The 56,387-nt window shown below is 67.9% G+C and carries 51 protein-coding genes, 2 tRNA genes and 2 pseudogenes (1 of these 55 cut by a window edge); 34 read left to right on the top strand and 21 right to left on the bottom strand.

Annotation, left to right across the window (positions count from 1 at the left end):
- Positions 1-293: 293 nt before the first annotated feature.
- From ASG73_RS18440 to ASG73_RS15125, 8 genes are all read left to right on the top strand, one after another.
- Entirely contained in the window at positions 294-1,949 is a 1,656-nt protein-coding gene (locus tag ASG73_RS18440) for an ATP-binding protein (protein WP_235499477.1), read from the top strand.
- Positions 1,949-4,021: a hypothetical protein gene (locus tag ASG73_RS15160; RefSeq protein WP_156466320.1), complete on the top strand. Its 2,073-nt coding sequence runs from the start codon at positions 1,949-1,951 to the stop codon at positions 4,019-4,021. Before ASG73_RS18440 ends, ASG73_RS15160 begins: the two co-directional genes overlap by 1 nt.
- Entirely contained in the window at positions 4,018-4,539 is a 522-nt protein-coding gene (locus ASG73_RS15155) for a hypothetical protein (protein ID WP_055997062.1), read from the top strand. The genes ASG73_RS15160 and ASG73_RS15155 overlap by 4 nt, the downstream gene beginning before the upstream one ends.
- The gene (locus tag ASG73_RS15150) at positions 4,539-5,603 is read left to right on the top strand and encodes a M23 family metallopeptidase (protein WP_055997059.1); all 1,065 of its coding nucleotides are present in this window, start codon (positions 4,539-4,541) and stop codon (positions 5,601-5,603) included. The genes ASG73_RS15155 and ASG73_RS15150 overlap by 1 nt, the downstream gene beginning before the upstream one ends.
- 438 nt (positions 5,604-6,041) lie before the next feature.
- Complete coding sequence (locus ASG73_RS15140; protein ID WP_156466319.1) at positions 6,042-6,206, top strand: hypothetical protein; 165 nt, start codon at positions 6,042-6,044, stop codon at positions 6,204-6,206.
- A 143-nt stretch (positions 6,207-6,349) separates the two neighbouring features.
- Positions 6,350-6,991 carry a hypothetical protein gene (locus tag ASG73_RS15135; RefSeq protein WP_055997051.1) on the top strand — a complete coding sequence of 214 codons (642 nt, stop codon included), beginning with the start codon at positions 6,350-6,352 and terminating at the stop codon, positions 6,989-6,991.
- Positions 6,991-10,281 carry a DEAD/DEAH box helicase family protein gene (locus ASG73_RS15130; protein WP_055997048.1) on the top strand — a complete coding sequence of 1,097 codons (3,291 nt, stop codon included), beginning with the start codon at positions 6,991-6,993 and terminating at the stop codon, positions 10,279-10,281. Before ASG73_RS15135 ends, ASG73_RS15130 begins: the two co-directional genes overlap by 1 nt.
- A gap of 1 nt (position 10,282) precedes the next feature.
- A complete protein-coding gene (locus tag ASG73_RS15125) occupies positions 10,283-11,317 on the top strand; it encodes an Eco57I restriction-modification methylase domain-containing protein (RefSeq protein WP_055997043.1) in 1,035 nt (344 codons plus the stop codon).
- A 10-nt stretch (positions 11,318-11,327) separates the two neighbouring features.
- On the opposite strand, the gene ASG73_RS15120 is transcribed toward ASG73_RS15125, so the two are convergent.
- Positions 11,328-12,152, bottom strand: coding sequence for a protein phosphatase 2C domain-containing protein (locus ASG73_RS15120; RefSeq protein ID WP_055997040.1), 825 nt, complete (start codon positions 12,150-12,152; stop codon positions 11,328-11,330).
- Positions 12,128-12,952 (bottom strand): hypothetical protein, encoded by an 825-nt coding sequence (locus ASG73_RS15115; RefSeq protein WP_055997037.1) that lies wholly within the window; start codon positions 12,950-12,952, stop codon positions 12,128-12,130. Before ASG73_RS15115 ends, ASG73_RS15120 begins: the two co-directional genes overlap by 25 nt.
- A gap of 117 nt (positions 12,953-13,069) precedes the next feature.
- Here ASG73_RS15115 and ASG73_RS17970 point away from each other — a divergent pair, with 117 nt between their 5' ends.
- From ASG73_RS17970 to ASG73_RS17640, 9 genes and pseudogenes are all read left to right on the top strand, one after another.
- Positions 13,070-13,231, top strand: a complete 162-nt coding sequence (locus tag ASG73_RS17970; RefSeq protein WP_156466318.1) for a hypothetical protein — start codon at positions 13,070-13,072, stop codon at positions 13,229-13,231.
- 82 nt (positions 13,232-13,313) lie between these two features.
- On the top strand, positions 13,314-13,670 hold the full coding sequence (locus ASG73_RS15110; RefSeq protein ID WP_156466317.1) for a plasmid replication, integration and excision activator: 357 nt from the start codon (positions 13,314-13,316) through the stop codon (positions 13,668-13,670).
- Positions 13,670-15,256, top strand: a complete 1,587-nt coding sequence (locus tag ASG73_RS18575) for an FtsK/SpoIIIE domain-containing protein (RefSeq protein WP_156466316.1) — start codon at positions 13,670-13,672, stop codon at positions 15,254-15,256. The genes ASG73_RS15110 and ASG73_RS18575 overlap by 1 nt, the downstream gene beginning before the upstream one ends.
- Positions 15,246-15,560 (top strand): WhiB family transcriptional regulator, encoded by a 315-nt coding sequence (locus ASG73_RS18650; RefSeq protein ID WP_082567296.1) that lies wholly within the window; start codon positions 15,246-15,248, stop codon positions 15,558-15,560. The genes ASG73_RS18575 and ASG73_RS18650 overlap by 11 nt, the downstream gene beginning before the upstream one ends.
- Positions 15,557-15,820: a hypothetical protein gene (locus tag ASG73_RS17645; RefSeq protein WP_082567295.1), complete on the top strand. Its 264-nt coding sequence runs from the start codon at positions 15,557-15,559 to the stop codon at positions 15,818-15,820. The genes ASG73_RS18650 and ASG73_RS17645 overlap by 4 nt, the downstream gene beginning before the upstream one ends.
- Before the next feature lie 28 nt (positions 15,821-15,848).
- Positions 15,849-16,265 (top strand): annotated as a pseudogene (locus ASG73_RS18645) (replication initiator); the annotation flags it as partial.
- Positions 16,266-16,326: 61 nt separating this feature from the next.
- The gene (locus ASG73_RS15095) at positions 16,327-17,583 is read left to right on the top strand and encodes a replication initiator (RefSeq protein WP_442905393.1); all 1,257 of its coding nucleotides are present in this window, start codon (positions 16,327-16,329) and stop codon (positions 17,581-17,583) included.
- A gap of 40 nt (positions 17,584-17,623) precedes the next feature.
- Positions 17,624-17,830, top strand: coding sequence for a helix-turn-helix domain-containing protein (locus ASG73_RS15090; protein WP_055997024.1), 207 nt, complete (start codon positions 17,624-17,626; stop codon positions 17,828-17,830).
- A complete protein-coding gene (locus ASG73_RS17640; protein WP_156466315.1) occupies positions 17,827-18,909 on the top strand; it encodes a tyrosine-type recombinase/integrase in 1,083 nt (360 codons plus the stop codon). Before ASG73_RS15090 ends, ASG73_RS17640 begins: the two co-directional genes overlap by 4 nt.
- Before the next feature lie 72 nt (positions 18,910-18,981).
- On the opposite strand, the gene ASG73_RS15080 is transcribed toward ASG73_RS17640, so the two are convergent.
- Positions 18,982-19,053 (bottom strand) — tRNA-Arg (locus ASG73_RS15080).
- A 73-nt stretch (positions 19,054-19,126) separates the two neighbouring features.
- Between ASG73_RS15080 and ASG73_RS15075 the strand changes: the two genes are divergently transcribed.
- Genes ASG73_RS15075 through ASG73_RS15065 form a run of 3 tightly spaced genes read left to right on the top strand, consistent with a single transcriptional unit; the run spans position 19,127 to position 24,219 of the window.
- Positions 19,127-20,356 carry an MFS transporter gene (locus tag ASG73_RS15075; protein WP_235499476.1) on the top strand — a complete coding sequence of 410 codons (1,230 nt, stop codon included), beginning with the start codon at positions 19,127-19,129 and terminating at the stop codon, positions 20,354-20,356.
- Positions 20,357-20,365: 9 nt separating this feature from the next.
- Complete coding sequence (locus ASG73_RS15070) at positions 20,366-24,001, top strand: DUF4011 domain-containing protein (protein WP_156466314.1); 3,636 nt, start codon at positions 20,366-20,368, stop codon at positions 23,999-24,001.
- Positions 23,998-24,219, top strand: coding sequence for a hypothetical protein (locus ASG73_RS15065; RefSeq protein ID WP_055997016.1), 222 nt, complete (start codon positions 23,998-24,000; stop codon positions 24,217-24,219). Before ASG73_RS15070 ends, ASG73_RS15065 begins: the two co-directional genes overlap by 4 nt.
- A gap of 3 nt (positions 24,220-24,222) precedes the next feature.
- Here ASG73_RS15065 and ctlX read toward each other — a convergent pair whose 3' ends face one another.
- The gene (gene ctlX, locus ASG73_RS15060) at positions 24,223-25,200 is read right to left on the bottom strand and encodes a citrulline utilization hydrolase CtlX (protein ID WP_055997013.1); all 978 of its coding nucleotides are present in this window, start codon (positions 25,198-25,200) and stop codon (positions 24,223-24,225) included.
- Positions 25,197-26,219, bottom strand: coding sequence for an ornithine cyclodeaminase (locus tag ASG73_RS15055; protein ID WP_156466344.1), 1,023 nt, complete (start codon positions 26,217-26,219; stop codon positions 25,197-25,199). Before ASG73_RS15055 ends, ctlX begins: the two co-directional genes overlap by 4 nt.
- 144 nt (positions 26,220-26,363) lie before the next feature.
- Here ASG73_RS15055 and ASG73_RS15050 point away from each other — a divergent pair, with 144 nt between their 5' ends.
- Positions 26,364-26,795 carry an Lrp/AsnC family transcriptional regulator gene (locus ASG73_RS15050; RefSeq protein ID WP_055997645.1) on the top strand — a complete coding sequence of 144 codons (432 nt, stop codon included), beginning with the start codon at positions 26,364-26,366 and terminating at the stop codon, positions 26,793-26,795.
- An 83-nt stretch (positions 26,796-26,878) separates the two neighbouring features.
- Here ASG73_RS15050 and mscL read toward each other — a convergent pair whose 3' ends face one another.
- Both mscL and ASG73_RS15040 read right to left on the bottom strand, forming a co-directional pair.
- Positions 26,879-27,241, bottom strand: a complete 363-nt coding sequence (gene mscL, locus ASG73_RS15045) for a large conductance mechanosensitive channel protein MscL (protein ID WP_055997008.1) — start codon at positions 27,239-27,241, stop codon at positions 26,879-26,881.
- Between the two features lie 115 nt (positions 27,242-27,356).
- Complete coding sequence (locus ASG73_RS15040) at positions 27,357-27,791, bottom strand: hypothetical protein (RefSeq protein WP_055997005.1); 435 nt, start codon at positions 27,789-27,791, stop codon at positions 27,357-27,359.
- Between ASG73_RS15040 and ASG73_RS18570 the strand changes: the two genes are divergently transcribed.
- Positions 27,790-28,023, top strand: coding sequence for a hypothetical protein (locus ASG73_RS18570; protein ID WP_055997002.1), 234 nt, complete (start codon positions 27,790-27,792; stop codon positions 28,021-28,023). The genes ASG73_RS15040 and ASG73_RS18570 overlap by 2 nt on opposite strands.
- 14 nt (positions 28,024-28,037) lie before the next feature.
- Here ASG73_RS18570 and ASG73_RS18565 read toward each other — a convergent pair.
- Together ASG73_RS18565 and ASG73_RS15030 are read right to left on the bottom strand one after the other, a co-directional pair.
- A pseudogene (locus ASG73_RS18565) lies at positions 28,038-28,178 on the bottom strand (FmdB family zinc ribbon protein); the annotation flags it as partial.
- Positions 28,179-28,186: 8 nt separating this feature from the next.
- Positions 28,187-29,707 carry a potassium/proton antiporter gene (locus ASG73_RS15030; RefSeq protein WP_055997642.1) on the bottom strand — a complete coding sequence of 507 codons (1,521 nt, stop codon included), beginning with the start codon at positions 29,705-29,707 and terminating at the stop codon, positions 28,187-28,189.
- Positions 29,708-29,754: 47 nt separating this feature from the next.
- On the opposite strand from ASG73_RS15030, the gene ASG73_RS15025 reads away from it, so the two are divergent.
- Entirely contained in the window at positions 29,755-32,334 is a 2,580-nt protein-coding gene (locus ASG73_RS15025; protein ID WP_055996997.1) for a penicillin acylase family protein, read from the top strand.
- Here the strand turns inward: ASG73_RS15025 and ASG73_RS15020 are convergent.
- Positions 32,315-32,905, bottom strand: coding sequence for a 5-formyltetrahydrofolate cyclo-ligase (locus tag ASG73_RS15020; RefSeq protein WP_055996994.1), 591 nt, complete (start codon positions 32,903-32,905; stop codon positions 32,315-32,317). The two genes, ASG73_RS15025 and ASG73_RS15020, sit on opposite strands and share 20 nt — an antisense overlap.
- 23 nt (positions 32,906-32,928) lie before the next feature.
- Here ASG73_RS15020 and ASG73_RS15015 point away from each other — a divergent pair, with 23 nt between their 5' ends.
- Genes ASG73_RS15015 through ASG73_RS15005 form a run of 3 tightly spaced genes read left to right on the top strand, consistent with a single transcriptional unit; the run spans position 32,929 to position 35,845 of the window.
- On the top strand, positions 32,929-34,326 hold the full coding sequence (locus ASG73_RS15015; RefSeq protein WP_055996991.1) for a UTP--glucose-1-phosphate uridylyltransferase: 1,398 nt from the start codon (positions 32,929-32,931) through the stop codon (positions 34,324-34,326).
- Positions 34,323-34,991 carry a GNAT family N-acetyltransferase gene (locus ASG73_RS15010; protein ID WP_235499475.1) on the top strand — a complete coding sequence of 223 codons (669 nt, stop codon included), beginning with the start codon at positions 34,323-34,325 and terminating at the stop codon, positions 34,989-34,991. Before ASG73_RS15015 ends, ASG73_RS15010 begins: the two co-directional genes overlap by 4 nt.
- A 26-nt stretch (positions 34,992-35,017) precedes the next feature.
- Entirely contained in the window at positions 35,018-35,845 is an 828-nt protein-coding gene (locus ASG73_RS15005; RefSeq protein ID WP_055996988.1) for a hypothetical protein, read from the top strand.
- 16 nt (positions 35,846-35,861) lie between these two features.
- Here the strand turns inward: ASG73_RS15005 and ASG73_RS15000 are convergent, their stop codons facing one another.
- The gene (locus tag ASG73_RS15000; protein ID WP_055996985.1) at positions 35,862-37,151 is read right to left on the bottom strand and encodes an AI-2E family transporter; all 1,290 of its coding nucleotides are present in this window, start codon (positions 37,149-37,151) and stop codon (positions 35,862-35,864) included.
- An 87-nt stretch (positions 37,152-37,238) separates the two neighbouring features.
- On the opposite strand from ASG73_RS15000, the gene ASG73_RS14995 reads away from it, so the two are divergent.
- Positions 37,239-37,314 (top strand) — tRNA-Ala (locus tag ASG73_RS14995).
- Between the two features lie 156 nt (positions 37,315-37,470).
- Positions 37,471-38,391, top strand: coding sequence for a homocysteine S-methyltransferase family protein (locus ASG73_RS14990; RefSeq protein WP_055996981.1), 921 nt, complete (start codon positions 37,471-37,473; stop codon positions 38,389-38,391).
- 49 nt (positions 38,392-38,440) lie between these two features.
- Here the strand turns inward: ASG73_RS14990 and ASG73_RS14985 are convergent, their stop codons facing one another.
- Positions 38,441-39,007, bottom strand: a complete 567-nt coding sequence (locus ASG73_RS14985) for a DUF2231 domain-containing protein (protein WP_055996978.1) — start codon at positions 39,005-39,007, stop codon at positions 38,441-38,443.
- A 107-nt stretch (positions 39,008-39,114) separates the two neighbouring features.
- Between ASG73_RS14985 and ASG73_RS14980 the strand changes: the two genes are divergently transcribed.
- A complete protein-coding gene (locus ASG73_RS14980; protein ID WP_235499474.1) occupies positions 39,115-39,645 on the top strand; it encodes a DUF1990 family protein in 531 nt (176 codons plus the stop codon).
- Between the two features lie 71 nt (positions 39,646-39,716).
- Complete coding sequence (locus ASG73_RS14975; RefSeq protein ID WP_055996974.1) at positions 39,717-40,277, top strand: dihydrofolate reductase family protein; 561 nt, start codon at positions 39,717-39,719, stop codon at positions 40,275-40,277.
- 19 nt (positions 40,278-40,296) lie between these two features.
- Here ASG73_RS14975 and ASG73_RS14970 read toward each other — a convergent pair whose 3' ends face one another.
- Positions 40,297-41,241: a LysR family transcriptional regulator gene (locus tag ASG73_RS14970; protein WP_055996971.1), complete on the bottom strand. Its 945-nt coding sequence runs from the start codon at positions 41,239-41,241 to the stop codon at positions 40,297-40,299.
- Between the two features lie 147 nt (positions 41,242-41,388).
- Here ASG73_RS14970 and ASG73_RS14965 point away from each other — a divergent pair, with 147 nt between their 5' ends.
- Genes ASG73_RS14965 through ASG73_RS14955 form a run of 3 tightly spaced genes read left to right on the top strand, consistent with a single transcriptional unit; the run spans position 41,389 to position 45,440 of the window.
- Positions 41,389-42,711: an MFS transporter gene (locus ASG73_RS14965; protein ID WP_200946866.1), complete on the top strand. Its 1,323-nt coding sequence runs from the start codon at positions 41,389-41,391 to the stop codon at positions 42,709-42,711.
- Positions 42,712-42,714: 3 nt separating this feature from the next.
- Positions 42,715-44,082, top strand: a complete 1,368-nt coding sequence (locus ASG73_RS14960; RefSeq protein WP_055996968.1) for an FAD-binding oxidoreductase — start codon at positions 42,715-42,717, stop codon at positions 44,080-44,082.
- Positions 44,082-45,440 (top strand): amidase family protein, encoded by a 1,359-nt coding sequence (locus tag ASG73_RS14955; RefSeq protein ID WP_327077498.1) that lies wholly within the window; start codon positions 44,082-44,084, stop codon positions 45,438-45,440. The genes ASG73_RS14960 and ASG73_RS14955 overlap by 1 nt, the downstream gene beginning before the upstream one ends.
- A gap of 1 nt (position 45,441) precedes the next feature.
- Here ASG73_RS14955 and ASG73_RS14950 read toward each other — a convergent pair whose 3' ends face one another.
- The 3 genes from ASG73_RS14950 to ASG73_RS14940 form a co-directional block, all read right to left on the bottom strand.
- Entirely contained in the window at positions 45,442-46,110 is a 669-nt protein-coding gene (locus tag ASG73_RS14950; protein WP_162253992.1) for a GntR family transcriptional regulator, read from the bottom strand.
- Between the two features lie 127 nt (positions 46,111-46,237).
- On the bottom strand, positions 46,238-47,752 hold the full coding sequence (locus ASG73_RS14945) for a sodium:solute symporter family protein (protein WP_055996962.1): 1,515 nt from the start codon (positions 47,750-47,752) through the stop codon (positions 46,238-46,240).
- A 262-nt stretch (positions 47,753-48,014) separates the two neighbouring features.
- Positions 48,015-51,587, bottom strand: a complete 3,573-nt coding sequence (locus tag ASG73_RS14940; protein WP_268766365.1) for an indolepyruvate ferredoxin oxidoreductase family protein — start codon at positions 51,585-51,587, stop codon at positions 48,015-48,017.
- Positions 51,588-51,665: 78 nt separating this feature from the next.
- Between ASG73_RS14940 and ASG73_RS14935 the strand changes: the two genes are divergently transcribed.
- Positions 51,666-52,877 carry an alpha-hydroxy acid oxidase gene (locus ASG73_RS14935; RefSeq protein ID WP_055996957.1) on the top strand — a complete coding sequence of 404 codons (1,212 nt, stop codon included), beginning with the start codon at positions 51,666-51,668 and terminating at the stop codon, positions 52,875-52,877.
- 92 nt (positions 52,878-52,969) lie between these two features.
- Here ASG73_RS14935 and ASG73_RS14930 read toward each other — a convergent pair whose 3' ends face one another.
- The 5 genes from ASG73_RS14930 to ASG73_RS14910 form a co-directional block, all read right to left on the bottom strand.
- Positions 52,970-53,683: a YcnI family copper-binding membrane protein gene (locus ASG73_RS14930; RefSeq protein ID WP_055996955.1), complete on the bottom strand. Its 714-nt coding sequence runs from the start codon at positions 53,681-53,683 to the stop codon at positions 52,970-52,972.
- A gap of 67 nt (positions 53,684-53,750) precedes the next feature.
- On the bottom strand, positions 53,751-54,344 hold the full coding sequence (locus tag ASG73_RS14925; protein ID WP_055996952.1) for a hypothetical protein: 594 nt from the start codon (positions 54,342-54,344) through the stop codon (positions 53,751-53,753).
- Positions 54,345-54,354: 10 nt separating this feature from the next.
- Complete coding sequence (locus ASG73_RS14920; RefSeq protein ID WP_055996949.1) at positions 54,355-55,569, bottom strand: MFS transporter; 1,215 nt, start codon at positions 55,567-55,569, stop codon at positions 54,355-54,357.
- 60 nt (positions 55,570-55,629) lie between these two features.
- Entirely contained in the window at positions 55,630-56,004 is a 375-nt protein-coding gene (locus ASG73_RS14915; RefSeq protein ID WP_055996946.1) for a hypothetical protein, read from the bottom strand.
- A 38-nt stretch (positions 56,005-56,042) separates the two neighbouring features.
- Positions 56,043-56,387: the 3' end of a DUF3152 domain-containing protein gene (locus ASG73_RS14910; RefSeq protein ID WP_055996944.1), read on the bottom strand. The gene runs 510 nt beyond the window's last position; 345 of the gene's 855 nt are visible here — the last part of the coding sequence; its start codon lies beyond the right edge, outside the window; the stop codon is at positions 56,043-56,045.

Genomic DNA, 56,387 nt, shown 5'->3' with positions numbered 1-56,387 from the left:
CCATCGGATCACGCACCGTGCGCCTGGTCGGCTCCCCGGATCGCTCGAGGACGGTCGACCCCGTGGAGACGCACGTGGCCGTGCTGTCGATGGCTCGCATGGAGGATCGGTCCATCCCGGAGACCTCCCCGCCGTGGGCGGCCTATGCACGCCGCTACGGAGGCTTCGAGATGTCCGCACACTTCCTCGTGCGGGACGGGAGAGGAGCTGCCAAGGACGTCGAGAAGCGGCTGCAGCTGATCCACGACCAGAAGGACCAGTTCCAGCGCGTGGACTCGCGGATGGAGCCACCGATGCTCGGGCAGGCGCACCGGGCCGCGCGGTCGATGAAGCACGAGATGGAAGAGGGCTACGGCACCGAGTCCACCCGCGTCTACGCCTACGTGCGATTTGCTGTGGCCGCCCCGACGAGCAAGGCGGCCCTGGAGCGGGCTCATGGCTTGATCAAGCACTACGAGGCCGAGCGGATCGACCTGAAGTTCATGCGCAACGTCGAGGGCGCCTACCGGGAGTTCGTGCCCGGGGAGGGCATCTCGACGACTGCTCACCTTCGGCACATGCCGGTGGTGACATATGCAGCCGGGCTGCCGAACGTGTCCAGCCGTCTGGGCGATCGCGAAGGCCACCTGATCGGCTCGACGGTCGGTGCCGGCGGCCACCCCTTCATCTGGGACATGCACCAGGGCATGGAGCAATTCTCGCGTTCCGGCCTCACACCGTTGGTCTCTGGTCTGGGCGGCGGGAAATCCACGCTGATGGGCCTATTCGCTGCGTTGGAAACGCTTTCGAACGTCACCACGACAGTCTTCGACCCGTCAGGTCCGCTGGCGAGGATCACGAAGTGGGCGCCCATCGCTCACGTGTCGAGTGCGTTGAACCTGCTCGATGCAGCAGAGGGGACGTTGTCCCCCTTCGGCGTGGTCGTGGATCCGACGTCGGAGTCGGTCGAGGCAGATGACGCGGTGCAGGAGAAGCTTCGGACGCTGGCCACGAAGAGGGAGCGGACCGACTACCTCGGACAGAAGTGGCAGGACGCGCGGCAGGTGGCTCGGATGGAGCGAACGGCGCTGGCCCTGGACGCGATGCGCAGCATCCTTCCCGAGGGGGTCATGTCCGGGTCGATGACCGAGGTTCTTCTGTCGCGAGCCCTATCGCAGCAAGACAGGAGCCAGTACGGCTCTCTGGCGGACGTCGTCGAGCTGCTCGCGAACCGGTCGCTCTTTCCTGAGGACATGGCCCGGACTCTGTACGAGAGCCTGCACCAGATGATGGATCACCCGCGTACGCGGCTGTTCTTCAACACGGGCTCGCCGGCGCAGTCCTCCGCACGCCTTCTGGTCATCACTCTTCCGGGCATGAGCCTGCCGAAGCAGGAGGCTGAGCGTTCGTCGTGGTCTGTCGATGAGCGGCTGTCGGTGGCGGTGCTCAACCTCGCCGCGCAGTTTGCGTCGTCACGGATCTACTCGGGTGGGATGAACGAGCGGAAGTTCGTCGGCCTCGACGAGGCACACCGTCTCTCGGAGTGGGCCTCTGGCCGAAACCTCTTCGCGCGTCTCGAGCGAGATAGTCGGAAGTGGAACGCACGCATCGTGACCAGCTCGCAGGACCGACACACGGCCCTGTCCGCGCAGTCGGCCTCGAAGGCGCTCATCAGTGACGCCTTCATCGGCGCCCTGGACGACCCGGACCAGCAGGAGGACGCCCTTCGTCTCATCGGAGTGAAGACCGGCGTGGGCTATGAACGCACTCTGGGCAACCTCCGGTCTCGCGAGGGGACTCCCGAGAGCGCGGAGTACCGCGACTTCGTCGCACGGATCAACGGCAAGGTCGGCCGATTCCGAGTGAACCGCGATCTCCTCCCAGGGCTTTGGGAGCTGCTGGACACACGCCCCAAGGGCCTAGACCGCCGCAACGTCGGTGGCGTCGCCAGCGAACTGGAGTGGGTCTGATGCGGACCGTCTATCGAGTCGTTCTGTCACTGCTCGCGGCCAGTCTTGGGACGCTCGCCCTCGGGGTGGCCCCGGCTGCTGCCGCTCCCGACCCCTTCGGCTGCGAAACCGCACCCGTGGCCGAGTCTCCGGCTGATGGTCTGGGAGGGTGGCTTCTTCCCGCTCCCAAGACTGCGCCACAGCAGGTCGACCCGACTTCCGGTGCGAGTTTGCTGCAGAACCACGGCGTTGCGGGGCTGTCGTGGTTTTCCTTCGACGACGACTGCGACTTCGGCACTGGCGATGTGACGGACAAGCCGGCCGAGGTCACGGACGGCATCGCGTCGACCGTCTTCCTCCCCGCCGTGCTCTCGGCCGGTGCGACGGTGTCGGCGGGAAACGCGTTTGGCAACCCCGACTGGCTGGACTTCCTCGACCCCGTCCTACAACACACATCGACCGCTATGGCGAAGTCCTTCACGGAACCCCTGATGCCGATGTTCATCCTCGTCGCGGCGCTGTCGGCTCTGGTCTTCGCTGCCCGGCGACAGGTCAGCCAGACCCTGCGGGTACTGGCATTCGTCCTGATCGGTCTGTGTGTCGTCGGACTAACCGTTGGTTGGCCAATCAAGGCATCGAAGGCAGCAGACGACACGGTGTCGGCGGTCGTGCTGACCGGCCAGAAGAACATCATCAGCGGTAAGGATGAGCCGCCGACCCAGGCAGACCGGGAACAGCCAGGCGCCGTGTTCGTCGGGCCCCTGTACAAGGCCTTGGTCTGGGACGTCTGGCTGCGCGGCCAACTCGGCTCGGACGACTCAGCAGTGGCACAGAAGTACGGATACGAGCTCTACGCCTCCAGGACTCTGACCTACGCGGAGAAGGACCAGGTCAACCGTGATCCGAGCGGGGCCGGGAAGAAGATCTACGAACAAAAGAAGAAGGATTTCAAGAAGGTCGCGTCGAAGATCAAGGACGAGGACCCGAGCGCCTACAACACGTTGACCAACTCCAACTTCGGTCAGCGAATGGGCCTGGCTATCGGCGGTTCGCTGGTCGCCCCCACGGCGTTCTCCCTTCCCTTCCTGGCCTTCGTGCTCCTGCTCCTGTGCTTCCTCTATTGGCGCTTCACCGTGATCCTGGGACCAATGCTGGGCGCCGTCATGGCGATGATGCCGTCCGTCGCTCGCTCAGTCGCCCGCAAGTTGGCCGCAGTGGCTCTCAACACCGTCATCTTTGGCCTGGGTGCTGCCGTGTACATCGCCCTCGCCCGCTTTATCACCGAAGCCAACGACATCCCCTTCGGCTGGCAATGCCTCGCCGTGGGGGTATTGACCCTCGTCGGATGGATCGTCCTGCACCCGGTCAGAGCTCTGACTCGGTTCACGTCGTTGAACATGCCCGGCGCGGACGCCTCAGCTGCGCATGGGGTGGTCACGGTGGCCAAGACAGTCCTGACGATCGCAGCCGGCACGGCGCTTGGTGGTGCGGGTGACGACGAGGACGAGGAGGGGAAGGAAGGAGAGAACGAAGGTAAGGACAAGGAACGGTCCAAGGACGGTGATGGCAAGCCCACGCATCAGTGGAAGGAAGGTGACTCTGCTGAGACCGAGCGAGACGACGAAGAGGAGTCCTCCGAGAAGGATTCGGCGGACGAGCCCGGCGTCGCTGTGCAGCCTGCCGACTCGCCGACGTCGGCACCGATCACCCAGGACGTCCCCACCCAACTCGAGGTGGAGGAGGACGCCAGGGCTGAGCGCCCCCCTTCGCCCGTTGTCGTGACGGTCGATGACGTGCAGGTCGACGTGCCGAAGGGAGAGGACCCCAGCCCAATCGTGGAGGAGGGCCCCAACCGCGTGCCCGCGGCACCCGTGGTCGTCATCGAGGACTCGTCGTCTGACCCGATCGAGCAGGTGGTGTCCGCACAGGCAGCGCCATCCGATCCAATCCCGGCACGTTACGACGACGGCGCTGTGACTGAGGGCGGCCACGCCAACCCGGAAGAGGCCGGATGGGTCTTCTACGACGCCTCCACGAAGACGTTCGTATCCAGCAATGGCCTCGAAGAGGTAGATCGGGGCGGAGCGTCGTGAAGCGCAAGGGACAGATCGTGCGAGGCGCGCTCGTGGTGCTCGCTCTCGTAGCTGCGGTGATCGTCACGAGGGTGACGCCTCACGAGGAACAAGGGCTGGCGACGCCGCCGTCGCAGTCAGGCGGGCAGTCCAGCTCGTCCAGTCCGGTCGTGGCCTCGTCGAGGTCGTCGCATGGCGCAGCGAAGGGGGCCTCCACCGCTCGGTGGGAGAAGACAGCGCAGTCGTTCATCATTCGCTACGACAACACCAAGGGTGGCCGACGCGCGTGGTTGAAGCGGCTTCGTCCTGTGGTGAGCGATGACGTGTACGAGGGTCTGAAGAGCATCCAGCTGGAAAATCTGCCGACAGGATCCTTCGGCGCGGGTGAAGTCGTTTCCCGTGCTGAGGTCGGGGGCAAGATGCGGTTTCCCTTGCGCGGCGGGTCGATCGGCGGAGTGGAAGTCACGGTGTCGGTCGCGGATGAAGGAACCTTGCGCGTCACCGCCTTTGTCCCGGTCTCAGGACAAGAGGTGTCCTGATGGACCCGTGGGTTGCTGGCGCTCAGTTGGCCTGGCGGTATCGACGGATCATCGTGGCGCTCCTGGCCGCCTTCGTCGTCGCCATGTGGCTGTTTCTGCTCGTGGTGGTCGCTGCCTCCACTGGGGGGTTCTCGGCGAACGAGGATGCATCCGCGGGAGGCTCGTCGATCACCTGCGTCGGCGCCTCACCCACTGGCGTGGGCCTGTCCCAAGAGCAGGCAGACAACGCAGCGAAGATCATCGCGGTGGCCAAGAAGTTGAAGGTCTCGACGCGAGGACAGGTTGTGGCGATCGCAACGGCCCTGCAAGAGAGCTCTCTCAACAACCTCGACCACGGCGACAGAGACTCGCTCGGGCTGTTTCAACAGCGGCCCAGCCAGGGGTGGGGATCGATGTCTGAGGTCCGCGACGTCGTCAAGTCCACTGAGGCCTTCTTCGGCCGGGCCAAGCACACGAACAACCCAGGCCTCCTCGATGTGAAGGGCTGGCAGCAGATGCCGATCACGGTCGCAGCGCAAACGGTCCAAGGCTCCGGGTTTCCCGAGGCCTACGCGCAACACGAAGCCCGCTCGGTGGCCATCGTCGAGGCGGCCAGTGGTGAGACCGGGCTCTGTGAGCAGATTTCGGTGGGTTCATCGGAAAAGTGGAAAGCGCCCCTTCCGGCGAAGGGGTTGGTTCGCAGCTCTGCCTTCGGCATGCGAGTCCACCCGATCACCGGCGCCTCGCGGATGCACGAAGGGGCCGATTTCGCTGCGCCGGAGGGGATGCTGATCTCTTCCATGAGCAGCGGCAGGGTCGTCCACGCGGGCGTGATGAGCGGGTACGGCAACCTCGTCATCGTCGATCACGGCGGAGGCATCACAACTCGGTACGCACACATGAGCCGTATCGATGTGAAGGCAGGCCAGAGGGTGAAGTCGGGCCAACGGATTGGCGCGGTTGGAAGCACGGGCCAGTCGTCGGGGGCGCACTTGCATCTCGAGGTGAGGGTTCGCGAGGAGGCGGTGGACCCATTGCCGTGGCTGAAGGACAAAGGGCTCGATTTGAGCGGAAAGGGAACGTGATGTGGGAGAAAATGCGGCGATACGCTGGGGCCATGACGAGCGAAGTGACTGATCTTCTGAGGCGCGCACGGGCAGCCTCGTCAGAGGTTGAGTCGTTGGAAGCGTCCCTAGCGGATGCCCTGGCTAAGCGGAACGCCCTGTTTCTCGAGGTCGCGGCCACCGGGATGTCAGCTAGCCAGATCAGTGAACAGGTGGGTGGCCGGCTCGGCACGAGCGGAGTCCGGTACGGCATCCTGAAGGCTCGGGAAACGCGCTGAGGAGGCGGTCACCGTGCGGAGCGTGGCGAGGTATCCGGAGGTCCGAGAAGACGGATCAATGTGGGTTCCGCTCGCACCTCCGCCCACTCCGACGTACCGGCACATCCTGCCTGGGGAGCGCGGCGTGTGGGGGATGCCGGCGGTGTTGTCTTACTCCACCGAGTGGCTTATGGACCTCCGTGTGCTTACCGAACCGTATGAAGAGCATGCCGATCGGAAGCGCTGGGTCGTGGAGCTCTGCGACGAGGGCGCTTGGCACGCGATGCAGCGGCTTGGCACCACGCCGCTCGGCCGCGAGCGTGTCGTTGCCTCGGTCAGCCTCGTATTCATCTTGGAATCCACCTGAACGGATCCGAGGGCATGTCGGTCCCTGCGGCTACTGTCTGCAGGTGAAGCGACTGTGCGAATCGGCTGACCTTAGCCAACTCGTCGAGTGAGGACTCCGACTCCGGGGTCCGCGTGGGGTCGCTCAAGGTAATGGAGACACGGATGACGCTCGTAGTTGTCGAGGAGCAGGTTGTGAAGTCGCGTGATCGGGTCAAGGCCTACGGCGAGGTCTTCACGCCGCGCTACATGGTCGACCAGATGCTCGATCTGGTGAGTGAGGACCTGGAGACTGCACCCGACTTCGTCGACAAGACCTTCCTCGAGCCATCGGCCGGGGACGGCAATTTCCTCGTGGCAATTCTACGTCGCAAGCTGCAGGCGATCGAGAAGCACTACCCGGTCAAGGATTGGCCGCAGCAGTCGCTATTCGCGCTGGCGTCGATCTATGGCATCGAGCTACTGGAGGACAACCACCAGGAGGCACAGGCGATCATGCTCGCCGAGTTCCTGGGCTTCTACCGGGACCACGGCATTCACGCCGGCACGGAGACGGACCTGCAGAAGGCCGCGGCCTTCCTCATCGACACCAACATCGTGCGGGGCAACACGCTGACGGCTCAGACGGTTGAGGGTGATGACATCCAGTTCTCGTGGTGGCACCGGATCGAGGGTCAGCCCAGGATGGTGCAGCGCGAACCTTTCACGCTGGCCTCGCTGCGCGATAACGCTGGCTTCGACTTCACCGTCTACGCCACATACCGGCCGTGCCGGATCGAGTTTGTCCACCATGAGGAGAAAGCTTGATGGCCAGCCCGAATATCAGCACCTATCGGGAGATCGTCCCGGTCATCTACTCGTGGTCGACGCCGGACATGCCCAAGTACGACGGATGGGAGAAGATCGGATACACCGAGCAGGAGAGCGCAGATGTGCGTATCAAACAGCAGGCGTCGCAGCTGTCTCTGACGCAGGAGAAGCGTTGGTCGCGACGGGCGCTGTTCACGACCGAGGCTGGCGGGTGGTTCAGCGACCACCATTTCCATGCCTACCTCAAGCAGCGGGGCATCGCGCGAGAGACATCGCCCAAGCGCACGGAGTGGCACGACTTCAACGGTGCGCCGAAGAATTCGTTGGCCTACTTCAACGACTTCGCCGGTCAGGACTACTCGGATTTTCAGACCGATGGCACTGACGACTACGTCCTGCGGGCCGAGCAGCAGGCAGCCGTCACCATGGCCCTGGAAATCTTCGCAGCGGGCAAGGACGAGGTGCTGTGGAACGCCAAGCCGCGGTTCGGCAAGACGCTGTCGACGTACGACCTGATGCGCACCCTTGACGTCAAGCGCGTCCTGGTCGTTACCAACCGGCCGGCGATCGCCAACTCGTGGTACGACGACTTCACGCGCTTCATTGGTCACCAGACGACGTTCAAGTTCGTTTCCGAGTCGGCCTCGCTGGCCGACCGCTCGCCGATGTCGCGTGAGCAGTGGCGTGCGTACTCCAACGAGCATCAGGACCAGGATCCGCGCATTGTGGAGTTCCTCTCGCTGCAGGACCTCAAGGGTTCGCAGTACTTCGGCGGTCAGTTCAACAAGCTCAAGCACATCGCCGACTTCGACTGGGACCTGCTGGTCATCGACGAAGCTCACGAGGGCATCGACACGACCAAGACCGACGTGGCCTTCGACCACATCAAGCGCCAGTGGACCTTGCACCTGTCGGGCACGCCATTCAAGGCGCTGGCCGCAGGCAAGTTCAGCCAGGACCAGATCTTCAACTGGACCTACGAGGACGAGCAGAAGGCCCGCACCCAGTGGCCGCAGGAGCAGGGGGAGGAGAACCCGTACGCGGCGCTGCCGACGCTGAACCTGTTGACGTACCAGATCTCACGGATGATCACCGATCGTCTGGCCGAGGGCGTGGCTATCGACGAGGACTCTGCCAACATCGATTTCGCGTTCGACCTCAACGAGTTCTTCTCGACCAAGGACAACGGCTTCTTCGTGCATGAGGCTGACGTTTCGCGGTTCCTTGACGCCATGACCACGCACGAGAAGTACCCGTTCTCCACACCTGAATTGCGCGATGAGATCAGGCACTCGTTCTGGCTACTCAACCGCGTCGCCTCTGCCAAGGCCCTGGAGCGGATGCTCAAGAAGCACGACGTCTTCAAGGACTACACGGTCGTCTTGGCCGCTGGTGACGGTAAGACCGAGAACGACAGCGACGACGTCGCCATGGGCAAGTCCTTCGACAAGGTCCGCAAGGTCATCGCACAGGCCGAAGCCACCGGAGGCAAGACCATCACCTTGTCGGTAGGGCAGTTGACCACGGGCGTGACGGTGCCGGAGTGGACGGCGGTCATCATGCTGTCCGACCTCGCGTCACCTTCGCTGTACATGCAGGCTGCTTTCCGGGCGCAGAACCCGTGCACCTTCGAGCGGGGTGGGCAGGTGTTCCAGAAGCAGAACGCGTACATCTTCGACTTCGCCCCCGAGCGTACGTTGACGATCTTCGACGCCTTCGCGAACAACCTGCACCCCAACCCGTCTGGTGATCCGGTGGCGCGGCAGGAGAACATCCGCACGCTGCTCAACTTCTTCCCCGTGTTGGGTGAGGATTCCGAAGGAAGGATGATCGAGCTCGATGCGGCTCAGGTCCTCACCTTTCCGCAGGTGTTCAAGGCCCGAGAGGTCGTGCGGCGCGGGTTCTTGTCGAACCTGCTGTTCGCCAACGTCGCCGGGATCTTCCGCTACTCCGAGCACATCAAGCAGATCCTCGACAAGCTGCCGGTGGCCAAGCAGGGCAAGGTCAAGAACGGAGAGCCGGTCGACATCCCGCAGCCGCCACCCGTGACTGACTCCGAGGGCAACGTGAAAGTGGACGCGGAGACGGTTATCAACCCGAAGATCGCGCAGCTCGGCAAGCCGGTCTACCGGGTCGAGGACATCCCGGACATCCAGCCGGACACCAAGCCGGAAGTGGCTGCGAAGCAGATTGCGCAGCTCGTGACCGAGAAGGCGAAGGACGCGCGCAGGGAGCTGCAGGAGGCCTACGGCCTGACCGAGAGCCAGGTCAAGCGTGATGAGAAGCGCACCGAACAGGCCATCAAGAACCACGTCGAGCGCGCCTACGTGGACCACGGCATCGCCACCAAGCACCTTGATGAGGAGCTGAAGAACGCAGCCACCGAGGCCGAAGCGCAGGTCGTGGAGGCCAAGAAGGCTGAACAGACTAAGGCACTTCAGGCGAGCGTCGCGGCCATCGTCGAGGAGTCGATGGTGGAGATCGTGCCCGAGGTGGTCACCCGCGAGGAGACCAAGAGCGCGCAGAATGAGGCCGATAAGACGATGGACGATGCCCGCTCACATCTGCGTGGGTTCGCGCGGACCATCCCGATGTTCCTGATGGCCTACGGCGACCGCGACCTGCGCCTGTCGAACTTCGACGACTACACGCCCGACGACGTATTCGAGGAGATCACCGGCATCACCGAGGCCGAGTTCAGGCTCTTGCGTGACGGGCAGGAGGTGACCGAGCAGGACGGCACAGTCACGAAGATCCCCGGCATGTTCGATGAGGCGGTGTTCGACCGGTCCGTGCAGGAGTTCCTCGACAAGAAGGAGGCCCTGGCCGATTACTTCGACGACGCCCAGACCGAGAACATCTTCGCTTACATCCCGCAGCAGAAGACCTCGCTGGTCTTTACCCCTGCGCCGGTGGTGAAGATGATGGTCGACACTGTTGAGGCAGAGAACCCGGGCGTGTTCAGCGACAAGACCAAAACCTTCGCCGATCTGTTCTCCACTGCGGGCTTGTTCCTGATGGAGCTGGTGCGACGGCTCGATACGGGTCTTACTAAAGCGATTCCAAACCAGGATGAGCGGCTGAAACACATTCTGGCGTCACAGATCTTCGAGATGAGCCACAACCAGATCCTGCATCACATCACCATCGAGGCCGTCTCCGGCGGTGTGCCCGAGCGCAAGGCGTGGATCAAGGACTCTGGTCACTTCAGGGTTGGCAACCTGGCCGAGATGACTCCGGCAGAGCGGCAAAAGGTAGTCAACGAGATGCTGACGGAAGGCGAGTGACATGAGCAAGAAGTTTGATGTCGTCATCGGTAACCCGCCCTACCAGGAGGAGGCCCAGGGTGGCGGCACCCGCGACACTCCCGTCTACCACCTCTTCATGGACGCGGCCTACGAGGTTGGAAGAAAGGTTGTTCTTATCACGCCGGCGCGCTTCTTGTTTAATGCTGGATTCACACCGAAGGCGTGGAACGAGAAGATGCTTGCGGATCCTCATCTCAGTGTTCCTCACTATGTGGTAAAGAGTAGTGAGGTGTTTCCCGGGACCGACATTAAGGCTGGTGTTGCCGTCACCTACCGAGACGTGTTGGTTGCAGGTGAGCCGATCGGGACCTATTCGGAACACCCTGAACTTAACGCAATTCTTCAGAAGATTCGGGAAAGGCGCGAGCCGTCGATTTCGGGCACTGTCACTAGTGGTCGAGCATACGCGTACACGCAAGCGATGCACGACGAGCACCCAGAAGCCTCCGGCAAAATGTCGCGAGATGCTCAGTTTCGGATCAGTACGAATGCCTTCGATCAACTCCCCTTTCTTTTCCATGAAAGGGAGCCTGAGGGGCGGGGCACCTACGTGCAGGTGCTGGGCCTTGCCGGTCGTGGGCGGGTGCTGCGTTGGATCAAGCGGAATTATCTGACTGGCCCTTCCAGCTTTGAAAAGTTCAAGGTGGTGATCGCTAAGGCCAACGGCTCGGGTGCTCTCGGAGAAGTTCTGTCAACGCCGCTGGTGATGGGCCCCGGAGTGGCCGTGACGATGTCTTTCCTGACGGTCGGTGGTTTCGACGAAGAAGCCGAGGCGGCTGCGTGCCTCTCGTACCTGAAGACCAAATTCGCGAGAGCTCTGCTGGGAATCCTCAAGAAGACTCAGGATAATCCGTCGAGGGTTTGGAGGCACGTTCCACTTCAGAAGTTTCATTCCGACTCGGATATCGACTGGTCTAAGCCCATCGCCGAGATCGACCAGCAACTATATGCGAAGTACGGTCTGTCTGGTGACGAGATCGCCTTCATCGAGGAGAAGGTCGTTCCGATGGCTTGATGCTTTGGCCTCAAGTTGGACGAGTGACCTCGATGACGACCACTGTCTTGTCGTCGCTGGGCTTACTCCGTGGCCAAGAGCTGCCGCGCGTGTCGCGTGCCTCCACTTGCTGAACTAATCGGAGCCACCGATCGAGGCCCATGGAGGTGAGAGCGCCCCATGAAGGGGCCACGTTGTAGCGGAGCCCTTGCGCAGCGCCGTCCGTGGCCAGGACGATTGACGCGATCTCCTGTGTCCTTCGGGTGTGGGCCACGCGATGCCGGGCAGCGTTGGGGTCCGCGCCAGCGATCCAGTAGCCACCGTCGCGGTTTCGAAGGGTCGCTTGTTGCGCTTGAAGCCGCTGCAGAAGCTCTAAGTGGCGTGCGTCAAAGCCGTGGCCACGGGCCAGCCGAGATCGGTACTCCGTCCTGAGCGCTGGGGCGATGTCGGCGAGTCGGGAGTCGGTCACTTCTATTTCGTCGTTCTCGGTGATGAGCGCGGCGGTGCTGTCGCCCAGTACGTAGACCTCGACCACCTCGAATGACCAACGCGCCATGGCAATGGTGCTCGTGGGACATGTCGCGGGGTCGTCGTGGGTGGCTGCGGCTTCTGCGATCGCCCTCGCCACGATGTCGATGGTGGTGTCGTCGGGGCGTGAGGTCAGCTCGTGAACTAGGGCGTCCTTGAGGCGGTCGGCGTACCAACCGCCATCGTGCTCGGGCTGGACGGTTGCGAAGGATGAGGCTCCGTCCAGCACGAAGGCCCACCCATCGCCGTACGCGTATCGGTCTTGGTTCTTGTTGCCTCCTGCGAGCGTGGCTGCTTGGACGGTTACCGGTGGGCCACCGGTCCCCATGCGGCCTCCTTGGTCGTCGGGGTCAGGCCATCGAACTGCGAACGGATAACCATGGAGAAGTCATTGCCTCCCACTGCATCGTGCAGCGCCTCGAGGTTCTCTGCAAGGTATGTCGCCGCGCCGACCGAGCCCAAGGCGTGCACGCCGGCGATGACGAGGACGGTCTTGCCCTCGCGCGTCACGCGTCCGACATATGCGACGTCCTCCCCCTTTTTGCCGTCGTCGAGGGGCGACTCGAAGCGCTGTCCGGTCTTCCGGTCCTCGATGACCCACTGGTCCCTTTCGACCTCGTGGAAGGCCAAAACAGGATCATGGCTGAGGATCTCGGCCGAGACCTGGGAAGACTTCGGCCCGCAGATCACCACTGCCTCGTGGGCCGGTGACCACGCCCCGTCGATCGGGATCGCCACCGGTCGGACCTCGAAGGCCAGATCCCTCAGGACGTCCGAAATGATCCGAGCAGACTCTGCGTCCTCCAGGGCGACAACACCTTCTGGCCGATCGCTGCTGTGCCGCGTCGGTGTGGCGACCTCGATCGGGCCCACTCCGAAGAAGGCTCGCTCCGTGGCCGGCGCGTCCTTACGAATCTGCGAGATGCGCCCCCGCGTCAGGCCGAGCTCCGCGCCCACAGCACTGAACGTCCCCCCGCGCTGCTCGACCACGCGGTTGATGGCGTCGCGCCGGATACGGGCAAGTTCGTACCCACGCTGGCGGTACAGCGACATGAGGTCGCCGGCCAGGCGTGCTTGCTGGAGGGGGTCAGACTCGCGCCGGACCACCTCGAAGGGGTCGTTGTCCACAGAGTCAGTTTAGAAGGTCTTGACGAGATCCCAAACAGGCCCTAGTTTGAGAACTGGCCCTACGTATAGGGCCTCTAAACACACGTAGTGTTTAGGCCTACTAGACAGGAGAAGGTCATGGCTGTTAGCCGTCGCATGGAGGTTGTGTTCGGATCGGTCTTCCCGAACGGTGCATACCTGGTCGGAGACGTCGAGCCCGTGCAGGACTACAACGCGGACCAGCGCCCCGACGGAACTCGTCCTCAGCAGGTGGACCCGGACACGGGAGAGCTGATCTGACGACGTCGAGGAGGCCCGCGCGGATGAGGGTGGCCCGCTCCCCGATCCGCGACACGAGTGCCCCAGCGGAGACGTCGAGCCCGTGCAGGACTACAACGCGGACCAGCGCCCCGACGGAACTCGTCCTCAGCAGGTGGACCCGGACACGGGAGAGCTGATCTGGACGGTCCCGGTCCTCGACGCGGACCCCGAGGCCCGCAAGAACGAGAAGACGATCAACGTCAAGATCATGGCTCGCCAGCAGCCGGTGCCGCCGGCCAACCCCGGCGACCTTCCCTTCGTGCCGGTGGAGTTCGAGGGGTTGACTCTCACGCCGTGGATCGACGACAACGGGGTGCGACCCAAGCTCGCGTGGTCCGTCCGGGCCAAGGCCATGACGGCGCCGGGCAAGTCGTCCAAGAGCTCGGTTGCGGGTCGCTCGGAGTCGGCGGCTGCGTGATGACTGCTCTGGGTGCGTGGGGTGGCCGTCTGGCTCGTGGGCTGGTGCTTGCGGGTCGGGCGGCTGCCCCCGCGGTTTGGCGCCTTGCCGTCGCTTGGGTCGCGCTGGTGGTCCTGGCTGAGCTGGTGGCTGCCGTGCCCGGACGGGTCGATCAGTTCGAGATCCTCCCGGTGGGGCCGTGGGACACGTCGTGGGTCGCACCCTGGGCAGGGCTGCTGCAATCGATAGCAACTCCTGTCGCGTGGCTCCTCGTCGCGCTCGTGGTCATGGCCTTGGTGCTATCTCTCGGACTGCCGGACTCCGTTGCGGCATGGATCGGTCGCCGGGACGTCCGTCGTTCCTTCATCGAGGTCGCTCGCTCGGCCCGCCTGTCGGAGCGAGTGGACGATGGCACTGAGTCGCGGTGGATCGATCCCAGGCTGCTCCGGGTGACCTCCCAGGGCGGAGTCGTGACGGCTCGCGTTCGCGCTCGTCGTGGGCAGACGTCCACCGACCTCGTGGCGGGGGCCGAGAAGCTTGCTGCGGGTGTCGATGCCGCAGCCTTCCGCGCCTCCTCGGTCTCGCCGTCGGTGGCTGATGTGCGGCTGACGATGATGGATGCGTTGGCCGACTCGACGGCCGCCTCCTTGCCCACGGACCGTCCTCTGGGAACAGCGCTGGAGCCGGTCGAGGTGGGTCGCGATGAGTCCGGGATGCCGTGGCGGCTCTCGCTGGTCGGGAAGCACACACTCGTGGCGGGTCGCTCGGGATCGGGCAAGGGGTCGGTCCTTTGGGGTGCTGTCGCGTCGCTCGCCCCGTGGATTGCCCAGGACACGGTGCGAGTGCACGGCGTGGACCTCAAGCGCGGCGTCGAGATCGCCATGGGCGACGGGCTGATGTACCGCACCGCCTACCGGCCTGAGCAAGCACTGGTGGTCTTGCGTGACCTCCTGACGATCATCGACGAGCGAGCCTCGCGGATGGTGGGCCAGTCCCGTCTGCACGAGCCAACGCCGGGCGACCCCCTGCACCTCCTCGTCATCGACGAGCTCGCCGCTCTGACTGCCTATGCAGACGTTGAGGTGAAGAAGGAGGGAAACCGCCTCCTCGCCGAGATCCTGACCCAAGGGCGGGCCATGGGCGTTGTCGTGGTCGCGTTCGTGCAGGACCCGAAAAAGGAGACCGTCCCGGCGCGTGGCCTCTTCACCCAGACCATCGCCCTTCGTCTGGCATCGGCCGACGAGGTCCGGATGGTGCTCGGTCAAGGCATGAGCGACGAAGCGCCGGCTCACCGCATCCCCGCAGACATGCCGGGCGCCGGCTACCTCGTCACAGAAGAGGGCTCGGTCGCTCGGGTGCGCGCGCACTACTGGTCGGACGCTCTGATCAAAGCAACGGCCGCGCATTTCCCAACCGCCGAAAGGTGGATACCGCCGCTGGATCAGATCGCAGCCGCGGGACCCGTCCACCACGTGCAGACCACCCAGACCGAAGGGGGCGAGCCCTCAGGACCTCGTGAACGCCGCCCTCGCTCGCCCCGCTCCAAGACAGCAGACAGCGAGACGACGAACGTCGTTGCACTGAAAGGAGTTCGTGATGGTGCCTAATGAAAGGTCCGGCGCAGCGAATCGCACGCTGGCAACTCTGAACACCCGAGGGGCATGTGTGGGTCACCCGCACCCTGACTGGTGGTTCCCCGAGCGAGACGAAGACGTGACGCACAGGGCTCTGCAGGTGTGCGCCTCGTGCCCGGTCCGCACGTTGTGCAGGGACTACGCCCAGGAGTGGGACGAGGAAGGGGTGTGGGGTGGCGTCATCGTCCATGCAAGCGATGGGCAGCCCTTGGCCAAGCTTCCCAAGGAGTGGGCCGGCCTGACGCTGCCAGGTCTCGAACTGGGTGAGACGGCATGAGTTGGATGCTGGCTGTTGCCCCCTCGCAGGTGCTTCCCCTTCGCTCGACGCTCGGTCGTGGTGCTGCGGTCGCCTGTGACGAATGCGGAACTGTCTTCGTCCGTCGCGCAGATGCACGGGTGTTGTTCCGCAGCGCTTCGGACGCCATCGCGGCAGCCACGACCTTCTGCGAGGGATGGTCATACGTCATCGGCAACGGACGGGACCACCTCGTCTGTATCGACTGCGTGACGTCCCGTGACGCGGTGGGCGATATCTGATGCAGCACCCGGTCCGGAGTCGCCTCTCATGGTTCGCCATTGCCTTCCTGATCGTGGCCGTGGCACGGCTGATCCTGCACGTGGCCGGGTGGTTGTCGTGACCTCGACGGCGCAGCTGCAGCAAGGTCTGGACGGGCTCACCGATCGGGCGGCCTCGGCCGTGCACGACCTCACGACTCGCGGGGCTCTGGGCAAGTTCACTGAGGCGGCGAGTCGGGTTGGCTTCTGCCAGAGGCCGATTCGCTTGGCAGGGCGCGCGATGATCGTCGACACCCGTACCGGAGAAGCGACCTCGCACTACTCCTCGGCAGACGCCCCTCTGGGAGTTCTCCTGACCCGCTGCGGCAACCGTCGCGAGTCGGTGTGCACCTCGTGCTCACGGGTCTACGCCAGGGACACCTTCGAGATGATCCGCTGTGGCCTGGAAGGGGGGAAGGGAGTTCCTNAACCGTCGCGAGTCGGTGTGCACCTCGTGCTCACGGGTCTACGCCAGGGACACCTTCGAGATGATCCGCTGTGGCCTGGAAGGGGGGAAGGGAGTTCCTCAGCGCGTTGCGGAGAACCCACTCGCCTTCGTCACGGTGACCGCACCATCCTTCGGCCCGGTGCACTCGACGCGTGGCGGCCGCACCTGTCACCCGCGCGGCAACACGACGTGCCCTCACGGACGGTCCCTGTCGTGCACGAAGACGCACCTGAAGGATGACCCCGCGGTGGGCTCACCCATCTGCCCAGACTGCTACGACTACCTCGGGCACGTCGTCTGGCAGTACCACGCTCCTGAGCTGTGGCGGCGAGCCATCCAGGACGTCAGCCGTCAACTCGCCGCTCGGCTTGGCGTGCCGGTATCGAAGGTCTCGAAGGTGGTCTCTCGGCAGTACGGGCGCACCGCGGAGATGCAGGCCCGTGGTGCCGTGCACTTCCACGCGCTCTTTCGTCTGGACGGGCCGCTGGACGAAGGGATCGGTGCGGCGTGTGGCGTGGGTGTGGACGTGATGGTGGAAGCCATCGAGGCGGCCTTCTCGAGAGCCCAGGTGCAGGCACCGCCCACGTTCGAGTGCGACCAGTCACGTGTCCTGCGGTGGGGCGAGCAGATCGACATCCGCATCGTGCGAGAAGGGTCCCGAACGGACGACCCTGATGCGCCGATCACGGGCGAGCAGGTTGCGGCCTACCTGGCGAAGTACTCCACCAAGGACACCTCCTTGGCGGTGCCTGACGGTGCGCACGTTCACCGGATCAAGCAGACCTGCGCAGAGGTTCATGAAGCGGCCATCCTTCGCGCCGAGAGTCGTCGAGCCGGTGAGGAGGTGCCAGTGCCGGTCGATTCCGAGGGCCGCGATCACTACGTGCTGATCGGCAAGTGGGCGAAGGAGCTCGGCTATCGGGGCCACTACTCGTCAAAGTCGCGGTGCTACAGCGTCACCTATCGGACATTGCGCCGGCGTCGGGCTCGGTTCCAGCAAGTCACAAAGTCGCGGTGCTACAGCGTCACCTATCGGACATTGCGCCGGCGTCGGGCTCGGTTCCAGCAAGTCATGCAGGAAGAGACTGAGAGGGCCCAGCGCGCGGGGAAGCCCGTCGATCTCGCGGCCGTGGAAGAAGCCCTACTGAGCCAAGAGGATGAGTCTGAAACCTCGGTGGTGATCGGTGTCTGGGAGTTCGTGGGCGTGGGCTGGACCAACCAAGGAGAGGTGGAGATCGCGACAGCAGCAGCGGCCAGGGCACGCGAGTACGCCCAACTTCGGGCTGGCAAGCAGTGACCACGCAGGAGCAACGACAACGCAGGGATGAGTGAGGAACATGGATGACCAGTCCACCGTGACGTTTCCGCAGTTCATGACGGTGCAGGAGGTGGCGAAGCTGCTGCAGGTGCCCGTGTCGACGGTCTATCACTGGGCCGCATACGGCGAGGGGCCTCCGTCATTCAAGGTGGGCAAGCATCGCCGCTTCAAGGCCGCTGCTGTCGCCGCGTGGCTGGAGGCGGCCGAGGCTCGAGGTGTGGCGTGATTGAGCGTCGGGAGCGAAAGGACGGCGCGATCACCTATCGCGTGCGATATCGCACCCCAGATGGTGGCTTCCGTTCCCGCTCCTTTCGGCGAAGGGGAGACGCCGTTGTCTACGAGCGTGAGATGGAGGCGCACAAGCGGCGCGGGGACTGGGTCGACCCTCAACGTGGCCGGGTCACTCTGGCGATGGTGTGGGAGGAGTACGAAAGCTCGGGCATGACTCATCTGCGTGTCACGACACAGAACGGCTACCGCTACGCCTGGAAGCACATCGAGCCGACCCTCGGTCGTTGGCCCGTGGCCAAGATCGAACACGCTGACGTAGCGGAGTGGGTGACGAACCTGTCCAAGACAGCAGGAACTGACACGGTTCGGCGGGCTCATGGGGTGTTGTGCAGGCTGCTGGACCATGCCTGCCGGACTCGACGCGTGCCAGTCAACGTCGCTAGGGGAGTGCGCCTTCCAAAGCGCGCACCAGCTCGCGAGCGGATCCTCACGATGGCGCAGGTCCACGCACTGGCGGACGGTATGTCATCCGAGGGTGATGTCGTGCTGGCCCTGGCGTACTTGGGCCTTCGGTGGTCGGAGTTGGCTGCCCTTCGATGCGAAGACGTCAACCTTGACCGGCGGCGGGTCCACGTCGTGCAACGGGCCACCGAAGTCGAGGGACGGATCGATGTCGACCAGCCGAAGAGTCGCGCTGGGCATCGGTATGTGCCGATCCCCGGACGCATCGCGACCCTGCTGGAGTCGAGGATGGCAGGCAAGCCGGCTGACGCTCTTGTCTTCGCCTCACCTCAGGGTGACTTTCTCCGGTCACGGAACTGGCGGCGGCGCTCCGGTTTCGACTCGACCGCAGAAGCCCTGGGCATCGTTGTGACCCCGCACGACCTGCGGCGCACCTTCGGAAGTCTCGCGCGGATGGCGGGGGCTGACCTGCGCTTCATTCAGAAGGCGATGGGTCATGAGTCGATCACCACGACGGCGCGGATCTACGCCCACCTCTACGACGACGAGCTCGACACCATCGCGGCCGCCCTCGACGGACTGCACCCGCCGGCCACACCTCGGGAGCAGTGACATGTGCCCATTTGGTGCCCATTTGCTGTTCGCCGCGGTCGTGCTGGTCACAAGAACCTTGATTTTTCGGTGTGCCCCCGGCTGGATTCGAACCAGCGACACCTTCTTTAGGAGAGAAGTGCTCTTCCCCTGAGCTACGAGGGCCTGGCGCGGGCACCCTGGCTCTCACCAGAGGCGCGATGCGCCGAAGCACAGGGTACGCGTCATACTCCCTTCGGTGAGCACCCACGCCCTGCAGCGGCGCACCATCGCGACCCTCGCCGGGTCACAGGTCCTCGGGGGTGTCGGAGTCAGCGCGGGGGCGGCCGTGGGTGCGCTGCTCGCGGCGGACATCTCGGGCAGCGAAAAATGGGCGGGGCTGGGAGGCACGGCCCAGACGCTCGGCGGTGCCCTGGCGGCCATCGTCCTCGCGCGGATCATGGCGGCGAAGGGCAGGCGCCCTGGGCTCGTCGCCGGGTACGCCATGGCCATCGCCGGTGGCCTGCTCATCGTGGGGGCATCGGTGGTCGGGTCCTTCGCCCTGCTGCTCCTGGGATTCCTCCTCTTCGGAGGTGCGACCGCGGCCAACTCGCAGGCGCGTTTCGCGGCGACAGACCTCGCGGACGACGTGCACAAGGGTCGTCACCTGTCGATCGTCGTCTGGGCCACCACCATCGGCGCCGTCGCCGGGCCCAACCTCACCGGGCCCGGCCGCTGGGTGGCCCAGCAGCTGCACCTACCGGTCCTCGTCGGCCCGTATGTCCTCTCGCTCGTGGGGGTCCTCCTGGCCGGCCTCGTCCTGACGCTCGCCCTGCGCCCCGACCCGCTCCTCACCGCCCGGGCCCTGCACGTCGACCACGTCGAGCCAGGGGAGGACCACGGTCCAGCGGCCACCGGGTGGGCCGTCATCCACAGCCGGCCCGACGCGCTCACCGGCGTGCTGGCCTTGGCTCTCGGCCACACCGTCATGGTCTCCGTGATGATCATGACCCCCATCCACATGCGGCACGGGGACGCGACCCTCGAGGTCATCGGGCTGGTCATCTCCCTCCACATCGTGGGGATGTACGCCTTCTCACCCGTCACCGGATGGGCTGTCGACCGGTGGGGCGCCCGGTCCGTCATCGGGGCCGGCTCGCTCCTCCTGCTCACCGCGAGCCTCCTGGCGGCATCCACCCGAGAGGGCCAGTCGCTCGCCCTCACCACCGCCCTGATCCTGCTCGGCCTCGGCTGGTCCTGCACCCTCATCGCCGGGTCGACCCTCCTGTCGGCGGCGATCCCCCTTCGCCAACGTCCGGCAGCCCAGGGCCTCGCCGACGTGGCGATGGGGCTGGCCGGAGGCGGGGGTGGAGCCCTCGCTGGACTCGTCGTCGGGTGGTGGGGATACCAGGCTCTGGGGCTGCTCGCAGGCGGCGCGGCGCTGCTCGTCGGGCTGTTGGTGCCGCTCGGGAGGCGTCGCGGTTGTTAGCGTTGCCCGGTGAGCACTCCGTCGACGACCCCTGCCCCGGTGTCGGCTGACGTCTCCCGGCTGCGCCGCGAGCTCATGGAGCTCGGGGGCCCCAACACCCTGCTGTGGCCGGCCCGCGACCCGCACGTCGTCGATCTCTCGACGGCGCACCCCGGTGGCGTGGCCATGCTCTTGTCCGGCAGGGACGCTCGCCTCTCCGACCTCGTGCGGGAGCCCGGCGCCCTGCTGCGCGCCCAGCGCCGAGCGGCCGAGCTGACCGAGCACGTCGAGCGGATCGCCGAGGAGCACGGCGTCCACACCGGGTTCCTCGCCATGGGGTCCGCCTCGTGGGCGGTACCCGGCGAGGACGAGCGGCCGTTGGCACCGGTCGTGCTGCGCCGGGCGACGCTGCGTCGACTGCGGCCGGGGCCCGACTTCGCGCTCGACCTGGCCCACCGCGTCGAGATCAACCCGGCACTCCTCACCTATCTGCGTCGGGCCCTGCGCCGCGACATCGATGGGGAAGCCCTTGCGGACCTCGGCCGCGGAGACGGGCGTGGCTTCAACCCCACACCGATCCTCGACGAGCTGCGGCGCCTGTGTGCGGACCTGCCCGAGCTCAACATCACCTCCCGGATCGTGCTGGCAGCCTTCCCCTACGGCAAGGCAGAGGCGCTCGCTGACCTCGCCGGCCTGGGTGACCGGACCGCGCACGGCCCTGCGGCTGCCCTGCTCAGGGGCGAGCCGGTGGTGCCCACGCAGACCGAGCCGGACAGCGTCGCCGACGCCGCCGTCCTCGACATCACCGCAGATCAGCAGGACGTCCTCGACCGGGTCGCGGCGGGTGAGGACCTGTACGTCGACGCCCCGCCCGGCACCGGCATCGCCCGCCTCGTCGCCTCCGTCATCGCCCAGGCCGCAGGTGAGCGCCGCAGCGTGCTCCTGCTCACCGAGAAGGCAGCGGCCATCGAGGCCGTCGTCGACGACCTGAAGGAGGCCGGTCTCGAGGACCTGCTCACCCACGTCGTCGACCCCGCCGCCGAGATCGACCCGGCCGTCGTCGTCGACCGCTGGCCCCGTCGCCTGCCCGAGTCCGAACGCTCCTTCGACAACCCCGGGCGGCGCGCGACGTCTGCCGCGCACCTGCTCGACGGCCACACACACGCCATGCACGAGCCTCGCGAGCCCTGGGGTGTCTCGATCGCTCAGGCCCACGACGCGATCGTCGGTCTGAGCACCCGCCGCCCGGCGCCGCGCTCACGGGTCCGGCTGAGCGGGCAGGTCCTCGCCCGCCTCGATGGCGAAGGGAGGGACGCTCTCGTCGAGCAGATGGTCGGTCTGGCCACACGCAAGGCGTGGCATCCCGGCCGCAGCGACCAGCCGTGGGCCGGTGCCCGGCTGCATGGGGACGCAGACGTCGACGAGGTGCTGGCCGCAGTCGATCGCCTGCGCGGCAAGGACGGCACCCTCGCGCAGCTGCGAGCGACGGTGCGCGAGGTCTTTGCCGACATCGCCGAGCCGCGCGCTGCGACGCCCGCCGATCACGGTCGCTTCCTCGCCGGCATCGAGGAGATCCGCGACACTGTCGACGTCTTCCGGCCCGAGGTCTTCGACACTCCCCTCGACCACCTCCTCGCCGCCACCGCACCCAAGGGGGCCGCGGTCGACGGCGAGTCCCTCGGCGTGGTGGAGAAGCGCCGGCTGCGAGCCCAGGCCCGCCGTCTGCTGCGACCCGGCCGCCCCCCCGAGGACCTGCACGCCGCACTCCAGCTCGCCTCCCAGCAGCGCCGCACCTGGTCCCGGCTCACCGGAGGTGGCGGGCGACCCAGGATCCCCACCGACATGGATCGAGCGCACACCGCCTACGAGCGGGTCTATGCCGACCTCACCCACGTCGCGTCGGTCATCGGTGACGATCATGCGAGCACGAGCCTGCTCGACACCCCGTGGGACGAGCTGACCGCACGGCTGGACGCCTTGGGCAAGGACACCGCGGGAGCCCGCGTCGTGCCCACGGTCATCGCGGACCTCGACGACCTGCGCTCACGGGGCCTCGGTGACCTCGTCGACGACCTCGCCGCGCGGCGAGTCCCCGCGGAGTCCGTCGCCGACGAGGTGCTCTTCGTCTGGTGGACCTCGGTGCTCGCCGAGTCCGGGAGGGACGAGCGTTTCGCCCAGGTGACCGGTGCGCAGCTCGACGAGGCGCTGCGCACCTTCGTCGTGGCCGACCGGGCAAGTCTGGGCGCCAACGCGGCCCGCATCGCCACCCGGCAGCGAGAGCTCTTCCACATCGACGGACGGCGACACCGCGCTGCGGCGCGGCAGGTCGCGGCAGCCCATGAGGGCCTGCTGACGAGTCCGCCGTGGAACCAGGCCTTCGGTCGCTGGGGCGGGCTGCTGCGGGCGGCCTCTCCGGCGTGGGCGATGGCTCCCTTCGTCATCGGTCAGGTGCTGCCGCTCGACGAGAGCTTCGACCTGGTGATCGTCGACGACGCGTCGCGCACGACACTGGCCCGCACCCTCTCGGGCATCGCGCGAGGTGGTCAGCTGCTCGTCATCGGTGACCGTGGTCAGCTGCCACCCGACACGTGGACGGCCGACGCGGGCGTCGCTGCACCGGCTCGGCCGCGCAGCTCGCTCGCCGACCTGGCCGCCGGTGTCCTGCCATCGGCCGCCCTACGAGACAGCGCCTACCCCCGCCCACGGGTCGACAACCTGCTCGGTCCGGACACCACTGCAGCCGAGGTCGTCCACCCGCCGGCGCCCGTGCCCCGTGACGCTGTCCACCTCGTGCGCGTGGAGGGACGCGGGGTCCTCGACGAGCGCACCGGGCTCGTCGAGACCACGACCGCAGAAGTCGATGAGGTCCTCGAACGCGTCCGTGAGCACCTGCGGCGGTACCCGCGCCGGACCTTGGGCATCGTGACCTTCGGTCAGCTGCATGCCGACCGGGTCGCCGACGCCGTCGCCGGACTCGCACAGTCCGAGCCCGAGGTCGCTCAGGCCCTGGCGGCGCTGCGTGAGCCGCTCCTCATCAAGCCCGCCGAGAGGTGGCAGCGCCAGCAGCGCGACACCGTCGTCGTGGCCGTCGGGTTCGGCCGCACCCCTCAGGGGCGGGTCGTGCAGCGACTGGGCGCACTCAGCGGTGTCACCGGCGCCGAGCTCGTCCTCATCGCTGCGACCCGGGCACGCCGCGCCGCGATCTGGGTGACCACCATCGACCCGGGCGATCTCGCCGGCGACCGTGGAAACCTGCCCGGTCACCGGGCCCTGCGCACCCTGCTGACCGGTCTCGTGGAGCCGACCCCGACGCAGTCCGACGGGTCCGCTCAGCTGAGCCCACTCCTCGCCGGCTTCGTCCAGCGGCTGCGCGACGGTGGTCTCGTCGTGACCACCGACGTCGGTATGGGCGAGCACCGAGTCGACATCGCTGTCGCCGACCCGCGGGACCCCCAGCGCATGCTGCTGGCCGTGGACGTCGACGGGCCGGGCTACGCCGGTCTGGCCTCGACCCGGCAACGTGACCGGATCCTCGTGGAGCGACTCACCGACCTCGGGTGGGCCCACCTACGGTTGTGGACGGTCGACATCTTCGCCGACCCGGCCCGGCAGGAGGCCCAGGTCCTGCGTGCCATCCGCGAAGCCATCGCCAAGGAGGAGTCGTGAGCGAGACACCAGGAGTCGACGGACGCCCAGGCGATGGACGCCCAGACGACGGGGAGGGCAGCCCCCTTCCCGTCGAGCCGGAGCCGGCCACGAAGGCCACCGCGACGTCCACGCCCGAGCAGACGCGCGACGACACCGACCTCGGCTGGGGGGAGCGTCCCGACGAGGACGCCCACGACCGCTGGTTGCAGGAGCAGCGGCCACCCCACTGGGAGTAGGCCTCAGCCGCGTGCGGTGAGTGGTGTCCGGGGGCGTAGGTGGTTGCCAGCGATCATGCAGCGCACCGACCCACCGGCGCTCTCGATGGTCGGGATCGCGACTGGCAGCACCTGGCAGTGGCGGCTGATCACCTCGACCTGCTCGCGGCTGAGCGAGCTCGCCGCGGTGGACGACATCGCCAGGACGAGGCGATGGCCCAGCAGCTCGATGCAGTTGCCGGCGAACTGGCACACCTGCTCCTCCGTCAGCTCGATCACGGTCTTGCCGCAGTCGCGCAGCCGGCCCAGGACCACCTCGCGCTGGGCCGGGTCGCGGATCAGGCTGCTGCCGACGAGTGCCAGTCGCGTGCCCACCGACATGAGCACATTGGTGTGGTAGATCGGCGTGCCCGCGCGGTCCGAGGCGTCGAAGAGGACCGGGTCGTACCCGTGGTCGCCGCAGAAGTCGGCGAGCAGCTCGGGGGAGAGGCGCCTCGAGCGGCAGGCGTAGGCCACCCGTGCGGTGTGGTCGAGGACCATCGCGCCGGTGCCCTCGAGGAAGCGCTCGTCGTACTCCGCACTCGAGTAGTCGATGACCCTGCGCACGACGAAGTCCCGCTTGAGGGACTCGATGATGTCGGTTCGCCGCTCGCCCCGCCGGTTGTGCGCGTACATGGGGAAGAGTGCCACCGACCCGTCCGGGTGGGTGGAGAACCAGTTGTTGGGGAAGACGCTGTCGGGGGTGGCCGCGGTCCGGTCGTCGAAGACGCTGACCCCGACACCCGCGCCCTCCAGGGCGCGGGCCAGGCCAGTGACCTCGTCGTGGGCCCGGGCGGCGATGGCGACGGGGTGCTCGGCCAGCCGGGTCTGGAAGGCGTTGTCTGCCGCGGTCGCCGGGTTGGGCGTGAAGTGGTGCGGACGCACGAGCACCACGCGGGAGGGCGCGTGCCCCGCGGGACCACCGTCAACCTTCTCCTCCCGGTGAGCGAGCAGCCCGGTCATCGGGCGGGCGTCAGCGCGCCGACGAGCGAGTACAGGTCCTTGGGATCGACCGGATCGGCGACGAGGTCGATGCTCGTCTGCAGGTCGGTGGTGCAGTCCCGCGCGCACCGCAGCGCCGAGAAGTCAGCGATCGCGAAGCCCACCGAGTCGAAGATCGTCACCTCATCGGGCGAGCGGCGCCCTTCGGCAGCGCCGGTCAGCACCTCCCAGAACTCGACGACGGGGAAATCGGGTGCCATCTGCTGGATCTCACCCTCGATGCGCGTCTGCGGGGGGAACTCGACGAGGACGCGGCCGCGCTCGAGGATCCGCGGGTCGAGCTCGGTCTTGCCGGGGCAGTCGCCGCCGATCGCGTTGATGTGCACTCCCGGTCGGATCATGTCGGCCGTGAGGATCGTGGCCTGCGCCTTGTCCGCGGTGCACGTCGTGATGATGTCGGCGCCGTCGACGGCCTCGGCGGTGGAGGCGGCCACCGTGATGGTGAAGCCCAGCGGCTCGAGGTTGCGCTGCAGCTTGGTGACGGCCGCCGGGTCGACGTCGAAGACCCGCAGCTGCGTGATGCCGAGCTCTGCGCGGAAGGCCAGCGCCTGGAACTCCGCCTGGGACCCGGCGCCGATCATCGCCATGATGCGCGAGTCGGGTCGGGCGAGCACACGGGCGGTCAGGGCGGACGTCGCGGCGGTGCGCAGCGCGGTGAGCAGCGTCATCTCGGCGAGGAAGACCGGGTAGCCGTTGTCGACGTCGGCGAGCAGACCGAAGGCGGTGACGGTCTGGAAGCCGCGGCCGGGGTTCTGCGGGTGACCGTTGACGTACTTGAAGGAATAGGTCTGCTCGTCCGACGTCGGCATCAGCTCGATGACGCCGAAGGGGGTGTGGCTGGCCACGCGCGGGATCTTGTCGAAGGAGGCCCACCGTCGGAAGTCGTCCTCGAGGTAGCCGGTCATCGTCGACAGGATGGCCTCGGTCCCGTCTCGCTGGATCCAGCGGACCATCTGGGCCACATCGAGGAACTGGGTCATCGTCATCTCCTGCATCGTCTGGTCCGGCGCAGATCGGCCGTGATGACGAGGCTACGAAGAACATTTAGCGAGCGGTAGAGACATATCTCGCTACTTGTGTTCAAGTCCTTTGCAGATTGCGCACATCGAGGCAACATGGTGCGCATGTATCGCCCCACGGACCTCGACAAGCGCCTCCTGTCGGCCCTGCGCAAGGACGGACGAGCTCCCGTCTCGGCTCTCGCGGACCAGCTCGGTGTCTCCCGCGCCACCGTGACCTCGCGGATCGCCAAGCTGACCGCGCACGGGATCATCGTCGGGTTCACGGTGCGGGTGCGCGACGCGGCCGAGGCCTCTCACGTGCGCGCGATCTCCTTCATCGAGGTCGAGGGGCGCACGACCGATCGGGTGATCCGCGAGCTGCGCGGCTTCCCCGAGATCCAGGCCCTGCACACGACCAACGGCGGCTGGGACCTCGTCGCGGAGGTGTCCTGCTCCGACCTGGGGGAGTTCGACGACGTCCTGCGGCGCATCCGGGGGATCCAGGGCATCGTCAACAGCGAGACCTCGCTCCTGCTCAGCTCCGTGGTCCGGTAGCCGGCCGGCAGCACCCGAGCATGACGAAGGGGGCCGACCACCGTGACGGTGACCAGCCCCCTTCGGGCGTGAAGCGGTGTGACTCAGGCGCGGCCGGCGCGCAGCGAGTCGCGGATCTCGCGGAGCAGCTCGACGGACTCGTCGGTGGTCGCCTCCTCGTTGGCGACGAAGCGCTCACGCATGTGCGTGTAGGGCTTGACGACACCGAAGTACACGACGGCGGCGAGGATGAGGAAGGCGACGACGGCGGTGATGAAGGCACCGAGGGGGATGCCGCCCGGCTTGAAGGCCGAGAAGTCCGGGTTGGAGCCGAGGACCTTGGCGATGAGCGCCATGATGACGGCGGTGAACGTGGCGACCACGGTGGCGAACGAGGTGGCGATGATCAGACCGACGGCGATCTCGACGAGATTGCCGCGCATGATGAAGTCCTTGAAGCCCTTCATGAGGGTCTCCCTTCGGTTGGGGTACACAGGGGACGTGACGCACAGACGTCACTCGTCCTACAGTGTGAACCATCTGCGGGCCGAACGCCCGCTCTACACGTGTGTCGTGGGCCGCTCAACCACCGGCGACGAGGACGAAGCCTCCCTGCCCGGCCCCGGCGGCCCCCATCTGGCGCATGATCGGCTCGACATCGGTGCGCCGCAGGGTGACTCGCGCCACGGTGGTGCCTGACGGGGTCTGCGAGGTGCCGGAGATGCGGGCGCCCGTGGCGATCGGGGACCCCCGGCCGGGCAGGTAGACCGCCACGGTGTCGCCCGGGGCCAGATGGTCGGCCGGCACGGCCAGAGGAAGCGACAGCTCGGGCCCGACGCGCTCAGCAGTCGGTGCCGGGGCGGCAGCCGGCGGGCGAAGGGCGCCGACGCTCAGGTGCAGGGCCAGCAGGATCGCGATGGCCGCGAGGGCACGGCGTGCCAGTGAGAGCCGCCACGCAGCACGCCGCGATGGCCCGAAGAGTGAGGGGAGCTGCTGCGCCAGACGAGAGGAGGCCATGCACCCCACGCTAGGGACGCCCGGCGCCGCGGGGATGGTCGGTCAGCTGGCGGTGGACGCCGTGCTCGAGGTGCTCGAGCTTGTGGACGACGAGCTGCTCGTGGAGGAGCCGCTGGAGGCGGCGGGGCTGCTCGTCGAGCTCGAGGACGAGTCGCCGCTCGAGGCGCCGCTCGAGGAGCTCGACTTCGCCGTGTCGCTCGAGGAGCTGGTCGCGCGAGAGTCGTTGCGGTAGAAGCCGCCTCCCTTGAAGACGACGCCCACGGCGTTGAACTGCTTGCGCAGCTTGCCGCTGCACACGGGGCATACCGTCAGCGAGTCGTCGCTGAAGGACTGGACGATGTCGAAGGCGTGGCCGCAGTCAGCGCAGGCGTAGGCATAGGTAGGCATAACAGGGCCTATGGTACGTCGCCGCGCCAGCCGGCCAGGCGGCCGTTCGCCGACACGGCCCGGAAGCGCTTCTCCGTCGCCTCGCGCAGGTCGCCGGGTGTGACGACGAGCAGCCGGTCGCCCGGCCACAGGCGGGTGTGCGCGTCGGGGACGAAGGTCTCCTTGGCGCGCACCACGAGCGACACATTGGCACCCTTGGGCAGCCGCAGCTCGTAGATCTCGACGCCCGCGAGCTTGGACCCCGGCGCGACCGCGATCTCGAGCAGCTGCGCGCCCAGCTCCTCCAGGGGCATGGCCTCGACGATGACGCCGGCCGCTCGGCTCGGCTCGGTGACGCGAAGCGCCCGCGCCACCCACGGCATGAGCGGTGCCTGCACGACGGTGAAGATGACGACGAGCATGAAGACGAGGTCGAAGACCCAATCGATCCCGGGGACGTTGTTGGTGATCGGGACGGTCGCCAGCACGACGGGCACGGCACCGCGTAGGCCGGCCCAGGAGAGGAAGGCCTGCTCGCGCCACGGCACGCGGAAGGGGGTGAGCGCGACGAGGACCGACAGCGGCCGGGCCACGAGGAGCAGGACGAGTCCGACGAGGAAGGCGCGCGGGATCTCGTCGAAGAATCCGGACGGGGTGGCGAGCATCCCGAGCATGACGAAGAGGCCGATCTGGGCCAACCAGCCGAGCGCTTCGGCGAAGCCGGTGACCGCCTGCCGGTGCGGCAGATGCATGTTGCCCAGCACGAGGGCCGCGAGGTAGCAGGCGATGAAGCCGGAGGTGTGGATCGTGGCCGCGCCCGCGTAGGCGAGCACGCCGATCGCGACGACCCCGAGGGAGAAGAGCCCGGACGTCCCGGACGCCAGGCGGCGCATGAGCCTGCCGCCGAGCCAACCGATCGCCAGGCCGACGAGGGCACCACCGGCCAGCTCGGCGATCGCGAGCAGCCCGATGCTCCACCAGGGTTCGGCCGTGGCCGGGTCGGCGATCTGCAGGGACAGGGCCGTCACCAGCAGGACCACGGGCGCGTCGTTGAAGCCGGACTCGGCCTCGAGCATGCCTGAGAGTCGTCGGGGAAGAGGGACCACCCGCAGCACCGAGAAGACGGCGGCGGCGTCGGTCGAGGCGAGGATCGCGCCGATGAGCAGGCTGATCTGCCAGTCGGTGTGCAGGATCTGGTGCAGGGCGACCGCGACCACCCCGACCGACACGAGGACGCCGACGGTCGACAGGGCCAGGGCCGGTCCCACGGATGAGCGGATCGAGGACCAGTTCGTCGTCAGCCCGCCCTCGATGAGGATGAGGACGAGAGCGCAGTAGCCGAGCACCTGCGCGGCCTGGTCGGAGTCGAAGGGGATCCCCAGGCCCTCCTTGCCCACGGCGAGCCCGATGGCCAGGTAGAGCAGCAGGGTCGGCAGGCCGGAGCTGGTGGCCAGGCGCACTGCGGCGACGGCCACGACGAGCACGAGCGACCCGGCCAGGAGGACCAGCGACAAGTCCGAGAGGCCGAAGGCAGAGGCCTGCTCGGTCATCGTCACCGCATCCCCCTCTCGTCGTCGCTGGCGTCTAGTCTCGCAGGGTGACCCTCGCGCGTCAGGTACGCCGCAGCCTCTACGTGACGCTGGCCCTCGTCATCGTGCTCGTCGTGGTGCTCGCCGGCGTCGTCTTCGGCCAGGGCCGCCGCCCCCTTCCCCAGACCGCCGGGACGCTCGAGGTCAGCGGGCTGACCGGTGACGTCGAGGTGCTGCGGGATGCCCACGGGATCCCCCACATCTACGCCGACACCATGGGTGACCTCATGCGCGCGCAGGGCTATGTGCAGGCCCAGGACCGCTTCTTCGAGATGGACACCCGCCGGCACATCACCGCCGGCCGCCTCGCCGAGCTCGTGGGCGAGCCCGGGGTCGAGACCGACAAGGTGATCCGCACGATGGGCTGGCGCCGGGTGGCCGAGCAGGAGCTGCCGATGCTCGAGCCGAAGACCCGTCGGGCGCTCGCGGCCTACACCGCCGGGGTCAACGCGTGGATCGACGAGCAGGGCTCGCCCTCCGCGATGGCCCTCGAGTACACGATCCTGTCCCTCAGCCTGCCCGAGTACCGCGTCGAGCCGTGGACGTCCGTGGACTCCCTCGCGTGGCTCAAGGCGATGGCGTGGGACCTGCGTGGCAACTACACCGGCGAGCTGACCCGGGCCGCGCTGCAGGGCCGGGTCAGCGACACCATGATCGCCGAGCTCTACCCGGCCTACCCCACCGCCGAGCACGTGCCGATCCTCTCGGGCAAGGACTGGCGTCCCGAGGGAGCGAAGGGAGCACAGGCGAAGGGAGCACAGGCGAAGGGAGCGAAGCCGGCCTCCTCGTCCACCCCCGCAGCCACACCCGCGCTGCTCGACACCGCGGCCGCGATCGACGCCGTTCCCGCGCTGCTCGGGCGAGGGGACGGGATCGGCTCCAACTCCTGGGTGGTGTCCGGCGAGCGGTCCACGACCGGGGCACCGCTGCTGGCCAACGACCCTCACCTCGGGGTGGGTATGCCCGGTATCTGGTACCAGATGGGTCTGCACTGCCGTCAGGTCGATGAGGCCTGTCCGCTCGACGTGTCCGGGTACACCTTCGCCGGGGTGCCCGGTGTCGTCATCGGGCACAACCGGGACATCGCGTGGGGCTTCACCAATCTCTCGCCCGACGTGACCGACTTCTACCTCGAGCAGATCACCGGCGACGAGTACCTGCGCGACGGCAGGCTGCTCCCTCTGGAGACGCGCACCGAGACGATCCGGGTGGCGGGCGGTCCGAGCCAGCAGATCACCGTGCGCTCGACCGGGCACGGGCCGATCCTGTCGGACGCCGTCCCCTCCGTCGCTGCAGCCGGCGACGAGGTCGAGGTCGAGGGGCGGGCCACGAGCGACTACGCGGTCTCCCTCGCCTGGACGGCCCTGAGCCCGACCACGACGGCCGACGCGCTGCTCGGGCTCAACACGGCGAGCAACTGGGACGAGTTCCGCGCCGCCGCAAAGGACTTCGCAGTCCCGAGCCAGAACCTCGTCTATGCCGACACCGCCGGCCACATCGGCTACCAGGCGCCCGGGCAGGTGCCCATCCGCAAGGGCGTCGGCGACCAGCCGCCCGGCTACGTGCCCGCCCCGGGGTGGGACTCGACCTATGACTGGAAGGGCTTCGTCCCCTTCGACGAGATGCCGACCTCTCTGGACCCGCCCGAGGGGTTGCTCGTCACGGCCAACCAGCAGGTCACGGCGAGCACCACCCCCTTCCTCACGACGGAGTGGGACTCCGGCTACCGCTCGCAGCGCATCCACGACCTCCTCGAGAGCGACGACCAGGTCAGTCCGGACAAGATGGCCCGCGTCCAGCTCGACACGGACAACGGACTCGCGCCCGCGCTCCTCGGCCCACTGCTCGAGGTGGAGCTCGACGACCCCTTCACCGAGGACGCGCGCAGCCTGCTGCGTGACTGGGACGGCCGTCAGCCGAGCGGGGCGGGGGAGGACGCGGCCGCCGCGATGTACTTCAACGCCGTGTGGCAGCGGATCGTCGCGCTGACCTTCAACGACGACCTGCCCGCCGACCTGCAGGCCAGCGGTGGGTCGCAGTACTGGCAGGCCGTGACCGGCCTGCTCGCCAAGCCCAAGAGCGGCTGGTGGGACGACCGCACCACGGCCGGGGTCGTCGAGGGACGCGACGAGATCCTGCGCCGGGCGCTCGTCGATGCCCGTCTGGACCTGACTCGCGAGCTCGGCAAGGACCCGACGACCTGGCGGTGGGACCAGCTGCACCAGGTGACCTTCCGCCACCAGGTGCTCGGCGGGGACGCCATCCCCGCGCCGGTGCGCAGCCTGGTCAACTCCGGGCCGCACCCCGTCGGTGGCGGCTCGTCGACGGTCGACGCGACCGGCTGGGACGCGTCGCAGGGCTTCGCGGTGACCTCGGCCCCGTCGATGCGGATGGTCGTCGACCTCGGTGACCTCGACGCATCGCGGTGGGTCAACCAGACCGGGGCGTCGGGGCACCCCTTCAGCGACCACTACGACGACCAGGTCGATGACTGGCTCGCCGGTCGTACTCACCCGTGGCCGAGCAGCGAGGCCGCGGTGCGCGAGGTCACCCAGCAGACGCTGACCCTCACCCCTTCGGCGCAGTAGTCCCCAGCAGGCGGTTCGAAGGCGTGCATCCGTCAGCCGTGAGCACCCACGGGATCGGGATGTCGTGCGGCTCGCTGGGGAGGCGCTCGTTCGTGTGCTCGCCCGGGTGGAGCAGGACGATGACCGGCGTCCCCGCAGTCAGCATCGGCAGCACCCGGTCGTAGCAGCCGCCGCCCTGCCCCAGCCGCGTGCCCGTGGTGTCGACGGCCAGCCCCGGCGCGAGGACGAGGTCCGCGTGCGCAGGTGCGGTGATGCCGAAGGGGGTCCGCCCCGGGTCGTCGAGGTCGCACCAGTCGAGCTGCATGTCGGGGAGGGTGATCGGGACCAGGACCCGGTGGCCGCTCGCGCGCAGTGCAGCGTTGATCGCGGCGGTGGGTGGCTCGTGGGGGAGCGACTCGTAGGACAAGACCGTGCAGGGCGCGGACCTCGGCCTCGCCCCGGGCGGAAGGGAGCGAACGTGCTCGGCGAGCGCCAGGCCGTCCGCGGTGAGGTCTCTGGAGGCGGTCAGCCGCCTGCGCTGCGCCCGCAGGACGCGACGGACGTCTCCTTTGGACAGGGGGGCGGGTGCCATGACTGCATCGTAGGGTTACCGACATGGGACCTGAGGGGCTGACCGAGGCTGTCCGCAAGATGTCTGATCGAGGCGTCGACCAGCGTGCGATCACGGTGTTCGAGGACTACTGGCAGCAGCTCGCCGGCGGCGCTGAGGGCATCATCCGCGAGGAGACCATCGAGCCCTTGAGCGAGGTGCCCGAGCTGGCGGCCATCGAGGTCAGCGACGACGAGCGGCGGGCGGCACTGGCGCAGGTCGCGGTCATCAAGCTCAACGGTGGGCTCGGTACGAGCATGGGCATGACAGGTCCCAAGGCGGCTCTCGTGGCCCGCGACGGGTTGACCTTCCTCGACGTCATCGTCCGCCAGCTCATCGGGCTCGAGGAGCGGTACGGTTCCCGGCCGCCCCTGATGCTGATGAACACCCCCCTCACCCGTGGCCCCTCGCTGGAGATCCTCGAGCGCTACCCGCACATGGCGGGCCAGGACCTGCCGCTGGACTTCCTGCAGAACATGGAGCCCAAGCTCGACGCGCAGACCCTCGCGCCCGTGTCCTGGCCGGAGGACCCCGAGCTCGAGTGGTGCCCCCCGGGCCACGGCGACATCTATGTGGCTCTGGCCTCCTCGGGCCTGCTCGACCAGATGCGCTCGGCGGGCATCCGCTACGCCTTCATCTCCAACTCCGACAACCTCGGTGCCACCTGCGACCCCGACATCGCCGCCTGGCTGATGACCGAGGGGATCCCCTTCGCCGCAGAGGTCGCGGAGCGAACTCTCAATGACCGCAAGGGTGGTCACGTCGCCGTGCGCAAGAGCGACGGGCGTCTCATCCTGCGCGAGTCCGCGATGGTCGTCGACGAGGAGCAGGACCTCTTCCAGGACACGACCCGCCACCAGTGGTTCAACACCAACAACCTGTGGGTGGACCTCGACAAGCTCGACGCCCTGCTGCGCGAGCGCCAGGGGGTGCTCGGGCTGCCGATCATCGTCAACCACAAGACGGTGGATCCCACCCGCCCGGACTCCCCGGCGGTGATCCAGATCGAGTCCGCCATGGGCACGGCCGTCGAGTCCTTCGCCGGGAGCGTCGCGCTGCGGGTGCCCCGCTCGCGCTTCCGTCCGGTGAAGACGACCAACGAGCTGCTGCTCCTGCGCAGTGACGTCTTCGACCTCGACGAGGACTCGCAGATCGTCTCCCGGATCGATCACCCCGAGCCCCGGGTCAGCCTCGACAAGGCCTACAAGTTCATGCGCGACTTCGACGCCCGCTTCCCCTCGGGGGTCCCGTCCATGCGCGACTGCACCTCCTTGACGGTGGCGGGTGAAGTGACCTTCGGTGCCGGTGTGCACGCGGTCGGCGACGTCGAGATCGTGGCCGAGAGCCCGACCACGGTGCCCGACGGGACCCGGCTTCAGGGTCGGACCGTGTTGTCGCAGTGAGGCGCTCGCCAGGGCCCGCTCTGTCCGGGACGACTGCGACGGGCGAGCTGGTCTCCCTTCGTCCACTGCGCCCGTGGGACCGGGGCGAGTTCGTCGGGCTGCGTGCCCGCAGCGCCGACTGGCTGCGGCCGTGGGACCCGACGGTTCCTCCGGGCGGCACCCCTCGGCGGGACATCGCCGCTGACTTCCGCGGGTACGTGCGAGCGCTCGATGCGGAGATGCGGTCGGGGAGCGGGGTGAGCCTGGCGATCGTCGTCGACGACGCGATCGTGGGGATGGTCGCCGCGAGCAGCATCGTCGAGGGCGCCCTGCGCTCCGGGAGCATCGGCTACTGGGTCGGGCACGAGGTCGCCGGCCGGGGCATCGCTCCCACCGCGATCGCGCTGCTCGGCGACCACCTCATGGACCCGGGCGGCCGTGCGCTGCACCGGATCCAGCTCGAGATCCGCCTCGACAACGCGCCCAGCCTGGCGGTGGCGGAAAAGCTCGGGATGCGCGACGAGGGCATCCGTCGGGCCTACCTGCACATCGACGGGGCCTGGCGCGACCACCGCTCCTTCGCCCTCGTGGCCGAGGAGATCGGTCCCGGAGGTCTGCTGGCACGTCTTTCACACCAACAACATCAGTCACGCGCGCGACACACCGACCAGCCTGCGCCACCCTGAGCCCGCGGCCTCCTAGCGTGGGGCCCGTGCAGCCGAGCAGCCTCATCTTCGTCCTTGTCGTGGCGATCTGGGCTGTCTATCTGCTCCAGTACTGGATCAAGCGCCGCGACCACCTCTCCACCGTGCGTTCCGTCGACCGCTTCTCCGCAGCGATGCGGGTGCTCGACGACCACCGCCTGCGTCGCGACACCGCTGAGCCCACCCCCCGCTCGTACTCCGTCACACCGGCACGTGCTGCCCGCCCCGAGGTGACGGTCAAGCACGCCGAGGCCCCGATCCGCGCACGCAAGGTCGAGCCCGGCGTCGGCGCTGGCCGTCGGCTCCGCGGCCTGACGCTGCTCACGATGCTCGTCATGGCACCTGTCGTCGGGCTCGTCGCGGCCTTCGGCCCGCTGCCGTGGTGGGTCGCCGCCGCTTGGCTCGTCGGGACGGTGGCTGCCTTCGGGTGGCTGCGTCAGGCGGTCCGGGTAGAGCGTGCGACGCGTGGTCGTGAGCGGGTCGTCCAACGACGGGCAGCCCAGTCCACCGCAGCGCGCTCCGAGCGCGTGGAGCGTGTCGAGACCGCTGCACCGTCGCCGGCCCCGCGGCGCAGGGCCGAGCGCATCTACGACGTCGCGACCACCGCACCGGCCGCAGAGGTCCTCGTGGACGACGCACCGCTGGAGGCTCGTCCACTCGAGCCCGGCACGTGGGAGCCGACTCCGGTGCCCCGCCCGATGTACACGATGAAGGCGCGCGCCGGCCGGCCCGAGCCGATGCCGCAGGCGTCCGCCCCCGCGGCCGTGGACCCTGAGGTCCCGCAGGTCATCGACGTCGAGGACGAGGACCTGCCGGCCATCGCCGGCTGGGGCTGACCCTCCCTTCGCCTCCTCAGGCGTCGTGCGGGGACGGGCCGTGATGGCGTTTGGCCCGCTCGTCGGCCTCGGCGAGGTCCGCCCTGATCTCGGCGCGCTCGGCGCCCGTCACGAGCTCGGACGGGTCGTCGGCGTCCTCGGGCACCGGGGCGAGCAGGTTGTGACCCACGGCGTTGAGCACGGCCACGAGCGGGACAGCGGTCAGTGCCCCGATGACGCCACCGACGATGATGCCTGTCGCGATGGCGAGGATGACGGCCAGCGGGTGCACCCGGACTGCCCGGCCGAGGAGCAGGGGCTGGAGCACGTGCGACTCGAGCTGCTGCACGGTGATGACGACGCCGAGCATGATCAGGGCCGTGATCGGGCCCTTGGCGACGAAGGCCAGCGCGACCGCGACGAACCCGGACAGCAGGGCGCCGACGATCGGGATGAAGGACCCGATGAAGACGAGCAGAGCGATGCCGGAGGCGAAGGGGACGCCGAGGACCAGGGCGCCCACGCTGATGCCGAGCGCATCGGTGCCGGCCACGAGGATGGTCGCGCGGGTGAAGGCCTTGAGCTGGTTCCACGCGATCGCGCCGGACGAGAGGACCTTGGCCCGGGCGGTCCGCGGGAAGAGGCGCACGAGCCAGGCCCAGATGCCCGCGCCGTCGTAGAGGAAGAAGAAGAGCGAGAACATCGCCAGGAAGAAGCCCGTCAGCAGGTGCCCGACGGTCAGGCCGGCCTGGGCCGCCCGGGAGGACATCGCGTCGCCCTCGGCGAACTTGCTCCACGTGTCGGAGACATAGGTCGTGATCTGACCCTCGGTGAGGCCGAAGGTGTCGACGGCCCACTGCCGGGACTGGCTCACGCCCTCGCTGACCTGACCGACGATGTCGTCGAGCTGCGTGGCGAACTGGTTGCCGACGAAGCTGAAGAGGGCCACGAGGACTGCGAGGGTGCCCAAGACCGTGACGAAGGCGGCGAGGCCGCGGGGCAGCACGATCCGCAGCCGGTGGAGGACGGGCTCCAGCAGCGCCGCGAGGAGCAGCGCGATGATCACCGGGAAGACCACCTCGGACAGCTTGGAGATCAACCAGAGCAGCGCGACGATCCCGACGCCGATGACCAGCGAGCGCCACACCCACTCGGATGCGGCGCGGAAGTTCGGCGGGACCGATGCCGAGCCGATCGGGCTCGGCGGGGTGGTCTGAATGACGATCTGCCGGTCCTCCGGCGGCGCCGCGGGCAGCTGTGGCAGCTGGGGCAAGCGGTGTCGGATACGCGGGATCCGCAGGCCCTGGAAGCGGCGTTTGTCGGTCATGCACGTCCTTTGACTGGGGTGCGCCTGACTCTAGTCGCGGCGATTGTTGACCCGCGCCATCACGGTGTTATGGTTGCCGTCGTTCTTGGGGCTGTGGCGCAGTTGGTAGCGCGTCTCGTTCGCAATGAGAAGGTCAGGGGTTCGATTCCCCTCAGCTCCACCACCGAAGGCCCCCGCCATGGCGGGGGCCTTCGTCGTTGCTGGGCGACCGCGACGCGCATGGGCCTGCCGTCCCCGCCCATCGGCATGCACCTCTTGCCGCAGGACCAAGCGCTCTGCTACCAACAGATCACGCAGTTTGGTTCTGGAGGAGGAGCGCATGATCACCACCCCGACCGACACGTCCTGGCTCACCACGGGTCGCTATGTCAGCGATGGAGGCCTGGAGACGGACCTGATCTTCAACCGCGGCATCGAGCTCGCCGAGTTCGCCTCCTTCCCCCTGGTCGAGAGCGACCACGGCCGCGCAGTGCTGCGCGACTACTACGACGGCTACGCGGAGGTCGCCCGCCGTGCTGGCGTCGGCCTGACGCTGGAGGCGCCGACCTGGCGAGCCAACCCCGACTGGGGCGCCCGCGTCGGGTACGACCATGCGGCCCTCGACCGGGTGAACCGTGCCGCCATCGAGTTCCTCGACGGACTGCGGGCCTCGTACTCCGACCTCGCGGACGTGCGGACCATCGGGACGATCGGTCCGAGAGGCGACGGGTACGTCTCGTCGGGGGAGGTCGACCCCGAGGAGGCGGCCGAGTACCACCGCCTCCAGGTGGAGGCCTTCGCCGCCGCCGGCGTCGACGTGGTCGCGGCGTACACGATCCCCAGCGCCAACGAGGCCCTGGGGATCTCGCGCGCTGCACGACGGGCCGGCGTCCCGGTGCTGGTGGGCTTCACGGTGGAGACCGACGGTCGGCTGCCGGACGGGTCGGCGCTGCGAGACGCGGTGGCACTGGTCGACGCCCAGGAGCCGCCCGACGGCTTCATCGTCAACTGCGCCCACCCCACCCACATCGCATCCGCGCTCGACGAGGGTGAGTGGCTCGGCCGCATCGTCCAGGTCAACCCCAACGCCTCCACACTCAGCCACGCCGAGCTCGACGAGGCAGAGGAGCTGCACGCGGGCGACATCGGGCTGCTCGTCACGTCCTGCGCCACCCTGCGCGAGCGGCTTCCGGCGTTGTCCATCGTCGGCGGCTGCTGCGGCACCGACGCGCGCCACGTCGCCGCCCTCTGGGGCGTCTGAGCGCCCCACCCGTCGACCGGGCCGAGGTGGCGTGGAGCCTCGGTCGGCCTCAGCCCACGCTCGGTGCGCCGAGGTACGCGTCGTCCCGGGTCCCGACCCGTCGGGCCGTCGCCAGATGCCCGCCCAAGTAGGCACCGACGCCGGAGACCCCGGCCCCGACGAGCGCCAGTCGCGCACCGCGCTCGTCGTGGCCCGCGCGTCGGGCGAACCATGACGAGGCGTAGGCGCCGACAGCGACGGCATTGGTCACGGCGTGGACGAGTCCCACGCGCTTGTCGCGAGGCCCAGCCTCTGACCACTGGGCCCACCCGGTCCAAGCGGTCGGCCCGAAGGCCACGAGTCCCGTGCCGACCAGGGTCCGAGCAGGGGCCGCCCACCGGCCGCGCCCGACCACGTCGAGGATGCTCGCCGACAGCCACGTCCCGAGGACGACGTCGGTCAGCGCCGGATGGAGCGCATGACCGAGCCAGTCACCGCGCAGCACCGCCCCTCTCGTCCCGGACCCGAAGATGGCGCGGACGTGCGGCTCGAGCGCCTCGACGGCAGGGTCGAGGGCGGCAGCGTCCTCGAGGCGTCGGGTCATGTTCACGAGCGCGGATGCTGAGGTGGCTTCCATGGTGGTCTCCTCGACCGGCTGGGTGTCGCGATGGCGCGGGCAGGCTCCCTTCCACCTTGCTCCGACGTGCGGTCGAGCGCAAGCATCGACCGTGCCACAGTGACCTCGTGGACGTGACCCTCTCGAGCAGCGCCGCCCAGCGCCTGCGCGACGCCGACCTGACCTACGCGCCGGTGGGCGGCACCCAGACCGGTGAGGTCGCGAGCGGGTTCGCCACGTTCAGCCGCACCCGCACCGTGGGAGCGGGGCGGGAGCGCTTCGAGGTAGCAGCTCGTGACCTCCTGCGTTGGGAGATGCATCGTCGGGCGGGCCTGAGAGTGCAGGCGTCCCACGACCACGTGGCGACAGGCGCGGTGGCCATCCTGCGTCTGGGAGTCGGCAGATTGGCTGTTGCGGCACCGGTCCGCGTCGTTCATGTCGTGGACGAGCCGGGACGCCAAGGGTTCGCGTACGGCACTCTCCCCGGCCACCCCGAGAGCGGCGAGGAGTCCTTCGTCCTCGAGCTTCAGCGAGATGACTCGGTGGACTTCACCATCACCGCCTTCTCACGCCCGGCGACGTGGCTGGCCCGTGCCGCAGGGCCGGTCGGGCGCCGCGTCCAGTCGTCGATCACCGCCCGGTACCTGCGGTCGGTCTGATCGGAGTAAGGGGGTGACGGGCGCTCCCTTCGGCAGTAGCGTCGATCTCCACCGAGACCCAGGAGACGACCATGCGCCAGGTGACCTACTCGATGGGCTCCACGCTCGACGGCTACGTCGTGGGGCCGGACGGCGGCTTCGACTGGGCGACCCCTGACGACGAGGTCTTCGCCCAGCACCTCCACGACCTGCGGGGCACGAGCGTGCACCTGCTGGGTCGGCGGCTCCACGAGACGATGCTCTACTGGGAGAGCGACGGCCCGGACCTCGACCCCGCGGAGCGGGAGTGGGGGCGGAGGTGGCGCGAGCTGCCCAAGGTCGTCTTCTCCACCACCCTCACCGAGGTCACCGGCAGCAACACCCGGCTGGCCGTCGGCGGGCTCGCTGAGGAGATCGAGCGCCTGCGCTCCGAGTCCGACACGGGCGAGATCGCCGTCGGCGGCGCAGAGCTGGCTGCCGAGGCCGCCGAGCTCGACCTCATCGACGAGTACCGGCTCTTCGTCCACCCCGTGCTGGTCGGTGGTGGACGGACCTTCTTCCCCGAGCTCGAGCGGCAGGTGTCGCTCGAGCTGGTCTCCAGCCGGGCCTTCGGGTCAGGGGTCGTCGCCTCCCGCTATCGCGTGGCGCGCTGATCGACCTTCGGAGCGACGGTCAGCTGCTCCAGTCGCGCAGGACCTCAAGGACTGTCTGCCGCAGCCACTGGATGCCGGGGTCGGGGATACGCCGTCGGTAGGTGTAGCAGGACACCTGCACGGGTGGCACGTCCAGCGGAAGGGCGAAGGGGGTGACCCGCGCAACCTGGCGGAACTGCCGGGCCACGGTGCTTGGGATGATCGCCAGGCAGTCACAGCTTTCTACGAGCTGGGGTAGTGCGGCGAAGTGCGAGATTCGCAGAGCAGCGTCGCGGGTGGCGCCGACGCGAGCGAGGGCCTCGTCGACGTCGGTGTGTCCCGCGGCCGCGTCCACGGTGATGTGCCGCTCTGCGCAGAACTCCTCCAGGGTCGGATCCTCACGAAGACGAGGATGGTCGGTGGCCCGTATGCCGCAGTAGACGTCGTCGAAGAGCATGGTGCGCTCGATGTCGGGCGAGGTGATCCGAGGAATGCAGATGATCGCGTCGGCGTGTCCTTGTCGCAGTTCGTCCTCGACCCGCCCCATGTCGAGCGGGTCGACCCTCAGGCTGACCCCTGGCGCCTCGACGCATATCCGTTCGAGCAGCGGGGGCAGGAGACTCACCTCGCCGAGGTCGGTCCACAGGAGGCGGAAGGCGCGGCGGGAGGTCGACTGGTCGAAGCCCGTGGTGCCGTCGAGCGTCGCGTCGATCGCGTCAAGGGCGTCTTTCAGGTGCGGGTAAAGCTCATCGGCCCGGTGGGTCGATCGCAACCCCCGCGGAGAGCGGCTGAAGAGCTGGTCGTTGAGATCCCGTCGCAGCCGTGCCAGGGCATGGCTCACCGAGGGTTGCGTGACCGACAGCCGCTCGGCCGTTCTGGTCACGCTTCGGGTTTCGTGGAGCAGGACGAACGTCCTGAGCAAGTTGAGGTCCGACAACACCACCCCAGTATAGATGCGGTCGATGCACTCATGATGAATCTTCATTGGACCTAATGGCTCGGTTGCTTCTAGCGTCTGACCTCGCGCACAGAGCAGTGCGGGAAGGTCTTCGGCTGCTCGTGCCCACGCACGCGGTCCGAGTGGCAGGGGTCGATGCGTGCCCAGTCGCCCTGCCACGAGGAGTTGTGCCTCATGCCCCGACCCTTCCGATCCGCGCCTTCGGCCGGTACCTCAGCCCGCCTGGTGCTGGTGCTCTGTGCCCTGTCCATCGTCTTCGAGGGCTACGACATGGTGGCCTACGGTGTGACCCTGCCGGCGATGCTCGAGGACCCGGCCTGGGGCCTGTCGACCGAGTACGCGGGGGTCGTCGGGAGCTACGCCCTCGTCGGCATGCTCGCCGGATCGATCACCGTCGGCGCCATCGCCGATATCATCGGGCGACGGTGGTTGATGATCGGCGCGACCGCTTGGTACTCCGCATGGACCGGGGTCTGCGCTGTGGCGCCGGACGCCACCCTCTTCGGCTTCGCCCGCTTCATGGTCGGCTTCGGCGTCGGTGCCCTCATCCCGCTCGCTGCCGCGATGGCCGTGGAGTTCGCGCCGAAGGGCCGGGCTCACACCCACAGCGCAATCGTCTGGGCGGGCTATCCCGCTGGCGGGGTCCTGGCTTCACTGCTCGGCCTCTGGGTCATCGACGCTTTCGGCCCGCGGGCGATGTACGCGATCGGCACCATCCCTCTCATTGTCTTCGTGCCCCTCATGCTGCGGCATCTCCCGGAGTCCCCGTCCTTCCTCCTGGCGCGAGGTCGTCACGACGAGGCTTACGCCGTCGCCGACGCCGCAGGCATCGACCGGCCGCTGCCACCGCTGGCCGAGGAGCGTTCGGGCCCGCGGGGCCTCTTCACGCGAGGCCTCTGGGTGACGACCGTGCTCATGGGTCTGCTCAGCGCGTGCGGCCTGATGCTCACCTATGGGCTCAACACCTGGCTGCCCAAGATCATGGAATCGACCGGGTTCGGTGCGAGCTCTGCCCTCGGCTTCCTGCTGGCGCTCAACGCAGGCGCCATTCTCGTTCCCCTCGTCGTCTCACGTGCGTCGGATCGGATCGGCGCGCAGATCGTCACGGCTGGAACGCTGGCGGCGGCAGCCGTGGCGATCATCATGCTCAGCACGGACTCGCCGATCGCCTTCCTGTACGTCATGGCCTTCGTCGCTGGCGCCGGGACGATCGGTGCGCAGGTGCTCATCTACGGCTTCGCTGCCGCATCCTTCCCCGCCTCGTGCCGTGCGGCGGGCACGGCATGGACTGCGTCCGTCGGTCGTATCGGTGGCATCGTCGGCCCTACGCTGACCGGCTTGGTCATCGCCGGTGGCAGCGTGGCCCCGGCCTTCTACATGTTCGCGGGCGTGGCCTGCGTCGGTGCCGTGGTCTCCCTCCTGGTGCCTCGGCGCAAGGCGGTCGCGGCCCGAGTGCCGTCTGAGCCCGCGGTGGCAGTGGTCGAGACGGGACGCTGAAGGATGAGCACTGCCGTGCTGTCGGATCTCGTCGACGAGTTGCCTGAGGGCGTCGTGGTCATCGACGCCGATGTCGTCGAGGCGTACCGGGCGGACATGGCCAGTCTCGTGGAGCCGGGACGTCCGCTCGCGGTCGTTCGGCCCACGAGCACGACCGAGGTCTCCCGCTGCCTGGCCTGGGCGCAGCGCACCGGAACTCCGGTCGTACCGCGGGGCGCCGGCACGGGCCTCTCGGGTGGAGCCGCGGCGCGTGACGGCAGCATCGTCCTGTCGCTCGAGCGGATGGACCGCATCCGGGAGATCGACCACGGAAACCACCTCGTCGTCGTCGAGGCTGGGGTGGTCAACGCCGATGTCTCGCGTGCTGTCGCCCAGCACGGACTCTTCTACGCGCCGGACCCGGGTAGCTTCGAGGTGTCGACGATCGGTGGCAACCTCGCGACCAATGCGGGCGGCATGCGGTGCGTCAAGTACGGCGTGACCAGGCAGTCGGTCCTCGGCCTCGAGGTCGTGCTCGCCGACGGGCGCGTGCTGACGACGGGTGGCCGGACGGTCAAGGATGTCGCCGGGCTGGACCTGACCCAGCTGATGATCGGCTCCGAAGGGACCCTCGGCGTCATCACCGCAGCCACTCTGCGGGTGCGTCCGGCACCCGCGAAGACCGCGACCTTCATCGCGAGCTTCGGCACCTTGGACCAAGGGAGCCGCGCGCTCGCCGCGATCTTCGCCTCCGGAATCACCCCGAGCGTCCTCGAAATGCTCGATCGGCACACGGTCAACGCGGTCGAGGACCACCAGCGGATGGACCTGAACCGGGATGCGGCGCTCCTGCTCATTGGCCAGACCGATGGCGGGGCATCGGTGGCTGACGCCGATGCGCTCGTCGAGCTGTGTCTCGAGGCAGGTGCTGACATGGCCTTGGCGACGAGCGACCCCGAGGAGGGACACCTGTTCATGCACGCGCGGCGCCTCGCCGGATGGGTCGTCATGGAGCAAGGTCCGACGGTCATCGAGGACGTGGCAGTTCCGCGGACGAGGATCGGGGAGATGCTCACCCGCGTGGAGGGCATCAGCCGGGCAGTCGGCCTGCCGATCGCCACCGTCGGTCATGCCGGGGACGGCAATTTGCACCCAATGTTGCGTCTGCCTGACCAGTCCGAGCACTCGCGCCGCATGGGGCTCGAGGCGGCTGATCGCATCTGTGCGGCAGCCATTGCCCTCGATGGCACGATCACGGGCGAGCACGGTGTCGGTGAGCTCAAGCGCGAGCACCTTCATCAACATTTGGACGCGACGTCGATCGACGTCCAGGTGGCGATCAAGCGTGCTCTGGACCCCGGCGGGATCCTTAATCCCGGTCGAGGTTTCTGATGGAAGGGAGCCCCATGTCACCTGACCTGCAGCAGTGGGTGGAACTGGACAGCGGAGGGCGACGGGCGAGACGGCACGAATCCCTCGTCCGGGCACGGGGCGAGAGGGACAGCCACCATGCCTGGATAGCGGTGCGCGAGTCGGATGCGCCCTCCGACACGGGGGAGTTGGGCGCCGGAGAGCTCGCGGGGATCCCCTTCGGGGTCAAGGACAACATTGACGTCGCAGGGTTCACGACCACTGCAGGCAGTCCACTCCTTTCCGACCAGCACGCCATCCTCGACGCTGATGTCGTGGGTGCACTTCGCGAAGCCGGGGCCGTAGTGGTGGGGAAGACGAACCTGCACGAATTGGCCTTCGGGGGCACGAGCAACAACGCGACCTACGGCCCAGTCCGCAACCCCTTCGACTCCGCCCGCGTGGCGGGAGGGTCGAGCGGAGGCAGCGCCGCGGCCGTCGCACTCGGCAGTGTCCCCTTCGCTCTGGGGACGGACACCGGCGGATCGGTGACGGTGCCGTCGTCCTTCTGCGGAGTGCCGGGCTTCCGCCCATCCACGGGACGCTATCCGGGTTCGGGTGTGGTCAACTTGTCGACGACACGCGACACCGTCGGCGTCCATGCCCGTACAGTCGCGGACATTCGTACGCTGGACCGCATCATCATCCGCAGCGGTCGTTCCGACCCGGACCCGGAGCTCGGGGAGGTAGTGCTCGGCCGGGTCCCCTCGCGTTTCGAGGACGTGGAGCGTGAGGTTGCGAGGGTGCTCGGGGCCGCCACAGAGACACTGCGCCGCAACGGTGTCCGGATCGTCGACGTGCAGGTTCCAGACGACCTTGAGCTGGCCGGTGGTGCCGGGTTGGACCTGGTCTTCTTCGAGGCCATGAGGCTGATTCCGGGACGGGTTGCCCTGGGCGCAGACCGTCACCCCGACATGAGATCTCTCGTCCACCGGATGGCGTCACCTGATGTCCGGCGTCTCGTCCAGGACATGGTGGCGACGAACCTGTCGCTCGAGGCATATGACCGCGCGCGGCGCCAACGATGGGATCTTCGTCGACGGTTCGCCCGGGCCTTTGCCGAGTCGGGTGTCGATGCGCTGTTTGGGCCCACAGTGGCGGTGCTGCCGCCGTCGATCGGGGATGACGACCTCATCTCTGTCGATGGAGTGGAACGGCCGACCTTCGGCACGATCATCCGTAACGCAGGTCCGGGATCAGTCGCCGGTTTGCCGATGATCACTCTTCCTGCGGGTCGTTCCTCGGCCGGCCTGCCCGTGGGGCTCTGCCTCGAAGGGCGGCCCTTCGAAGACCACCGACTGCTGGCGGTCGCTGAAGTGCTCGAGGCCGTGCTCGGGTAGATCAGACGTGGTCCCCGCGCGGTAGCGCGTGCGCGGGCATGACGCCCATGAAAGGCGCCCTGCTCATGGTGCTGCGCCGGATGGAGTCGAGGAGTGCCGCTCGTCCCTTCTCGATATCGGTCGTGAGGGCGTCCACGGCTGCCTGCCCGCCGGCTCGGGTGCTCGCCAGCAGTTCCCTGTGGATCTCGCCCAGGACACGGGCGTCGTAGACATCGTTGACCGTGGACACCACCCACAGCAGCTCTGCCTCACACCGGGCGTATGCCTCGTGCAGACGTTCGACGCCGGACAGTTCGATGATCGAGGTGTGGATGCGCTGGTGGACGGAGGCGACTTCCGCCGGGGGTGCGTCAGCAGGCAGGTCGAGCAGATCCTGCGTGCGCTGCTCCAGCGACCCAAGGTCGTGCTGGCGCTCCACGATGATGCGCATGGCACCGGCCTCGAGGGTGAGTCGGTAGTCCCACAGGTCGTTGATCCGCTCGGCATCGAGGATCGGGATGCGAGCGCCGCGGTTGGGTACGTGCTCGAGCAGCCCCATCGACATCAGCTCGGCGAAAGCTGCCCTGACCGTGTGGCGACCGACCTGCATGCTTGCAGCGACCGACTCCTCGGTGATGCGCTCGCCCTGGCGCAACTCACCGGCCAACAGCAACTCTCGTACTGTGGCCACGACCTTCGATCGGCTTGACTCCCTGTTCACACCTTCATCCTTTCAGGGGCCCTCGGGTGGGGGGACAAGCGGTCTCGTCCCCCCACCGGAAGCCGGTGCTGCGGTCCGGCGTGGCGGGGCCATGGTCCTATCGGGAGATGACTTCGGCCGTCTCGGTGGGAGTCATCCGGCCACGGGCCACGACTGACTCGACGAATTCGGCGGGCATCTTAGGAGTCAGCAGGCTCGCGAGATACATGACGACGAAGCTGAAGACGATTCCCAGACCACCGTTGATGAAGATGTTCGGGATGGCTTCGAGGATGAAGTGCAGCCAGAAGAAGAAGGCTGGACCCAGGACGACTGTCACCAGAGCGCCGATCGTCGTTGCACCGCGCCAGTAGATGCCCATCACTAGGGGGCCGGAGACACCGGCGAAGAATCCGTAGAGACCGATCGTGGCCACGACGGCGAGGAACTCAGGTGGCTCCCACGCCAGGGCGAGGGCCACGATCGCCGACACCATGATGGTGGCCCGGGTGATGAGGAGCGCACGACGATCGACGAGCGCCCGTCTCTCGGGTGACACGTCGCCCTTCTTGAGAGCGAGCCGGCGGTAGATGTCGTTGCCGACGCAGGCGCCCATCGACGAAAGCACGGAGTTGACCGTCGAGATGGCCGCAGCGATGACTCCCACGGCGAAGATGGCCGCGAAGACCGTCGGGAACAGGGTGTTGACGAGGACGATCGGCGCCTGATCGGGGCTGTCGACCCTATCGGGCATGAGGGCTCGTGCGGCTAGTCCGGACACGGCGCTCATCGAGAGGATGAGAACCGTGACCCCGCTGATGAGGATGAAGGAGCGGAACTGTCGGGGACTGTCGAGCATCAGGAACCGGTTCGCCAGGTGCGGTTGCGTCGCGAACATCCCCTGGAAGAGGGCGATGCCGGCAAGCGCGAGGATTCCGCTGTAGACCGGGGAGTCCGGGTTGAAGACGGCAGTGAGGTTGGGGCTCTCGTTGGCGAGATTGGTGCTGATCTCGTTGATGTTGCTGTAGATGAAGAGGCTGCCGACGATGACGACCCCGCTGGCGATGACCATGATGACCGCCTGCCATGCATCGGTCTTGACCACGGCGTAGTTGCCGCCCACCAGGGTGTAGATCGCGACGAGGACGGCAACCGCAACGAGCCCGACGGAGTAGTTGAGTCCACCCGTGAGGTTGAGGATCTGTCCCACTCCCGAGAACTGCGAGACGATGTAGAACACGTTGGCCAGGTACAGCACGGCCACGAGCACGCAGAGCAGATCGCTCTGGTAGCGCGAGCCCACCCAGTCCGGCAGCGAGAGGGAGCCGAACCTCATGCCGACTCTGCGGAAGACCTTGCCGACGAGGATGAGTCCGCCGGTGAAGACAAGAGGCACGATGAGGATCCACCAGAGTCCGGAGAGTCCAGACGCGAAGGCGAAGCCGGCGACTCCTAGGAATGTGGCAGGACTGGCCTGGGTGGAAGCCGTCGACAGAGCGAGCGACACGTGGCTAAGGCCCTTCGGGACCTGATGGTCAGCCATCGAGCTCGAGCGTTTGGCGCCGGTGATTCCCATTGCTACGAGCATCCCGACGAGCAGGGTGATGAGGATCCAGAACGTCACTTCGATCATGACGGCTCCTCGGTGACGAGGTCTTCGTCATTGGCTCCATAGGTTGCGTACAGGACGCCGATCGTCAGGGTCCACCCGACGATCAGTCCCACGATCAAAACCCACCACATGGTCATGTTCTTCTCCGACTTCATTGGCGAAACATGCGTACTTGGACAACTTCTCTGGTGCCAACCAACGCCGTGTTGGGCTATTGGCTGACCGATCAAACGGGTGCTCGGGAGAGTCTGCGCGGATGGGTAGAACGCTCCCGGCGGGGCATTCAGCCTCGTGTCGCTGGTGCGGCGACACTCAACGTCAATGGAGGACGTGTGAGCTGTTCACGCAGTCGCTCGGCTCTCGCCTGTGCCGCGAGAACTCCCGCGTGCTTGACCTGCTCGTATCCGCGGATGCCGTCAGGCAGCTCGGCGAGCTGTACGGCCACGGCGTGATTGAGCGGAGAGACGCGATCCACGAGCTCGTCGACGAGCTCGAGATACCACCGCTTCACGGAGCGTTCCTCGATACGGGAGGCCTGTCGGGCGAAGGGGTCGAGGGGCGTCTCGCGCAGGCGTCGGGTGGCGCGCAGGGCCTTGAACGCCGGGTCGAACCACGACCCGATGCGGATCTTGCCCATCCCGAGGCGTCGCGCCAACGGGGGTTGGAGGTTGTACGCGATCTCGACTTCGCCCTCGAAGGTGTCGGCGACGTGGTCGGCGAAGCCGCGCTTGAGGTGCAGCCGGGCGACCTCGTACTCGTCCTTGTACGCGGTCACCTTGAACAGATGTCGGATGACCGCGTGGGTGAGCTCCCGACGCTGGGGTGCCACGCGGTCCTCGGCGGCCGCCACCTCGAGCACCTTGCCCAGGTAGTCGTGGGCGGGCGCGGCGTGGTCCGCGTAGTCGAGCAGCTCCGGCAGGCGCACAGCCAGCAACCGTCGGCTCTCTTCGTCCAGGCCCTCCGTCCGCGTCCAGAGCTGGTCGAGGACGGCCTGTGCGGGCGCCGCCAACTCACTGCGGCGGCGGGTCAGCTCAGTGGCTGCGTCCGGGGCGGGCGGGACGATCTCGTCGATGACCTGCTGGCGGTCGATCGCCCACAGCCGGCCGTAGCGGAAGGCCTGGATGTTGCGGTCGACGGCCACTCCGTTGATCCGCAGCGCCTCTTCGATCGCATCCGCGGAGAGCGGGAGCAGTCCATGTTGGTATGCAGTGCCGACGACGATGATGTTGGTGAGCATGTAGTCGGCGAATAGCTCGTCGGCGATCCACCGGGCGCGTACCTCGACGAGGTCATCGGTGACCTCGTCGATGCTGGCGCGCAGCCCGGCCGAGTCCACGGTCGCGTAGACGTCGCGTACCTGCTCGCCGGTCGGGAAGAGGTCGGAGTTCAGCACCGCGGAGGTCCGCTCGGGGGTGCAGCGCTGAAGATTGGTGATCGCGCCGGCCCCCACCTCGTCGAGCGCGAGGTACGCGTGGGCCTGTCCTTGGCCGGTCTTGCTCGTCCAGTGCGTCAGGCCCTCCGGGACGATGGCCAAGCTCGAAAGCACCGGACCCCACTTCTGTGCAGCCCCCGTCTGGTCGAAGGAGTGCACGCCATGGCCATCAAGCATCGCGGCTACGGCGAGCACGCTGTTGAGGGTCAGGACTCCGGTGCCCCCCACCCCCGGCATGTAGAGGTGGAAGGGCTCGTCGGCCGGTAGCTGCGCCCGGGTTGTCGGCTCTGCCAGCTCGTTGTTCTGGATCGTGCGCGGGTCCCGCTTGCGATAGCCATGGCCCTCCTCGGTCCGCACCGTGACGAAGGCGGGGCAGTCTCCCTTGATGCAAGAGAAGTCCTGGTTGCACGATGAGGTGTGGATGCGGGTCTTCGGGCCGAACTCCGTCGGCGTCTTCTGCAAGGACATGCAGTTGCTGGAGCGGCCGCAGTCGCCACAGTTCTCGCAGACGTCTTCGTTGACGACGACGAACTCGGTGGGCTTCTCGAGCTTCCCGCGCTTCTGCAGGCGACGCCGCTCGTTGGCGCACGACTCGTCGTAGATCATCACCGTGCAGCCGGGGACCTCCTCGAGCTCCGCGGCCGTCGCGACCATCTTGTCCGCGTGCCGGACCTCGACGACCGCCGCGATCGGTTGGCTCGCGTACTTGCGTGGTTCCTTGCTGAGGATGACCATCCGCTTGACACCTTCGGACTCCAACCCGCGGGTCAGGTCGGCGAGCCCGTGCTCGCCGACCGGGGTCTGGGCGCCGGTGTTGGCCAGCACGCCGTTGTAGAGGATCTTGTAGGTGATGTTGGTGCCGGTAGCGACCGCCCAACGGATGTTGAGGTAGCTCGAGTGGTACAGCGCGCCGTCACCGAGGTGCTGGACCATGTGCTTCTTGTCGGTGTACCGGCTCAGGCCGACCCAGGGCAGGCCCTCGCCGCCCATCTGCGTCATGACATCGATGTGCCGCTCGGGCTGTTCGATGACGGTGTTGAAGCAGTTGCACCCTGGTGCGCCCCAAGCCTCCTGTCCGGGGGCCAGGACAGTCGAGGCGCTGTGAGGACATCCTGAGCAGAAGTTCGGCGTGCGGGCCTGATGGGCGACGTGCTCACGCTCGCCGATCTCGGCCAGCACACGCAGGCGCGGGGCATCCGTGAGGCCGGCGATGTCGGCGCCGAGGAGCTCCGCGAGGCGGAGGGTGACGAAGTCGGCGTCCATCCCGCCCTCGACGGGAAAGACCCGACCTCCGGTCGAGTCGGTCTTGCCGGTGACGTCGATCGGGCGGCCGAGAGGCTGCAGCGCCGCCCGCACCTGCTGCTCGATGACGTCGCGCTTCTCCTCGATGATGATGACCCGGTCGAGGCCGTCGGTGAAGTCGCGCACCGCGTCTGCGTCGATCGGGTAGATCAGCCCGAGCTTGAGGATCCGCACCCCTGCAGCCCGCAGATCCTCCTCGGTCACCCCGAGGTTGGTCAGCGCCTGTCGCAGGTCGGTGTACGACTTGCCTGCGGTGATGATGCCGATCGTGTCGCGCTTGCCGCTGACGACGACCTCGTCGAGCCGGTTGGTCCGGGCGTACTCGCGGACGGCGACGTGCCGCTCCTGGTACAGATGACGCTCCATCTCGACGTTCTTGCCGGGGAAGAACGAGAAATCGGTCCGCTTGACGAAGGGGGCACCCTCGATGGTCACCTCGGGCAGGACAGGGCGCGCGTCATCAGGGTCGAACGTGACCGATGCGGCCGAGTCGCACAGTGAGCTCGTGAGCTTCATCGAGACCCAACAGCCCGAGAAGCGCGACATCGCTACGGCATGCATTCCGAATGTACGGAACTCCGCCACCGACGACGGATAGATGACAGGGACACCCGCGGACATGAAGGCGTACTCCTGCTGGAAGGGCATCGTCGAGGACTTCGCCTCGTGGTCTTCGCCGGAGAGGATGACGACGGCGCCATGCTTCGACGTGCCAGCGAAGTTGCCGTGCTTGAGGGCGTCGCCACTGCGGTCGACCCCAGGGCCCTTGCCGAACCAGATGCTCGTGACGCCGTCCCACTGCGAGTGCGGGTGGTCGTCGAGCATCTGCGTGCCCATGTGGGCGGTCATCGCGAGCTCTTCGTTGCCTGCGGGGAGGAAGGTCGTGTCGTGCTCAGCCAGCAGATCGGGAATGCGCTCGAGATTGAGGTCGAGGCTGCCGATGGGGGAGCCCGGGTACCCGCAGATGAAGGTGCCGATCCGCAAGCCGGCGGCACGGTCGCGTCGTGCCTGCTCCAACGGGAAGCGAATGAGTGCCTGCATCCCTGGCAGATAGTGGGTGCCACCTTCGGCCACCAGGCGGTCCGACAACTTCATTGACATCGTCCTCCAAGATTGTGACACAGTCTTTGTGTCACAATCAGTGTGCGGGAGCGATGGTGCCTCGTCAAGTGATGAAGATGTCGAGTCCAAGGAGCACACGTGAAACGTCAGTGGCCGTCACCGACCTTCCTCCGCGAGACCCTGCGCCCGCCCCGACCCTCGCGCCACCCCGTCCGAGACCGGGTGGACCGCGCCACGAGCATCGAAGACCTCCGTGACATCGCCCGGCGGCGGGTACCAGGTGTCGCCTACGACTACATGGATGGGGCGGCCGGCTCGGAGCTGAGCATGGCCCGCGGTCGACAGGCCTTTCGTGATGTCCACTTCCATCCCCGTGTCCTCACCGACGTCAGCAGCATCGACTTGACGACGACCATCGGTGGGGCTCCCTCGGCGCTCCCCTTCGGCATCGCCCCGATCGGGCTCACCCGTCTCCTGCACCACGAAGGGGAGGCTGCCGGGGTCCGCGCCGCAGCCGCCGCGGGCATCCCCTTCGCACTGTCGACCATGAGCTCGGTGTCGCTGGAGGACGTTGCCGCGGCAGCACCAGGCGCCCGGCGCTGGTTCCAGCTCTATCTGTGGAAGGACCGGGCCGCGTCCGTCGAGCTGATGTCACGGGCCTCCGAGCAGGGTTACGACACACTGCTGCTCGCGGTCGACACCCCCGTGGGCGGTCATCGCCGGCGGGACGTCCACAACGGCATGACGATCCCCCCGTCCTTCGGGATCCGAGACGCTGCACGCGTCGCCACCCGCCCGGTGTGGCTGGCAAACTTCCTCACCACGGAGCCGCCCGCCTTCGCATCGCTGAAATCCTTCCCCGGCTCGGTCAGCGACCTCATCACAGAGATGTTCGACGCCAGCCTGACCTTCGATGACCTGACCTGGTTGCGCTCGGTGTGGAAGGGGCGGCTGCTCGTCAAGGGCCTGCAGGATCCCCGTGACGCACGTCGTGCCGTCGGCCTGGGCGCTGACGGCGTGGTGGTGTCCAGCCACGGAGGACGCCAGCTGGACCGCACCACCGCACCTCTTCGACAACTACCTGCAGTGCGCCAGGTCCTCGACGGGACCGGCGCCGAAGTGCTCGTCGACAGCGGCGTGATGAGCGGCGCCGACATCGTCGCGGCACTCGCCCTGGGCGCCGACTTCGTCCTCGTCGGTCGCGCATACCTCTACGGTCTGATGGCAGGAGGAGAGTACGGCGCCACACGAGCCCTGACGATCCTCGAGGACGACATCCGCCGCACGATGCAGCTGCTCGGCGTCGCATCCGTCCGCGAAATCACGCCAGATCTCGTCACTCTCGGGTGACTGACGTCAACGTCGGGTCGTGCCGTCGCTCCTCGGTAGCCGGGAAATCCGGTCCTGGTTGGGCCACCCCGGCCCAACCAGGATGTTCAGGTTCAGACTCGGCGGCGCCCCCTCAGCGCAAGACCGGCGCCCGCCAGGGCGACGACGAGCGCGAGCCCACCGAGCACCCGGGCGAGGGTGTCGGAGGAGTCAGCCGTGGCGGTGGGGGCCGCGGGAGTGGCCGTCTCGCCCCCTTCGTCAGCGGTGGCGTCGTGGCCGCCCTCCTCTGCCGCAGTGACCTCGAAGCTCGGCGCCGGGTTCTCCGGCTCCTCGCCATCCGCCTTCGGCAGGTCCGACCAGTCATAGACCTCACCGTCGGAGTAGGTCTGCTTCGCGGGGAGCGTCAGCGTGCCGGGCTTCGGGAGCGGTCCCGCGCTGATCGCGAACTCCTGGTACTCGCCGGGGGCGATGCCGGCGGCCGTGGAGTCCGCGGTCCACGTGATCGTGCGCGGAGCCTCGCTGAGCGTGAGCTCGTTGGCGGTCACCTTCTCGGGCAGCTTCTCGGTCGTGACCTTGGCGGTCCACCCGGGGACCGGACGGACGGACACGCTCGCGAGAGGCCGGTCCTGGGGGAGGGTGACCGCGAGCTTGGTCGTGGAGGCCTTGTCGGACTCGTTGGGCACGCGGAAGGTCAGAGCCGCGTAGCCGCCGGAGGCGGTGGCGTCGGGCGTGACGCGGACGTGGGCCGAGGCGGGCAGGGCGCTCGCGGTCAGGGCGGCGAGGGCGAGGGTCAGGGCAGCGCCGGAGCGCAGGGTCGTGCGGTTCATGGAGGATCCTTCGAAAGAATGGGTGAGCGGGAGAGGCCTCCCGCCGCACCCCGACGAAGGGGGTGGGTCAGGCGGCCGTGGGGGCGTGGCCGATCGGTGGGCCACGCTGACCGACACCACCGGGCGCCACGACGGCGCGGCTCGGTTCGCCCCCTCTGGAGGGGGCGAACGCCTGACCCACCACGAGGAGCAGGACGGGGACGGCAGGCAGCCTCGGCCAGAGCATCTGGGCGACGCGCCAGACGGCCTCCTCGCCACGTGCGAGGACGAGCGCCAGCAGCAGGGCGGCGACGGTGTGCGCGAGGACCATCCCCGCACCCGTGTCGTGCGGCGTGGGCGTGGTCCCACCTGCACAGGTGACCACGGCGTGGTGCGAGTCGATGGTCGTGCAGGTGGCGGTGCTCGTCTCGGCGGCGGTCAGGACGGCGTGGAGCAGGACCTGGGAGGCACCGAGCGAGAGCGTCAGGGCCACCCGGCCAACCCGGCTCCGGGTGAGCAGGAGCCCGCACCACAGGAGGGCGAGCCCGGTGAGCGTGGCCACCCCCGGCGAAGGGAGGGCTCCGCCACCGACGACGTGGGCGCCGGTCGACAGGCCCAGTGCGGCCGCTGACCAGGCACTCGCCCGAGCCAGGCGTAGCGCACCCGTGCTCGGAGAGACCATGCCCCGGATCCTATGTGTCTGTGCGCTCCCCGAGGCGACGGACGGGGCCGAAGGTCAGGGCCAGAGTCAGGGCCGCGGTGATCGCGAGGAGCCACAGACCGATCGCATAGGACTCGGTGCGGCCGTAGACGAAGCCCATGAGCAGCGGCGGGATGAAGCCGCCCAGACCGCCGGCCGCACCGACGATGCCGGTGACGCCACCGACTCGGGCGGGCTCGGTGACCTGCGCGACGAGGGCGAAGACCGCGCCGCTGCCAGCGCCCAGGGCGGCGGCCATCGCGAGGAAGGCGATCGTGCCGCCCGCGTGGAGTGGCGGGTTGGCTGCCGCCATCGCGGCGCAGACGGCGGTGACGGCGAAGACCACGCCGAGCACCGGGATGGCTCCGACCTTGTCGGCCATCGCGCCGCCGATCGGTCGCGCGATGACGGCGACGAGGACGAAGCCGGCCATCCGGAGCGAGGCATCGGCAGCGTCCAGGCCGTGCCCGGTGATGAGGTAGGCGGGCAGGTAGACCGAGAAGGCGACGTACCCGCCGAAGGCGACGGCGTAGAGGAGCGCCGCCATCCACGTCACGGGCAGCGTGGCATTGGTCCGCAGGCGCTGCACCAGGCTCGTCGTCGGCACGACCCGACCCGGGGCGTCACGCATGAGGAGCCACGCGACGACGGCGTATCCGGCCAGGAGGGCGGCCGTGATGACGAAGGGGAGGGCCGCACCCTTGTCGAACAGACGCACGGTCGTCAGCGCGGAGATCGCGGTGCCGCCCATGCCAGCGCCGAAGATGCCGACGGCGAGACCGCGCTTGGCGGGTGGGAACCAGGCATTCACGTACGGCACGCCGACGGCGAAGATCGTGCCGGCGATGCCCAGGAAGAACCCGATCACGATCAGGAGAGCGTAGGACTCGAGAGCGAGGAAGGGGATCGCCAGCACCGGGATGATCGTCAGGACCGAGATCACCGGGAACATCACTCGTCCGCCGTGGCTGTCGGTGAGCGACCCGACGATGATCCGCCCGAGTGAGCCGACGACGACCGGGACCGCGACGAGCAGCGAGACATCGGACTCGCTGAGCTCACCGAGCTGGCCTGTGCTGCGGAAGAGCGGACCCAGCGGGCTGAGCAGCGCCCAGGCCCAGAAGTTCAGGACCGACCCGATCGTGGCCAGGGCCAGCATGGTCCACGGGGACCCGACGCGTGGCTGCGCCGACTGGGTGCTGCTCATCGACGACCTCCGGGGCGGGACGTGGGCCGCGGGCGCGGTGCTGCGAGCCTAGCCAAGCCCTCACCCCGTGGCGAGGGGCAACTGCTGCCACTGCAGGCGGATGGCGGGGGTCGTCGAGAGCGACTCGAAGGCCGCCTCGGCAGCCTCCCGGAGGCCGTCCGCGACGTCCTCCCCTCCGCAGACCAGATCCAGCACCCGGCTCGTCGCCCCGGTCAGCTCCGGCCGCGGGATCGCGGCCCAGCCACCGCGTCCGCGCATGCCATGGTCGTCCGCCGGCAGGTCGGCGAGGAAGCGGGCGACGGCCGCGGAGGCGACGGCCGCGTCGTCGTGGTCCACGTGCAGCCGGAGGGTCGCGACGGGACCCTCAGGATCGGTGCCCCAGAGCCAGTCGAGGTCGACGCGCCATGGGGCGGGGTACGGGGCGTGCGAGTCCATGCGGACCAGCCTCGCACGGGGGGAGCGGCCGTGGCCGGTCAGGGAGCGGAGGGCCCGGTGATCAGCCGCCCGTCCGCCGACCGCGGCCAGGCGTTGGCGGTGCACCCGTGCAGCGAGAGGGTCTGCTGCACCATGACAGGAGCCGGACTGCCCTTGCGCGGGCAGCGCTGATGGCCCAGCCCGAGCCCGTGACCGACCTCGTGGTTGACGAGGTAGTGCCGGTAGAGCTCGAGGTCCTTGATGTGCGGGACCCCCTCCAACCAACGGTCCAGGTTGAGCAGGACGTACTGCCCCGCCCTGCAGGAGGTGTAGCCGTGGGTGTTGGCTCCAGCGGCCGCGCACTGCTTGTCGACCGTGTCCGGCGTGGCCAGACGGATGGTCAG

Origin of the sequence: Janibacter sp. Soil728 (genome assembly GCF_001428305.1) — a bacterium.
Lineage (GTDB): Bacteria > Actinomycetota > Actinomycetes > Actinomycetales > Dermatophilaceae > Janibacter.
Note: the sequence above shows the minus strand (reverse complement) of the source record. Positions and strands in the feature narration are given on the sequence as shown.

Bases quoted from the DNA above. Each gene is read 5' to 3' on its own strand.
- ASG73_RS18650 (WP_082567296.1), top strand. From the start codon at position 15,246: ATGGTGCCTAATGAAAGGTCCGGCGCAGCGAATCGCACGCTGGCAACT.
- ASG73_RS18440 (WP_235499477.1), top strand. From the start codon at position 294: ATGCTCGGGCAGGCGCACCGGGCCGCGCGGTCGATGAAGCACGAGATG.
- ASG73_RS15150 (WP_055997059.1), top strand. From the start codon at position 4,539: ATGGACCCGTGGGTTGCTGGCGCTCAGTTGGCCTGGCGGTATCGACGG.
- ASG73_RS14920 (WP_055996949.1), bottom strand. From the start codon at position 55,569: ATGAGCAGCACCCAGTCGGCGCAGCCACGCGTCGGGTCCCCGTGGACC.
- ASG73_RS15050 (WP_055997645.1), top strand. From the start codon at position 26,364: ATGTATCGCCCCACGGACCTCGACAAGCGCCTCCTGTCGGCCCTGCGC.
- ASG73_RS15090 (WP_055997024.1), top strand. From the start codon at position 17,624: ATGGATGACCAGTCCACCGTGACGTTTCCGCAGTTCATGACGGTGCAG.
- ASG73_RS14990 (WP_055996981.1), top strand. From the start codon at position 37,471: ATGATCACCACCCCGACCGACACGTCCTGGCTCACCACGGGTCGCTAT.
- ASG73_RS15040 (WP_055997005.1), bottom strand. From the start codon at position 27,791: ATGGCCTCCTCTCGTCTGGCGCAGCAGCTCCCCTCACTCTTCGGGCCA.
- ASG73_RS14930 (WP_055996955.1), bottom strand. From the start codon at position 53,683: ATGAACCGCACGACCCTGCGCTCCGGCGCTGCCCTGACCCTCGCCCTC.
- ASG73_RS15135 (WP_055997051.1), top strand. From the start codon at position 6,350: ATGACGCTCGTAGTTGTCGAGGAGCAGGTTGTGAAGTCGCGTGATCGG.
- ASG73_RS14975 (WP_055996974.1), top strand. From the start codon at position 39,717: ATGCGCCAGGTGACCTACTCGATGGGCTCCACGCTCGACGGCTACGTC.
- ASG73_RS15120 (WP_055997040.1), bottom strand. From the start codon at position 12,152: ATGGGGACCGGTGGCCCACCGGTAACCGTCCAAGCAGCCACGCTCGCA.
- ASG73_RS15055 (WP_156466344.1), bottom strand. From the start codon at position 26,219: ATGACCCAGTTCCTCGATGTGGCCCAGATGGTCCGCTGGATCCAGCGA.
- ASG73_RS14925 (WP_055996952.1), bottom strand. From the start codon at position 54,344: ATGGTCTCTCCGAGCACGGGTGCGCTACGCCTGGCTCGGGCGAGTGCC.
- ASG73_RS14970 (WP_055996971.1), bottom strand. From the start codon at position 41,241: ATGAAGATTCATCATGAGTGCATCGACCGCATCTATACTGGGGTGGTG.
- mscL (WP_055997008.1), bottom strand. From the start codon at position 27,241: ATGAAGGGCTTCAAGGACTTCATCATGCGCGGCAATCTCGTCGAGATC.
- ctlX (WP_055997013.1), bottom strand. From the start codon at position 25,200: ATGACCGGGCTGCTCGCTCACCGGGAGGAGAAGGTTGACGGTGGTCCC.
- ASG73_RS17970 (WP_156466318.1), top strand. From the start codon at position 13,070: ATGGCTGTTAGCCGTCGCATGGAGGTTGTGTTCGGATCGGTCTTCCCG.
- ASG73_RS14945 (WP_055996962.1), bottom strand. From the start codon at position 47,752: ATGATCGAAGTGACGTTCTGGATCCTCATCACCCTGCTCGTCGGGATG.
- ASG73_RS14915 (WP_055996946.1), bottom strand. From the start codon at position 56,004: ATGGACTCGCACGCCCCGTACCCCGCCCCATGGCGCGTCGACCTCGAC.
- ASG73_RS15000 (WP_055996985.1), bottom strand. From the start codon at position 37,151: ATGACCGACAAACGCCGCTTCCAGGGCCTGCGGATCCCGCGTATCCGA.
- ASG73_RS15125 (WP_055997043.1), top strand. From the start codon at position 10,283: ATGAGCAAGAAGTTTGATGTCGTCATCGGTAACCCGCCCTACCAGGAG.
- ASG73_RS15095 (WP_442905393.1), top strand. From the start codon at position 16,327: ATGATCCGCTGTGGCCTGGAAGGGGGGAAGGGAGTTCCTCAGCGCGTT.
- ASG73_RS18570 (WP_055997002.1), top strand. From the start codon at position 27,790: ATGCACCCCACGCTAGGGACGCCCGGCGCCGCGGGGATGGTCGGTCAG.
- ASG73_RS14955 (WP_327077498.1), top strand. From the start codon at position 44,082: ATGGAAGGGAGCCCCATGTCACCTGACCTGCAGCAGTGGGTGGAACTG.
- ASG73_RS15015 (WP_055996991.1), top strand. From the start codon at position 32,929: ATGGGACCTGAGGGGCTGACCGAGGCTGTCCGCAAGATGTCTGATCGA.
- ASG73_RS15020 (WP_055996994.1), bottom strand. From the start codon at position 32,905: ATGGCACCCGCCCCCCTGTCCAAAGGAGACGTCCGTCGCGTCCTGCGG.
- ASG73_RS15160 (WP_156466320.1), top strand. From the start codon at position 1,949: ATGCGGACCGTCTATCGAGTCGTTCTGTCACTGCTCGCGGCCAGTCTT.
- ASG73_RS15130 (WP_055997048.1), top strand. From the start codon at position 6,991: ATGGCCAGCCCGAATATCAGCACCTATCGGGAGATCGTCCCGGTCATC.
- ASG73_RS18575 (WP_156466316.1), top strand. From the start codon at position 13,670: ATGACTGCTCTGGGTGCGTGGGGTGGCCGTCTGGCTCGTGGGCTGGTG.
- ASG73_RS14965 (WP_200946866.1), top strand. From the start codon at position 41,389: ATGCCCCGACCCTTCCGATCCGCGCCTTCGGCCGGTACCTCAGCCCGC.
- ASG73_RS15030 (WP_055997642.1), bottom strand. From the start codon at position 29,707: ATGACCGAGCAGGCCTCTGCCTTCGGCCTCTCGGACTTGTCGCTGGTC.
- ASG73_RS14960 (WP_055996968.1), top strand. From the start codon at position 42,715: ATGAGCACTGCCGTGCTGTCGGATCTCGTCGACGAGTTGCCTGAGGGC.
- ASG73_RS17645 (WP_082567295.1), top strand. From the start codon at position 15,557: ATGAGTTGGATGCTGGCTGTTGCCCCCTCGCAGGTGCTTCCCCTTCGC.
- ASG73_RS14985 (WP_055996978.1), bottom strand. From the start codon at position 39,007: ATGGAAGCCACCTCAGCATCCGCGCTCGTGAACATGACCCGACGCCTC.